Consider the following 54,430-nt stretch of genomic DNA (forward strand, 5'->3'; position numbering starts at 1 on the left):
AGCAGCAGTTTGGGGTTGCCGACGATGGCGCGGGCGAGGCCGACCCGCTGCTGCTCGCCGCCTGAAAGGGCGCTCGGCAGATGGGTCAGGCGGCCGGCGAGGCCGACATCGCCGAGCGCGGCAGCGGCGCGGCTCTGGATTTCGGCCCAGGGCAGCGACGGCTCGGCGATCTCGAGGGTAAGGGCAACATTCTCGAGCGCGGTCAGCGACGGGATGAGGTGGAAGTTCTGGAACAGGATGCCCAGCGCATTGCGCCGGAAGATGGCGAGCTGGTCTTCATTGAGCCTGGCGATATCGGTGCCGGCGACGGTGATGGCGCCCGAACTCGCCTGTTCGAGGCCGGACAGCACCATCAGCAGCGAGGTCTTGCCGCTACCCGACGGGCCGACGATCGCTGTCACTTCGCCGGCGGCGAGGCTGAGGTCGACATCCCTAAGGATGTGCAGCGAAGTGGCGCCGCTCTTCAGATGCAGGTTGATGCCTTTGGCATCGACGACGGGAGCGGGCATGGGACGGCCGGTTTGCTGGTATTCACAAGCACATAGTGTGTCGCCGCTGCCGTTCAATGGAAAGGCCTGGCGAGGGACTAATCCATGGCGCGGCCTTCGGGTTCCGGCGGTGCCGCAGCTGTGACGAGGTTTGCGCCGCCATCTTAACCGTAGCGCGCGACGAGGGCTTGGGCGGGGCGGCGGGAATGCTATGGCAGAGGGTAAACGAAAGGTTACCCGGATGGCTGGCAAGCTCTACTCGGTCCAGTACCTGCGCGGCCTCGCGGCATTGCTGGTGGTGATCGCGCATGCCTCGGCCCATCCGCTGGCAGACCCGACCTACCTGCAACTGCGGCTGGGCCAGTTCGGGGTCTATCTGTTCTTCGTGATCAGCGGCTTCATCATGGTGGCGATCTCGGGTTCGGGGCCGTTCTCGGCGCTGGAATTCCTGAAGCGCCGGGCGATCCGCATCGTGCCGCTGTACTGGATCTTCACCACGCTCGCGGCGCTGCTGGCGCTGCTGGTGCCGACGCTGTTCAAGAGCACGGTGTTCACGTTGCCGCACTATGTGCAGTCGATGCTGTTCATCCCGCACGAGGCGCCGGGGCGTGGCGGCACCAGCCCATTGCTGAGCCTGGGTTGGACGCTGAACTACGAGGTGTTCTTCTACCTGGCATTCGCGCTGCTGGCCGCGCTGGCGGCAACCGGACGGGTGCTGACGCTGACGATCGCATTCGTGGTGCTCTACGTGACCGGCGCGACGCTCAAGCCGACCGATCCGCTGCTCAGCTTCTACATGACCCATGCGGTGCTGGCCTTCGTTGCCGGCGCCTGGGTGGGCCTCGGACAGATCAAGGGCGTGTTCGCGCGGTTGCCGAGCCCGGCGATGCTGGGGCTGGTGGGGTTGGCCGTCGTTGCGACGGTCATGGCGTTCGGGCTCGACCAGACTCCCCATGAGACGGCGCCGGTCTTCGTGGCGCTGGTCATCCTGGCGGTGGCGCTGCTGGTGCTGGGGCTGGTGCGCGAGGCGGTACTACCGCGCAGCGCCTGGCTGGAGAGGCTCGGAGATGCCTCTTACGCCACCTACCTGGTGCACATGTTCGTGGTCGGGGCGGTCGTCGGGGTCGGAACGCGCCTGCTGCCGGATGGTCCGCTCAGCTATTTCGGCATGGTCGCCGCAGCGATCGGCCTGGCGCTGCTCGCCGGAGTGATCGTCCACGAACGCATCGAAAAGCCGCTGCTGCGGATGCTGCACAAGCGGCCGGCGGCAGTGCGCGCGGCGGTGCCGGCGCAGTAGCGCCGGCCGCCAGCTCGGGTGGCTCAGTACTCGGTCATCGCGAGAAGGAACCAGGCGGCGTGCGGGAGCCATTGCTCGCTCCAGCGCCAGGATTGGAACGGGTCCTCGGTCTCGCAGAAGCCGATATCGGTTTCGTCTGAAAGCGAGGAGGTGATGCCGTTGCAGATGCCGCCATCGGCATTGGGGAACTTGGCGGGTCCGTAAATCGCCCAGTTGCGGCCAAAACCCTGCAGCATCGAGGCGTGGTAGGGGTTGAGGCCGAGGATCCAGTCCAGCGTCCGCTGCGACTGCACGCGCGCAAGCTCGGCGGCTTCGGCATCGACATGCGGCATGGCGCGGCGCAGCGCGTAGGCGAGGCTGCCGAGGCGGGCGTTCTCGCCCTGCCACCAATAGCCGCTGTCATTTCCGTGCGGGTAGAAGAACTGGGTGCCGATCTCGCCATCGCTGCGCTTCACCAGCTGGCGCGGGTAGGCGAAGGGGTTTGCCACCTCGGCAGTGATCTTGGCGAGCTGGCGGACCACCTTGCCGAGCGCGGCGGAGACGCGCGGCCGATCGGCCTCGGGGGCGATGGCGAGGTAATCCACCAAGGCGGCAATCGGCAGGCCTTCGTCGGAGGCGTGGAAGAACGGCCGGGTGTCGTTGTCGGCGCGCCACCAGCCATCATAGCCATGGCCGCCGGTCAGGCGGTCGAGCAGGCTCGTGGCGCGTTCGCCGGCCTTCACCAGGTATTCGGGCTTGTGGGTGGAGCGGCTGAGTTCGGTGGCGGCGAGCAGCGCGCAGTAATCGTCGATGATGTTTTCCTCGCCATTGTCGAGGTATGCGAGGTTGTGCACCTCGAGGTGGGCGAAGGCGCGCTCGGCGGTCGCCAGATACTCAGCGGCGGTGAATTCGCCGTCCTGTCTGAGCCGCGCGGCACGGGCGAGGGCGGCGATGGCCATGCCGCCGCCCTGCCGGTAGCCGGCTTCCCAGCTGTCGTGCTTATGGCCCTTCTGGGTGGAGTAGGAGCAGATCTCGCGCTGCGCCGTATCGCCCGACCAGCGGTCGAACACCGTCATGTAGAACATGCCCGCGGGGTCGCACATGCGCACCAAGAAATCGGCGCCCCACAGCGCTTCCATACGGAAGGCGGCGTGGAGGTTGGTATCGAGATGCGGGCAGATCGCCGCCTTCGACAGCGCCCAGACCACCAGCGGGGTCTGCTGCGGGTTCATGAAGTTGGCGTAGCTCAGATGGCTCAGATATTTCGACACGTCGCCCGAGGCGTCGTACCAGCCGCCATGCACGTCGACACGGGCGTTGCGCTTGTTGCCGATGAAGGCGATGGCGCGGTCGGCGCCGAGGTAAGGCTCCGCCGTGCGCTGGCTCCGGAAATAGCCGAGCAGCGCACTAGAGAAGCGCTCGGCGTAGAGCTGTTCGGCGATTTCGAACGGCTCCGAGACGAGGCGGGCGCCGGCGGCATCGAGGGCTTCGAGCAGGAAACGGCCGGTGCCGGTGAAGGCGGTGAACTCGGCGCTTTGCCAGCGCTGGGTCTTCCAGCGGTCGACGCCGGCGGCCGCGTCGGGCGTCGTCTCGAAGACGAGCTCGCCGGTCGCTGCGTCACGCAGGCGGAGCGCAGTGAAGCCGGGGCCGTCGCCGAGCGCCAGGACGGCGAATTTCGGGCCGGCGGCTTCGTAGCCGACCTGGTTGGTGGCGATGGCGCGGCTCGAAAACAGCTGAGGGTATTGGGCGTTGATCGCCAGGAGCTGGTTCATCCTTGGGGGTCCGGTCAGGTCAGAGGTGGTGGCAGCGGGCCATGTGGCTGTCGCCGACGGGTGTGGGGTCGGGCATGATTTCGCGGCAGATGTCGGTGGCGCGCGGGCAGCGCGGCGCAAACGGGCAGCCACGGCTTTCGGCGGTCCAGAGCGGGATATCGGCCGCACGACGGACCGCGGCGCCGGTGATCTTGTGCTTGGGGTTGGGCACCGCCGCGATCAGCAGCTGGGTATAGGGGTGGCGGGGGTGATCGGTGATCGCCTCGCTCGGCCCCTGTTCGACCAGGTGCCCGGCATACATCACGGCGGTTTCCTCGGCGAAGTAGCGGGCGGTGGCGATGTCGTGGGTGATGTAGAGCGCGGCGAGGTTTTTCTCGCGCTTCAAGTCTTCGAGCAGGTTGAGGATCCCCAGGCGAACCGAGACGTCGAGCATCGAGGTGGGCTCGTCGGCCAGCAGCACGGTGGGGTTGACCGACAGGGCACGGGCGATGGCGACGCGCTGGCGCTGGCCGCCGGAGAGTTCGTGCGGGCGGCGCTTCAGATACTCCGGAGCGGGGACGAGACCGACCTGAGTGAGGAGGGCTTCGCTCTCGGCCCGCACCTCTTTGCTGCTGAGCTCGGGGCGGTGGAGGCGGAGCGGCCGCTCGAGGATATAGCCGATGGTCTGGGTGGGGTTCAGCGAGCCGAATGGATCCTGGAAGATCATCTGCACTTCGGCGCGATAGTCGGTCAGCGCCTTGCCGCTGAGTTTTCCCACATCGGTGCCGCGGAAGCTGATCTCGCCGGCGGCTGGCTCGTAGACCCGGGCCAGCATGCGGGCGCAGGTGGATTTGCCGGAGCCGGATTCGCCGACCAGCGCCAAGGCGCGGCCGGGGGTGAGCTGGAGCGAAATGCCGCTCAGCGCCCGCAGCGTCGTGCGTTTGCCGACGAGACCGCCAAGCACGAAGCGCATGTCGACATCGCGCATCTCGAGGATGGGCGCTTGGCTCATGACAGCAGATGGCATGCTGCTTCTCCTCCGGTGGCGGGCGTGGGGCGGAGTTCGGGGGCAAGGCGCACGCAGACCGGGATGGCTTCGCCACAACGGGGCGAGAAGCGGCACCCCTCGGGCAGGGCGCTGAGGCTGGGCGGCGAGCCGGCAATGCCCTCGAGGCGGACGCGCGGCCCGCTGAGCGGCGGGAAGGAGCGGCCGAGCGCCCTGGTATAGGGGTGCTGCGGGGCGGTGAGGATAGCGCTAGCCGGCGCCACTTCCACCAGCTCGCCGGCATACATCACGCCGATGCGGTCGCAGAACTCGATCATCAACCCGAGGTCGTGGGTGATGAACAGCACCGAAAAGCCGAAGCGGGCCTTGAGCTCGCAGATCTGCTCGATGATGTCGCGCTGCACCACCACGTCGAGCGCGGTGGTGGGCTCATCCATGATGATCAGCTTGGGCTCGAGCGCCAGCGCCATGGCGATGCAGATGCGCTGGCGCATGCCGCCCGAGAACTGGTGCGGATAATCGTCGAGACGGCGCGGGCTGATGCCGACCAGCTCGAACAGTTCGGCGGCGCGGGCCAGGGTTTCGGCGCGGCTGGCTTTCGGCCGGTGCGCGAGGATGGCGTCCTCGATCTGCTCGGAGACCTTGATCACCGGGTTGAGCGCATTCATCGCCGACTGGAAGACGAAGCTGACTTCGCTCCAGCGATAACGGCGCAACCGCTCGGCCGAAAAGCTCAGCACGTCTTCGCCCATGAAACGCACGGCGCCGCCCGAGACGAGGCCGGGCAGCCGGGTAAGCCGGGCCAATGCGAAGGCGACGGTGGATTTGCCGCAGCCGCTTTCCCCGGCGAGCCCGAAAGCTTCACCGGGGCGGATGTCGAAGTCGATGCCGTTGACGGCGCGCGACACGGTGTTGGCGCCGACATAGTCGACGGTGAGGTTGCGGACCTCGATGAGGGGTGCGTCAGACAAAGTCGGCACTCCGGTTGCGGCGCCGGAGGAAGCGGCGGATGGGGCCGATACGGCGGGTGGCGGCGAGCTGCGGGTTGGTGATCTCGTCGACGGCGAAGTTGACCATGACGAGCGCCGCGCCGGTCAGCATGATGGCGATGGCAGGCGGCCAGATCTCGTACCAGGCGCCGGTCTGCAGCGCCTGCGCCCGCATGGCCCAGTAGAGCATGGTGCCCCAGGTCACCGAGTTGGGACTGCCCAGCCCGATGAACTCCAGCGCCGCCTCAGCGAGGATGCCGTAAATGGTGGCGAGCACGAACCCACCGACCACGAACGAGCTCATGTTGGGCAGAATCTCGCGCACGATGATCCGCCATTTCTTTTCGCCCATCAGCTCGGCGGCGAGCACGAATTCCCGGTTCTTCAGCGCCAGGGTCTGGGTGCGGATGGTGCGCGCACTCCAGCCCCACCCGGTCAAGGCAAGGACGAGGCCGATTACGGTCGGCGACGCCTCCTCGATGAAACTGGCGAGGACGATGATCAGCGGCAGCGCCGGCAGCACCAGCGAGACGTTGACGAAGAAGGTCAGCACCTCGTCGGTCTTGCCGCCGAAATAGCCGGCGGAAATGCCGACCGCGAGGCCGATCAGGGTGGCCGAGAAGCCGGCGATGAAGCCGACGGTGAGGCTGGCGCGGCTGCCTTCGAGCAACTGGCTGAAATTGTCCTTGCCCTGGCGCGAGGTGCCGAGGAAGTGCTCGACCCCCGGCTGCACGTGCGGCTTACCGGCGCGGCGATAGGGGTCATAGGGGGTGATCAGCGGCGCCAGCAGCGCCAGGATCATGAAGATGGCGAGAATGGCGAGCCCGAACAGGCCCTTCTTGTTGGTGACGAACAGCTGGGCCCAGCCGGGGAGTCTGGCGAGGAGGCGCGAGCGCGGCTTGAGGCCGAGCTCGGCCATCAGCTCGCGCTGGGTGGGGGCGGTGAGCTCGGCGCGCGGTGGCGTGGTGGTAATGGCGGGGAGGATGTCGGTCATGGGGAGACCTCCAACAGCCAGGCCGGTGCGAGGGGGGGCAGCTTGCACAGAGCCATCATCATGCCCTCCCTGCCGAACGGAGACGGGGGTCGAGGATGACGTTAAGGACGTCGGAGGCGAGGTTGGCGACGAGCACGCTCATGGTCAGCAGGATCAGTTGCGCCTGGATGAAGGAGTAATCACGGGTCTGGATGGCGTTGAGGGTGAACTTGCCGAGCCCGGGATAGTTGAACACCACCTCGGTGATGAAGGCGCCGCCCAGCACAAAGCCGATCGACAGCGCCAGCGAGGTGATCTGCGGCAGGATGGCGTTGCGCGCTACATAGCGGTTGCGGATGCGCCGGTCGGATAGGCCCTTGGCCTTGGCGAGCAGCACAAAATCCTCGTTGAGCAGGTTGATCATGGTGTTGCGCATGCCCAGGTGCCAGGCGCCGAAGCTGACGATGACGATCGAGGCGACTGGCAGCACGGCATGCCAGGCGACGCTCAGCAGCGTTTCGAGGTTGAAGCCGGGGGTGAGGTTCATTTCGTGGGCCCGGCCGAGCGGGAAGATCGGCCACTGCATGGTGAAAGCGTACCAGAGCAGCAGCGCCACGACCGCCGGGGTGAAGGCGTTGAGCATCACGTTGATCGGAGTGAAGAAGGTGTCGAAGAAGCCGCCACGGCGCCAGGCCGACCAGATGCCCATGGTGATACCGATGCCGAAGGAGAGGGTGGTAGCGGCGCCGACGAGGACCAGGGTCCAGCCAGCGGCGTAGAATAGGAGGCTCGCCGTCGGCTCGGGGAAATTGACCGTCGAGATGCCGAAATCTAAATGCGCGAGGCGCCAGAGATATTGCAGGTACTGGTCCCACAGCGAACCCGAAAAGCCATAGGTCTTGCGGATGGCGTCGATCTGGTCGGGCCGAAGCTTGCCGCGCAGTGACAACAGGATGCGGGTCGCCGGATCGCCCGGCATCAGCCGCGGGATCAGGAAATTGAGGGTGATCGCGACGAAGAACGCCCCGAAATAGAAGCCCAGTCTGCGGAGGAGGAAGGCCATTCCTGTTCCTGTCTGCCTGCACCGGCGTCATTCCCGCGAAGGCGGGAACCTAGCCTGGCCACTTGCACCGTGTCTGCGGCACCATCCCACTGGGTTCCCGCCTGCGCGGGAATGACGCCGGTGGGGATGCGCAGTCGAGAGGGATGGCCCGGCGTCATGCAGGGCCATCCGAGATCAGCTTACTTCGCCACCGGCGTCAGGCTCAGCAGCACCTTGACGCGTTCGTGGATGCCGGCGGGGTTGTTGGGGCGGGCCCAGGCGTTGGACTCGTCCGGCCAGCCGGTGAAGTTGCGGGTCGAATACTCGTACCAGGCGGGGTTCGAGAACAGCGTGATCACCGGCAGGTTCTCGGCCACCTGCTTCATCACCGAGGTGATCTTTTCCTTTTGCACCGCGACGTCGGCAGTGGCGCTGATGGCGGCAAGATCAGCCTCGATGCCAGGGATCTTCATCTGGTGCATGGCTTGCTCGTTGAGCGTGCCGGGCACCATCGAGCGCGGGTTGAACATCGAATAATAGGTGAACCAGGGGGTCGAGCTCAGGTTGGTCCACATGATGTAGACGTCGAAATTGCCGGTCGGGATGTTGTCGAACCAGGCGCCTTCCTCGGGTGTCTCCATCTCGCCGTTGATGCCGATATCCTGCAGGTTTTCCGAGACGGTCTGCAGGGTGTTCACCCAGTCGTCCCAGCCGGCCGGCACCGCCATCTTGAAGGCGATCGGGGTGCCGTCGGGGTTGTCGCGCCAGCCATCGCCATCCTTGTCGACGAAGCCCGCGTCATCGAGCACTTTCTTGGCCGCTTCAGGATCATAGGTCATCAGGTACTGGTAGGGCGCCAGCGCCGCGGTATCGATCCAGTCCTTGTAGAACATGCCCTCGCCGATCGGGTACTCGGCCGGCGTGGTGAGCCCGAAAGTGGCGATGTCGACCAGCGTGCCGCGGTCGATGGCCATCGACATGGCCTTGCGGAACTCGAGGTTGTTGAACGGCGCCTTGGTGGTGTTGAGCTGGAGGTTGGTGCCGGCGTCGGGCGGCAGCCAATAGTGGTTGTCCGGGCTCTTCGATGCGTAAGTGATCTCGGGATCGGTGATGCCGTCGGTGGCCCAGTCGAGATCGCCATTGGTGATGGCGGCGATGACCTGCAGGTTGTCGGAAAGCTGCGGGTATTCGATGCAGTCGACCTTCACCTCGGCGGCTTCGCGATAGAGCGGGTTCTTGCAGAGCTTGAAGGCGTTGCGCGAGAAATCGCGTACCTCGGTGAAGGGACCAGTCGCCACCACCTTGGGGTTGGCGTAGTTCACCGGGTCGGCAATGTCCTTCCAGACATGCTCGGGCAGCGGGAAGACCGGGCCGATATTGAGGCGCGCCAGCGAGTCGGCGGTCTTCAGCTCGAAGCGGACGGTGTGGTCGTCGACCGCCACCACGTCGACGATCGAGCCGGTGTCCTTTTCGGCATTGTAGATGTCATAGCCGATGGGGAAATCGAGATGCGCCTTGGCGTAGTTGAAGGTGAAGACCACGTCGGCGGCGCTGAACGGCTCGCCGTCGGACCACTTGACGCCCTCGCGCAGGTGGTAGGTGACGCTCTTCAGGTCGGCGCCGACTTCATATGAGGTGGCGAGCGCCGGAAAATCGTTGTCCGGGTGCCAGACATTGTCGATCCACAGCGGCTCATAGGCGAAATCCTGCACGTAAGCGTGCGGGCCGGTGAGGTTGTAGGGGTTGTAGTTCTCGACATGCGCGTCGGTATGGACCGGAGCGATGCGGATGATCACTTCCGCGTCGGCCGTTGTCGCGAAGGCGGCGGCAGTGAGCGCGGTGGTGGCGAGAAGGGTCAGTAAACGCAGTCGGTGCATGGCTTTGTCTCTCCCTGTGAGATCGATCCCATATCGATCAGCCGTTTGCAGTCGAAGAAGCTCCTGAGGCGTAGTTCTAGTTTTGTCGCGAGATCCTGATCTCGCTCTGGTCAACTGGCAGTCAGCGCCGGCGCAACCGTGCGGGCCGTCGGCGAAAGGCTCCGGGCCGGGCCGACGCTCTGGCGCATGATCAGCTCGGTGGGGATGGTGATGACAGGTGCAGCCGGCGGTTCGCCATCGAGGATGGAGAGCAGCAGGCGCGTAGCGACGCGGCCGGCCTCGTCGACCGGCTGGCGCACCGTGGTGAGCCCGGGGGTCAGATGCCGGGCGTGGAAATTGTCGTCGAAGCCGAGCAGCGAGATCTCCTCGGGGACCCGCTTGCCGGCGGCCTTCAGCGCCAGCAGCGCGCCGGCCGCGACGTCGTCGTCGCCGGCGAAAATGGCGGTGGTCTCGGGGCGCTCGACCAGCAGCCGGGCGGACGCCTGTTGGCCGAAGGTTTCGGAGAAGCTGCCATGCTCGACATAGATATCGTCGCGGGCAAGCCCGAAGCCGGCCAGTGCCGCGTCGATGCCGCTGAGACGCTCGTGCGTGTCGCGATAGATCGTGCCGCCGGAGAGATAGGCGATGTGGCGGTGGCCCTGGTCGAGCAGCAGCCGCATGCCGGCTTCAGCACCGGTGGCGTTGTCGATGGTGACGCGGGCGCGGGCCGGTGGGCACTCGTTGCCGCCAACGGTGACCACCGGGGTCTTCGAGCGGGCGATGATCTCCAGCACGTCGTCGCGCAGGGCGTTTTCGAGATAGAGGATCAGTCCATCGCAGGCGCGATCAAGCAACTCGATGATGGCGTGCGCCTCCTCATCGCGATCGGCATAACCGGACGCGACGATGATGCTCTTGCCGGCGCTGCGAGCGGTTTCCTGCATACCGCCGATCATCTGGGCATAGAACGGGCTCGAGACGTTGACGACGACGCCGCCGATAATGTCGGATCGGTTGGAGCGCAGGCCCCTCGCCATGGTATTGGGGCGATAGCCGAGTTCCTGGATGGCCGCTTCGACGGCCTTGCGGGCTTCGTCCGAGACATAACCGTTGCCGGCGATCAGCCGTGAAACGGTGGATCGCGAAACGCCGGCTTTCTTCGAGACGTCGGTAATCGTCGCCATGGGAACTCGACATGAGATCGATCCCACATATCAGCGTGATGCGGCAGGTGTTGTCAACGGGGTGCGGTGAGCTGACCGGAATCCGGTAGACATGTTCAGTTGCCATTCAGTCGGCGCAACTCAGGATAACCTTGTTCAATCAATAGTTTAGTCCGGGAGAATTGCTGTGCGCCGTGCCATTATCCTCGCGCTTTCCGTTATTGCGATCTCGAGCCTCACCGGCCATGCCATGGCCTTCCAGACCGGCACCATCTACGTGACCAAGGACGGCGAATGGATGTGCATCGACCGCTGGGGCAAATGAGATTCCGCCCAGTTCCAGCGGTGGCTGGACGGTGGTCACGCCGCCGCGCAAAGTCGGGGGCGATTGCAACAACCACTACGTGGTGCAGACCGGCACGACGCTCGGCGCCTCCGTCGACCTGGCCTCGCCGCTGCTGCAGGACCCGACCGTGCGGGCCGACAAGGGCATCAGCGAAAAAGGCATCAAGTAACCTCGCCGGGGCAACCGAGAGGAGATCCGTCCTCCTGGTTGCTTCACGACGCGGTCTGCGGCCTGATGGCGGCCTCGAGCAGTTACCGTTCGTTGAATCGGTGAATGCTCTGAGTCTTTGATTAGTCGCGCTTTCGAACCGGAAGAGTCTGCAACTTTTCCTGAAAGCACTCCAGGGTCCCAGCGAGGGAGCGATGGCCGACTTAACGACGAGATCGCTCGATTCCGCCACCTGGCCAGCTTTCGCCGCGCTGGTGGAGCGGCACAATGGCGTCTGGGGCGGTTGCTGGTGCATGGCGTTTCACCCGGAGGGCACCGGCAATCACAAGCCGCCGGGGCAGAACCGGACCGAGAAGGAAGCGCGGGTGCATCGCGGCGAGGCGCATGCAGCGCTGGTGTTCGACAGCGAGATCTGCGTGGGCTGGTGCCAGTTCGGCTCGCCCGCCGAATTGCCGCGCATCAAGGCGCGGCGCGCCTACGAAGCGGAACCGGCGCCGGCGGCGGACTGGCGGATCACCTGCCTGTTCGTCGACAAATCCTACCGGCGCCAGGGTGTGGCGGCTGCCGCGCTGGCCGGCGCCCTCGGCGAGATCAGCCGGCTGGGCGGCGGCCTGGTCGAGAGCTTTCCCGAAGACGCCGAGGGACGCTCGGTCTCTTCGTCCTTTCTCCACAACGGCACGCTGGCCATGTTCGAGCAGGCAGGCTTCGTGCGGCAGCGTCGGCTGGGGAAGGACCGCTGGCTGGTGACGGCGGTACAGCCAGCCGGTTGGGCGCTAACACAAGCACGAATGGGTTGAAATCGAAGTGGTGGAGCTGAGCGGTCTGCAGAAACCAAACTGCATCAAGGGCCTCGGCTGGCTAACCGTCCTGAGACCACTCATTGAATGATAACGGACTTTTCTGCCTGTTGGCTAACGCAAAAGTCCCGGTGCGATACAGATTGGCGGCGGGATTGCTTGCCTCGCGTAGCCGGCGGCCGCTTCGCGCGATGTGTGGACCTACTGCTCGTCGTGCGTGAGACCAGAGTCCTGACGGTTCAGCAGGCTTTCTCGATATCGGGCAACGCCCAGCTCTTGTCGTAGAGCGGCTGGGCCACAGAACCGAAGGTCGGAAACCGGCTCGGCCCCTCGACCCGTCGCGATCGAGTTCTTCTCTCGGCCGATCGGCATCGTCGGGCCAAAGCCTTCGCGCATCGGCCCTCACAAGTGCAGCGGTATCGTGATGGCATCCCAGCGCAAAACGCTCTGTCCCCGGCGAAAATATGCAACTATCTGGCTAATTTCCAAGCAATATCAAGCGCCACAGACGGAATTACTTATATATAGATACATTTGTAGATAGTTCGAAATATTGGCGTCCCGAACTGTTCATATGCAGCTTTGCCATTACTTTCTCGTTTACATGTATCGGCCGGTTCTGCCGGTTAGGAGGAGAGTAATATGCGAAGCAACATGTCAGCATTTTTGACGGCAGCGGTTCTCGTTGTCGGGATTGGTATTGCTCCTGCTAGTGCCGCCGGCGTTCTGGGAGGCGTTCTGGGTGGCGGCGGCAGCGACGGGGGGTTGGTGACGATCGAGGAGGGCGAGGCGGGCAACGACTCGTTGGTCAACGTCGGCATCGGCGGTGAAAACAACAACGTGCTCGACGTCAACCTGGGTGCCAACGACCCGCTGGCCAATGCGAACGTTTCTGCTGGGCTGACGGATAGCGGGCTCGTCGCCAGCACATCAGTCACCCTCGACCTGGGTGGCCTTGGACTCGATCTTGATATCGACATCGGCATTCCGGGCCCTGGTGGGCTGGGCGGGCCAGGAGGCGCTGGTGGACCTGGCGGCGGTGGCTACGTCCTGGTCGGCAGTCTCGGCGGCGGTTCATTCGTCATCAAGTGCTCAGTGAACGACGCGCGTAACCTTCTGCAGGTTGCCGCGAACGGCAAGATCAGCAACGCCGAGATCAAGGCTTGGGCCCGGGCGACCGGTGTGCAGATCGTGCCTATCAAGCTTTGCCCGACTGCCAAGCGCCAGGTTGCCCAGATCTTCGCCCGTAGCAGCAAGGTCAATACCCTGCAGGGCGCGGTCGTGAACGACGCACTGATTATGGCCACGCTTAGCCGTAGCGGATACGACGCCAGCGATGTGGTCGCTGTCCAGCGTCGCAATACGCAACTGATTGTGTACGTGTTCTGACAACGACGGAGCTGGAACGAAAGCCTGAGTTCCCGCGTTCTCAACGTGACCTTTCTGGTCCACAGACCCCACGCCCTCGGGGACCTGTAGCCGCTCCGCCACCCGCGGGGCGGCTTTCTTCCTTGTGGGGGTCTGGGAACATGCAAATGAGCACCGAAAGTTTGTTGATCATACTCCTCGTCGGCCTGGTCGCTGGGTGGCTGGCCGGCCTGATCGTGAAGGGTTCTGGACTTGGCTTAATCGGCGACATGGCCGTCGGTATTGTCGGAGCATTGATCGGTAGCTGGCTGCTCCCGCAACTTGGCATCGCCTTGGGATCCGGCGTGGTCGCAGCCATAGTGAGTGCGACTATCGGCGCAGTCATCCTTCTCGTCATCATCGGCCTCGTGCGGCGCGGCAGTGGCGGTGGACTGTTTCGACGACGCTAGCCTTTGTGGGTTCGCAACGTCCGCTTCAGAGAACGCCTGCTGAACAGTACATTGGCTAACCGAGAGAGAGGTTAGCCAAAAGCGGCCGCTAACTGTTTGATATCAATAACCGTGAAGATCGAAGTGGTGGAGCTGAGCGGAATCGAACCGCTGGCCTCATCATTGCGAACGATGCGCTCTCCCAACTGAGCTACAGCCCCGCTTCGATGGCGCGCTTATTAGCCAATCCGCGCGCCGAGGACCAGTCCTTTTTTCAGGCGACGAGACGCTGGGCGACGAGGCTCCGGGCGGTGGCGACGGCGGCGTCGGGCCCGGGGATGGTGGGGCGGGCGAGCAGAAGGCGGCCGCTATTGCCGTCGACGCGCCTGACGTGGCCGAGTTCGGCGGTGTTGGAGCCGATCTGCGGATCGAACAGGCCGATCAGCCGAACCACCCAGTTGGGCAGCTCGAAGCGCGGGGCGCGGCCGGCGACCTGGGGCAGCGCGGCGCGGAGCGCGGTGGCCAGCTCGAACAGGCTCATCTCGCGGTCGGCGAGGATGTGACGTTTGCCACCCGCGGTTGGCGCGGTCATGGCCGCCACCTGGGCGGCGGCGACGTCGCGGACGTCGATGATGGAAAAGCTCATCTTCGGCGCGGCCGGGATGGAGCCGTTGAGCAGCCGCTGCACCAACAGGCCCGAGGTGCCGACATCCTCGTCGAGCAGCGGGCCGAGGATGGCGCCGGGATTGATGGTGGCGAGCCGGTCGCGCGCGCCGAAGCGATCGGCGACAGCCCAGGCCTCGCGTTCGGCGCGCAGCTTCGATTCGGCGTAGGCGCTGACCTTGGGACTATCGGGATTGGTCCAGTCGGCAGTGGTGAAGGTGCGGCTGTAGTCGTCATGGCCATAGGCGATGGCGGCGATCGAAGAGGTGACGACGACGCGCTCGACGCCGGCGGTGAAGGCGGCAGTGACGGCGCGCCGGGTGCCTTCGACGGCAGGACGGATCAGGTCGTTCTTGTCCCTGGGCATTTCGAGCACGAAGGGCGAGGCGACGTGCTGCAGGTAGCGCACGCCGGACATCGCTTCTGCCCAACCCTTGTCGGCGAGGAGGTCGAGGGCGACAAACTCCAGCCGCGCAGTGTCGGCGCCATGGGCAGCGAGGGTTTTCCTCACCTTTTCGGCCCGCTCGAGGCTGCGCAGCGAGCCGCGGACGGTGTAGCCTTGGGCGAGGAGCTGCAGGGCGACATGGCCGCCGAGAAAACCGGAAATGCCGGTGACGAGGACGCGGTCAGGCTGGTCGGACATTTGGGGTATCCCTCCGTTGAACTGAACGATATGTACGAATATCGTTCAGTTCGTTCAAGATATCGACGAAGGAAAATCGGCGTGGCGGAGATCGACAAGCGGGAGCAGATCCTTTCGGCGGCGCGGCGGCTGATCCTCAGGCAAGGATTGCGCGCCACCTCGATGGAGGCGATTGCGGCCGAGGCACGAGTGGCCAAGCCCACGCTCTACAAATATTTCGGCGACAAGAACGCGGTGTTCGAGGCGATCGTCGCCGAGCTGATGGTGGAGTTGCACGAGCGGTTCGTGGCGGCGCTCACCGGCGAGGGCACAGTGGTGGCCCGGCTGGCAGCGGCGCTGTCGGCCAAATACGAGGCGATCGATCGGCTGCTGGGGCAATCGCCGTACGCCGACGAACTCTACGACGAGCACGAAAAGGTACGGCCCGAGGTGCGGGCGACCGAGGACGTGATCGACGCGATGGTGGCTGAGGAACTGCGGAAAGCGGGGGCTGGACAGCCCGAACTACTGACCCGGCTGCTGCTCGATGCAGCCTGGGGGATCAAGCGGAAGGCGCGGGGCCCAGGGGAAGCGGGGCCGGGGATTCGGCTGCTGGTGGAGCGGCTGGTGGGGCCGGAGGTGCGAGGGTAGGGGGCGCGGAGAGTCTGTGCCCGAAACGTCCCCCCTCTTGCGATTTCTAAGGCTTAGCGACGGGCGCTAAGCCCAAGAAATCGCTTTCTCCCCCGCAAGGGGGAGATGAGGAGAGATCGAGCCTGGATCAGACGGTGGCCCAGGCGCCGGTTTTTTCGCTTTTGAACACCGCGTCGATGACCTTCATCGATTTGATGGAGTCCTCGACGCCCCATTCGAGCGATTTGTTGTCGAGGATGGCGCGGCAGAAGGCGTTGGCCTGCTCGGTGTACTGGTCGCAGGGCGGGATGATTTCGCGGCGGCTGAGGTGGCCATCGGGCGAATAGCCGTTGTCGATGATGATGGCGGTGGCGGTGTCGGCCGGGGCGTTGAACGGGATCACCAGTTCGACGCGGCCCTTGGTGCCGATCAGCTCGAGCGACTGGTGATTGACCGACTGGGTGGAGCAGACGAAGCTTGCCTGCTTGCCGCCGCCGAAATCGAGGATCACCGAGGCGAGGCGGTCGGTCTTCATCACCGGGTCGCGGTCGACCAGCGACACGGCGCGCTGTGGCTCGGCCTCGAACAGGAAGCGCGAACCGGTGATCGGATAGCAGCCGACATCGTAGATGCCGCCGCCGCCGATATCGGCCTGGTTGCGCACATTGCTGGGGTCGGTGAGGAAATACTCGAAGATGCCGCGCACGGTGCGGAGTTCGCCGAGCTCGCCAGAACGGGCGATGTCGCGGGCGCGGAGCCACTGCGGGTGATGGCGGACCATGAAGGCTTCATGAAAGACAATGTTCTTGGGCAGTTGCCGGAGTTGCTCGGCCTCTTTGGCGTTGAGCGCGATCGGCTTTTCGCACAGCACGTGCTTGCCGGCTTTCGCCGCGGCCAGGGTCATCGGCACGTGCAGGTGGTTGGGCAGCGGATTGTAGATGGCGTCGACGTTGGGGTCGGCGAACAAAGCTTCGTAGCTGCCATGCGCCTTGGCCTTGCCGGTCAAACCGAGTTCGGCGATGTACGCTTCGGCCTTCGCCACGTCGCGCGAGGCGACGGCGACCACTTCGCTCAGCGGCGACTTCATGATCGCCGGGGTGACCTTCTTCAGCCCGATATTGGCGGTGCTGAGGATGCCCCAGCGAATCTTCTTTTCAGCCATGATGTGTCTCCCTCAAGTTGCCCTATTGGTAGCGGATGGACAGCGTCGCTGCCATAAGACTTCCGCGAGTTTTGGCGCTGCAAACAAGGAGGAACCCGATGACGCTGACCTATCTGCAGACCGTACCGATCCTCCGCTCGTTCGATGAGATCAAGGCGCGGGAGTTCTATGTCGACTGGCTGGGCTTCACGGTGGATTGGGAGCATCGGTTCGAGCCGGGAATGCCGCTCTATATGCAGGTGAGCCGGGATGGCATCGTGCTGCACCTCTCCGAGCACCATGGTGACGGCTCGCCCGGCGTGCATGTACGGGTGAACTGCACCGGGGTCGCCGAGCTGCAGGCGGAGCTGATCGCCAAGCGCTACAAGAACAACCGGCCTGGGCTGGAGCGGCCTGAATGGGGCGGGCTCGAATGCACGGTGATCGATCCGGTCGGTAACCGAATCACGTTCGCCGAGGCGGATGGCGCCTGATCGAGCCGTTGTCGCGAGGCGGCGACAGGCATAGGCTGTTTGCCAGTTTGGCAGGGGGCCCAAGGGAGGTTCCGATGAGGAGACGTGGCATTCTGCTGCTGGTTGCGGCGTTCGGCATAGCGATGCCGGTGCTGCCGGCGCTGGCGCACCATGGCTGGGCGTGGACCGAGGAGGGGTTCTTCGAACTCACCGGGACGGTCAAATCGGTGTTCGTCGGCAACCCGCACGCGACGCTCGACCTCGAGGTCGAGGGCGTGGTGTGGCGGGTGGAACTGGCGCCGCCGGGACCGACCATGGCCTCAGGGTTCACCGAGGATACGGTGAAGCCGGGCGATGAGGTGGTGGCGCTGGGCAATCGGTCGCTCGATCCGAACGAGAAGCGGATGAAGGCGGTGCGCATCACCGTGGGCGGCAAGGCCTACGATATCTATCCCACCCGTGTGCCGGCCAACTAGGTGGAGACGCTGCTCGGCAGTATCGAGCAGCTGGCGCTGATCAAGGCGCTGAAGACCTCGTTTTTTGCCTATCCGGTGGTCAACGCGCTGCACATCCTGGCGGTGGGCGGGCTGGTGACCAGCGTGATCCTGATGGATCTCAGGGTGATCGGGGTGATCCGGAGCATCGACGAGCAGCCGTTCGTGCGGCTGCTGCGGCGGGTGGCGCTGGGTGGCTTCGGGCTGGCGGTGCTGACCGGGGCGCTGATGTTCGCGGTGCGAGCGACGGACTATGCCGGGATGCCGCTGTTCTGGATCAAGCTCGGGCTGATCTTTGTCGCGGGCCTGAACTTCGTGGCGTTCAGCCTGCTGAGGGTCGAGGGGGCCAGGCGGGTCCTGGCGGGGGTGTCGATCGTCTTATGGCCGACGGTGCTGCTGGTGGGGCGGTTCCTGGGGTTTGTGCTCTGAGGCTCAGCCGAGCAGCAGTTTTAGGGCGATGGCCCACATCACCAGCGCGATGACGGCTTCGAGCAGGCGCCAGGCCTCGGGCCTGGCGAAAAGCGGGCGCAGCCAGATGGCGCCATAGCCCAAGGCGAAGAAGAACAGGAACGAGCCGAGGATGGCGCCCAAGGCGAACCAGACCTCGGCGCCGGCGAACTGGGTCGACACCGTGCCGAGCAGCACCACGGTATCGAGGTAGACGTGCGGGTTGAGCCAGGTGATGGCGAGGCAGGCCAGCAGCGTCGCCGCGAGACCGCGTGGACCGGCCGAGGCGCCGACGCTCAGCGCATTGCCGGCCCGGAGCGCCGAGAGCAGGCTCCTTGCCCCGTACCAGACGAGGAAGGCGGCGCCACCGTAGCGCATCACCGGATCGAGCCAGGGCAGCCAGCTCGCGACCTTGCCGAAGCTGGTGACACCAAGGGTGATGAGCACCGCATCGGACAAGGCGCAGGCAAGGCTGACGGCGAAGACGTGCTCATTGCGCAGGCCCTGTCGCAGCACGAAGGCGTTCTGCGCGCCGATGGCGACAATCAGGCTGAGGCCCATGCTCAAGCCGGCGAAGAAGATTGGGAGATTCATGGAGGTGCCGTAGGTGGCGCGGCTGGCTCAATCCAGTTAACTTTCATCACCTGGAATTAGCGGAACTAAGCCGATGATCGATTATCCCGCGGCGCAGGCGGTGGCTCTGGTGGTGGAGACAGGCAGCTTCGAGCGGGCGGCGCGGGCGTTGAGCGTAACGCCGTCGGCGGTGTCGCAACGGGTGAAGCAGCTCGAGGAGCGGCTGGGGGTGGTGCTGATCGAGCGCGGCAACCCGTGCACGGCGACCGAGAAGGGCGCCTGGCTCTGCCGGCATATCGAGCATGTCGGGATACTCGAGAGCGAATTGATGCAGCAGATGCCAGGGCTCCGGGGTGAGGCCGAGCGGCGGGTGACGATCAGCATCGCGGCGAACGCGGACAGCGTCGGGACTTGGTTCCTCGGGGCGATCGCGCCGTTTACGCGCGGCAGTGAGCACCTCGTCAACATCGCCATCGACGATGAGGGGCACACGGCAGAGTGGTTGGAGCGCGGCCGGGTGCTGGCGGCGGTGACCTCGTTCGGCGACCCGGTGCGAGGCTGTCGGGTTACCCCACTGGGCGCGCTGCGGTACCAGGCCACGGCGAGCCCGGAGTTTTGCGCGCGCTACTTCGCCGATGGGGTGACGGCGGCGTCGCTGGCGAAGGCGCCGGCGCTGACCTTCAACCACAAGGACCGGTTGCAGCAGGATTGGGTGCGGCTGGCGACGGGCGAGGTGGTGGCGTTTCCGACGCATTGGCTGCCCTCGACGCAGGGCTTTGTCGACGCCTGTGTCCTGGGGATCGGCTGGGCCCTCAACCCGGTGTCGCTAGTGGCGGACCATTTGAGCGCCGGCCGGCTGGTGGAAATCGCACCGCGGGCGACGCTGGATGTGCCGCTCTACTGGCAGGTGAGCCGGTTCGCGGCGGATCGGCTGCCGGAGCTGACACGAAGCGTCGTGGCGGCTGGGCGGCAGGAGTTGGTGCAGTGAGCGTGGTCCGCCGGCTTCGGCTTATGCGACCTGTCCCGCGGCCCAGCCGGAGGCCCAGGCCCACTGGAAATTGTAGCCGCCGAGCCAGCCGGTGACATCGACGGCTTCGCCGATGAAATAGAGCCCGGGGACGTTGCGCGCCTGCATGGTGGTCGAGTCGAGGCCGTCGGTGTCGATGCCGCCCAGCGTCACTTCGGCGGTGCGGTAGCCTTCCGAGCCGGTGGGCTTGATGGTCCAGCGCCGAAGCGAGTCCTCGATCTTCTGAAAACTCTTGTCGCTCATGTCGCCCATCATGGTGGTGACGCCGATCTCTTCGGCCAGCATCTGGGCGAGGCGCTTGGCGAGGTGCTGCGACAAGACGGTCTGTAGCTGCAGTTTTGGCGAGGTGCTGCGCGCCTCGCGGAGGATCTCGCCGAGGTTGCCATTGGGGAACAGGTCGATGACGATGGCGTCGCCCTCACGCCAGTAGCTCGAGATCTGGAGGATCGCCGGACCCGAGAGGCCGCGATGGGTGAAGAGCATGGCTTCGTCAAAGCTCTTCTTCCCCACCGAAATGCGGGTGGGGTCGACGGCGATGCCGCTCAGCGGCGCGAGGCGCTCGAGGATGCGCGGCTCGAAGGTCAGCGGCACCAGGGCAGGGCGGGTCTCGGTGACCTGCAGGCCGAACTGGGTGGCGAGCTGATAGGCAAGACCAGTGGCGCCCATCTTGGGGATGGATTTGCCGCCGGTGGCGACGACCATCGCTTTGGCGATCAGCGTTTCGTTCGCGGTCATCACGGTGAAGCTGCCGTCGGCGTGGCTGACGCCGTCGATCTCGGTGTCGAGCAGCAGGTTACCCCTGGCCTTTTTCAGCTCGCTGAGCAGCAGGTTGACGATCTGCTGGCTCGAGCCATCGCAGAACAGCTGGCCCAGGGTCTTTTCGTGGAACGGGATGGCGTACTGGTCGACCAGCGCGATGAAGTGTTCCGGCGTGTAGCGCGACAGGGCGGAGAAGGCGTAGCGCGGGTTGCTGGAAAGGAAGCGGTCGCGGCCGGCTTTCACCGTAGCGTTGATATTGGTGAAGTTGCAGCGCCCGCCGCCGGAGATGCGGATCTTCTCGCCGGCATTCTTGGCGTGGTCGATCACCAGCACCGAGCGGCCGCGCTTGCCGGCTTCGATGCCGGCCATGAGGCCAGCCGCGCCGGCGCCGAGGATGATCACGTCGTAAGTTTGCATGGGGTGGGGATGGCGGTTTTCCGCGGGCGATGCAAGGGGGACCCAGTCGTGGCAATCAAACTCGATGTCATCCCAGCGAAAGCTGGGACCCAACTCGCAGCCGGAACCAGCGGATAGGTGGACGATGTCCGTGGGTCTGGCCGCCCCCTCCACCATGCTGCGCATGGTCCCCCTCCCCCGCCACGCGGGGGAGGATGAGCGTAGGCGATGTCCTATAGGTGATTGACTATTTGCGATTTCGGCGTAGAAACGCGGCGCCGGACAAGAGGATCGGGTTGCGGGATGCGCAAGACCCACATCACAATGACCAAAGCGGAGACCAAGGGTCTTCGTGGTGTCGTTGTTTCGGCGACCAAAACCACCAAAACCCCCTGAGCCGATCCCCGGGCAACTCCCGCCGGGGAGCGGCCGGATGCCATGTGCCGCGGACCGAGCCGGTCCAGCGCGGGGGAAATGAAGGCAAAGAGGACTTTCCAAAATGGGTTATCGCGTCGCCGTCGTCGGGGCCACAGGCAATGTGGGCCGGGAAATGCTCAACATCCTCGCCGAGCGGAAGTTTCCCGCCTCGGAAGTGATCGCCTTGGCCTCCGCCCGCTCGCAGGGCCAGGAGATCAGTTTTGGCGACAAGCGGCTCAAGGTACAGAACCTCGAGCATTTCGATTTCAAGGGCGTCGATTTCGCGCTGATGAGCGCCGGCTCGGCCATCGCCAAGGAGTATGGCGAAAGGATCGGGGCGACCGGCTGCATCGTCGTCGATAATTCGAGCTTCTGGCGCTACCACGGCGACGTGCCGCTGGTGGTGCCGGAGGTCAATGCGCATGTGCTCGACGCCTATATGGCGCGCAACGACCGCAAGAACATCATCGCCAACCCGAACTGCTCGACGGCGCAACTGGTGGTGGCGCTGAAGCCGCTGCATGACCTTGCGACGATCAAGCGGGTGGTAGTCGCGACTTACCAGTCCGTTTCGGGCGCCGGCAAGGAGGGCGTCGACGAGCTGTGGGACCAGACCAAGGGCGTGTTCGTCAACGACAAGCCCGAGCCCAGAAAGTTCACCAAGCAGATCGCCTTCAACGTCATTCCACACATCGATGTGTTCATGGAGGATGGCTATACGAAGGAAGAGTGGAAAATGGTGGCCGAGACCAAGAAGATCCTCGACCCCAAGATCAAGCTCACCGCGACCTGCGTGCGCGTGCCGGTGTTCGTCGGCCACTCCGAGGCAGTGAACCTCGAATTCGCCAACCCGATTTCGGCTGACGAGGCGCGCGAAGCACTGCGCGAGGCGCCGGGGATTTCGGTGATCGACAAGCGCGAGGCCGGCGGCTACGCCACGCCAGTGGAGGCGGCAGGCGAGTACGACACCTATGTCAGCCGCATCCGCGAAGATGTGACGGTCGAGAACGGCCTGAGCCTCTGGGTGGTGAGCGACAACCTCAGGAAGGGCGCGGCGCTCAACACCGTGCAGATCCTCGAGACGCTGGTCGAGCGCAAGCTCGTGGAGAAGAAGGCGGCTTAGGCTGCTAGCCGGGGCTGTCGCTCCTTGCTTCGCGTCGGATCGGCGATGCTGCCGCATCGCATACCCCTCATCCGGCGCTGCGCGCCACCTTCTCCCTCAAGGGGAGAAGGCACCCGACTGAGAGTCCTCGTTTCCATCGCCTTCTCCCCTTGAGGGAGAAGGTGCCCGAAGGGCGGATGAGGGGTATCACATCGCATGGCGATGTGCGGTCCGAGCAGTAGCGAGGAACGCCATAACCGCCGCAGGAACCGTCCGATGCCCATCCGTCATATCGTTCTCGCCCTTTCGGTCGCCGTCGTCTGGGGGCTGAGTTTTGTCGCCATCCGGTGGGGCGTTGACGAGGTGGCGCCGCTGCTGCTGACGGCGGTGCGCTACATCTTTGCGGCGCTGCCGGCGGTGTTTTTCGTCAAGCGTCCGGCGGTGGGGTGGCCGCTGCTGATCGGCTATGGCCTCGCCATCGGCGTCGGGCAGTTCGGGCTGCTGTTCCTTGCCATCAAGCTCGGCATGCCGGCGGGTCTGAGCTCGCTGGTGATACAGCTGCAGGTGTTCTTCACGATCTTTCTCGCCTTCGCCTTCTTCGGCGAGCGGCCTGGCCTCGCGCAACTGGGCGGGGCGGCGGTGGCGCTGGTGGGCATCGGGGTGATCGCGGTCGACCGGCTCGAGGGGGCGGCTTTGCTGCCGCTGCTCCTGACTATCGCCGCGGCCGGCTGCTGGGGCCTCGGCAACATGGTGGGGAAGGCGGCGGGACGGATCGACATGCTGGGGTTCGTGGTGTGGTCGGCGCTGATCCCGCCGATCCCGCTGCTGCTGGCCTCGCTGCTGCTCGACGGGCCAGGGGCAGTCCCGCTGGCGCTGTCGCACCTGACCATCAAGGGGATCGGCTCGATCGCCTTCATGGCCTATATCGCGACGCTGTTCGGCTTCGGCGCCTGGGCCTGGCTCCTGAGCCGCTACAATACCGGGCAGGTGGCGCCGTTTGCGCTGTTCGTGCCGGTGGCGGGGATCGCCAGCGCGGCGCTGTTCCTCGGCGAGGCGATCACCGGGGTGGAGATCATCGGCAGCGTGCTGGTGTTTGCCGGGCTGCTGATCAACGTGTTCGGGCCGCGGTTGTTCAAGCGGGCGCCGGCATGATCACGCTGCGGCAGGCGAGGGAGGCGGATGCGGCTGATATTGCGGCGCTGTTCGCGACGTCGCGGCGGCTGCTGACCTTCCTGCCGGACCTCCACACCGTCGAGGAGGACCGGGTCTATGTCCGCGACAAGGTGCTGCGCGACTTCCGAGTGACGGTGGCGGAGCGAGATGGGGCGATCGTCGGCTTCATGGCCGAGCTCGAAGGCTGGATCGAGCATCTCTATGTGGATGCGGCACAGCTGCGCTCCGGCGTCGGGTCGGTGCTGATCGCCGATGCGCAATCGCGCAACGAGGACCTGCAGCTATGGTGCTTCGCCAATAACCTGCGCGGCCGGGCGTTCTATGAGCGGATGGGGTTCGAGGCGGTGAAATTTACCGATGGCGCGCGCAATGAGGCGCGGGCGCCGGATATTCTGTATCGGTGGGAGCGGGAGTTTGGCAGCGGGTGAGGGGTGCTGCGCGTGGCCCCCCTCCACCACCCTTCAAGCGATCACACGTCCGGCCGGTAGAAGTCGCCGTCGTCGTTCATGACCCAGAGTTCGCCGGTCGAAATGTCGAACCAGGCGCCGTGGATAGCGAGTTTGCCTTCGTCCTCGAGGCGCTTCACATAGGGAAAGGTGCGAAGGTTGTTGATCGAGTTGCGGATCGAGAAGCGCTCCAGCATGGTCTGGCGCTCCTTGTTGGTCAGCAGGGTGTATTTCGCGACCTCGTCGGAGACCGGGGCCAGCATGGCCATCCACTTGCCGATGAAATCGCCCTGCGCCAGCGGGCCGGTATCGGGGGCGAGGGCCGCCTTGATGCCACCGCAGCGGCCATGACCCATCACCACGATGTTGGAGATTTCGAGCGCGGCGACGGCGAACTCGATCGCTGCCGAGGTGCCGTGCTGCCCGCCATCAGGCTGGAATGTCGGCACCAGATTGGCGACGTTACGCAAGACGAACATCTCGCCCGGTCCGGCCGAAAAGATCGTCTCAGGTGCTGCGCGACTGTCGCAGCAGGCGATGATCATGGTGGTCGGGGATTGCCCCTGATCAGCCAATTCCCGGTAACGGCCCTGTTCGGGGTCGTAACGGTCGGACATGAACGACTTGTAGCCGTCGAGCAAAAATGCTGGAAACCGATCCATACCGCAGCGGATTAGCGGTAAGTGGACGCAATTTCAATCGCCCGGGGCAAAGAGGGCGAGCAAAAGGAGTAGTGCATGTTGATCTATCGGTTCCTCTCGGGGGAGGACGATTCCGCCTTCTGCCATAAGGTTACCAAGGCTTTGAGCGATGGCTGGGTGCTGCACGGTTCTGCCAGCTATGCGTATGACGCAATGAACAAGAAGATGGTCTGCGGCCAGGCGGTGACCAAAGTGGTCAGCGACCAACCCTATGACCCGGACAAGAAACTGGTCGACTACGTCTAGTCGTTTTTGATTATCGCGTTTCCGACGTGGGAATGTCGGAAGTGCTCTAGATCTCGCCGTTCAGGTGGATGCGCCGCAGGGCCTCCATCTGGGCGGCAACGGCTCCCGGTCCGCCGCGATCGCGGGCCTCGCCGGTCGCCGCCATTTGCGGATCAACCGGCTGGTACTTGCGGCTCCAGCGGCTGATCTCGGCCACGATCGGCAACAGCTCGATTCCCATCTCGGTCAGCGAATAGATCGCCTTCAGCTTGTGGGCGGGATCGCCGGCGCGCGTCAGCACGCCCGCATCGACGAGCTTCACCAGCCGGTCGGCAAGGATGTTGGTGGAGATACCCTCATCGGAGGCGAGGAACTCGCGGAAGTGCCGCTTTCCCGCAAACATCATGTCGCGGACGATCAAGAGACTCCATTTGTCGCCGAACACCTCGAGACCGAGGTTGATCGGGCAGCCGGAACGGTGGGGAGACGCCTCGGGGTTTTCCATGCTTGCAAAATACAATCATTGGTTGTAAAACGCAATCGCTTGCAAAATGCAATCGTTGGAGGAAGAGATGGCGACGTTCGTGATCGTGCATGGGGCCTGGACGGGAAGCTGGTCATGGGTGCGTGTGATCGACCGGCTGCGGGCGCGGGGTCACAAGGTGCATGCGCCGACGCTGAGCGGGCTCGCCGAACGTTCGCATCTTAACCAGCTGCCGATCACCCTGAGCACCCATATCGACGACATCGTCAACGAGGCGCTGTGGAATGATCTCGATGGCATCGTGCTGGTGGCGCACTCCTATGGCGGGATCGTTGCGACCGGAGCAGTGGAGCGGCTCGGCAAGAAAGTGCGCTCGATTGTCTATCTCGATGCCTTCGTGCCCGAGGACGGACAGGGGTTCACCGATTTCGCACCGGGCTGGGAACTGAGCGGTCAACTCACCGAGTCGCCGCCCTCTTCGCCGGGCGACTACCTCGACGAGGCGGATCGCGCCTGGGTGGAGAGCAAGGCTTCGCCGCAGCCGACCGCGACGCTGACCGAGCGGCTGAAGGTCACAGGCGCCTACAAGGCGGTGCCCAGGAAGACCTATATCGTCGCCACCGGCTGGAACGGTTTCCAGGGCATCGCGGATGGGTTCCGCAATCAGCCCGAATGGACGGTTCGCGAGGTCAAATGCGGCCACGATGTGCCCGTCGACAAGCCGGAGGAACTCAGCGGACTGCTCGAGGAGGCGGCAAGATGAATGTACATATCGACAGCTTTACCGAGGCGTTCCTCGGCGACGGGGCGTTCGTGCCGACTGTCGCCGACGCGGTGGTGGGGCCAAGCCGGATCGCCGGACGCGGGCTGTTCAGCAGCCGGGCGCGCAAGGCCGGGGAGCTGCTGGCCGAACTCGATGGACAACTGGTCGAGTGGGAGCGGTTCCCTGAGGTGCTCGAGACGCTGGAATGGAACGCGGTGACGCCGGAGCTGCTGCTGGTCCGGCCGTTGAGGACCAGCTACGGGCTGATCAACCATTCGTCCGACCCCAATGTGGTGATCGACCCGGACGGGCGGCACATGCGCTGCGGCCGGGCGGTGGAACTGGGCGAGGAATTCACCATGGATTATTTCGCGCAGCCGGTGCCGGAGGCCTATCTGGCGCTGCCGGAGGCGAGGGTGCTGCGGGGAGAGCTGTAGCGGGTGTGTGGCCTAAACCGAACATGAACGATGGGTTCAAGGCGGGTTCGGGCAGGCGGGGCTAGAAGGGGACAACAAACGCGCTGGGATGCGCCAGGTTTTTGAGGTCCCGAAATGCAGATCAAGCTGATTGTCGCCGCCGCCGCACTTGCCGCCCTGGCGCTGCCGCTCGCGGTGTTCGCCAGCCAGCCGCAGGACGGGACTGTCAAGCCGGCGCCGTCGCTGGCCAAGGCGCAGATTCTGTCGATGCTGATGCTCGATCCGCGCGAAACCGGCGCCGAGTTCACGGTGAAGCTGCCCGAGGGCTATGCAACGCTGGACGTGGATGCGGACCCGTTCGTAACGAACTGAGCTTTTCGCTGCTCCAACCCCATACTCGGTGTCACCCCCGCGAAAGTGGGGGCTTCTGTTTTCTGAGCGTGCCGAGAACTCCGCAAACGGAGGTTCCCGCTTTCGCGGGAATGACCCGGTGGGTGGGACGGATCCCGGGGACATCCCCCCTCAGAGAATCCCCTTCAACCTCACATGCTGCAGCAGCATGATGGTTTTGGCGTCGGCGATTTCGCCTGATGCGATCATCTCGAGCGCGGCGTCGATGCCGAGTTCCAGCACTTCGATATCTTCGCCTTCATGCTCGAGGCCGCCGCCGGCCGAGACTTTTGAGTCCGCGTCGTATTCGGCGAGGAACAGCGAGAGCTTCTCGGTGACCGAGCCGGGGCTCATGTAAGCGCTCATCACCAGCTCGACGTCGTGGACGCGGTAGCCGGATTCTTCCTCGGCCTCCTTCTTCGCGGTGGTCACCGGGTGGTCGCCGTCGAGCTTGCCGGCCACGACCTCGATGAGCCAGCCCAGGTCGCCACGCGTACCCAGGTCGCCACGCGTACCCGGGTCGCCACGCGTAGCGTGTTCGCCATGGGCGAAGACCGGGAAGCGGAATTGCCGGGTGAGGATGACGGTGCGCTGGGCGCGGTTGTAGAGCAGCACCCCGGCGCCATCGCCGCGATCGTAGGTTTCGCGCTCCTGGCGCTGCCATTCGCCATTGCGGCGCTTGAGCTCGATGGTGGTTTTCTTCACCAGGCCCCAGTTTTTCGACAGCACCTGTTCGCCGAGCACCCGTACTTTTTCGTTCACGTCATCTCTCCTCCGGGAACCGGCACAAAGATCATGCGTTGCTGAACCGATTGTGAATAGCGGCTTCAGCGCCGGGCCAAGTGAAGGCAGCTAGAAGTCTCGTCAAGCAGCGGAAACCGGATACCGGTCGCCCGCAACAGGGACGAAAGAGATGGGCAGACTCGCAGCAGGAACCGTCATTGCACTCGCGATCCTCGCGATGCAGGGCAACCTGGTGCCGGATGTCCTGGCCGAAGACAGCCAAAGGCTGATCGCTTCGACCACGCTTTCGTCCGCCACCCCGGTGGCGTCCGGACCCAGCAGCGAGCGAGTGCTGAGCCTGTTGCTCACGCTCGAGGCGCTGCGGGCCGCGCCCGAGGTGCTCGGCTCCCCACGCCGCTAGAGATGCGCTCAGCGCATAACAGAACCAAAGTGCAATGCTCGGCATAAGCAGAGCCTTTGACCTCCGGGCAAAGCGCCGCTAGAAGTCTCGAACCATTCCAAACTGGAGCGCCCGGCCTTCTCGGCGGGCGAGGCGCGAGACTAGCATGGCTCCCTCTTCACGGCCGCTTTCGCCGCATCTTTCGATCTACCGCTTCACGCTCACCATGACGATGTCGATCGTGCACCGCGCGACCGGCATTGCGCTCTATGGCGGCACCCTGCTGTTGGTGCTGTGGCTGGTGGGGGCGGCGGTCGGCGGCGGCTTCTTCGATTTCGTCACCTGGCTGTTCGGCATGTGGCTCGGCCAGCTGGTGCTGTTCGGCTACACCTGGGTGCTGTTCCACCACATGTTTGGCGGCATCCGGCACTTCGTCTGGGATACCGCCAAGGCGATGGACGCAAACGGCCGTGAGCTGGCGGTGCGGATCCAGCTCGGGGCCTCGATCCTCGTGACACTGATCGTCTGGGCAATCTTCGTGTGGTTCAAATGAGCGTTCTCGGCAAACCCACGCGGGCGCAGATTCAGAACCCGGCGACGCGCTACGGCAAGGCCAAGGCCTCGACCCGGCATTTCATCACCCAGCGCATCACCGGCGCGATCAACATCGTATTCTCGATCTTCATCATCTGGTTCGTGGTCAGCCTCGCCAGCCGGGCGCCGGCCGAGATGATCGAGCTGGCGCGCAACCCGTTCGTCGCCATCGGGCTGGCGCTGCTGGTGGTCAACGTCTCGATCCATATGCGCAACGGCATGCGCGATACGATCGAGGATTATTTCGACAAGGGCGAACATGGCTGGGCGATGCTCGCCAATAACCTGTTCGTCGGTTTCTTCTTCGTGGTGGCGCTGGGCGCCATCGCCAAGCTCGTCTTCTGGGGTTAGTCCGCATGGCCGCTTACGAGATCATCGACCACGAATTCGACGTGGTCATTGTCGGTGCTGGCGGCGCCGGGCTGCGCGCGACGCTGGGCATGGCCGAGCAGGGGCTCAACACCGCCTGCATCACCAAGGTGTTCCCGACCCGCTCGCACACCGTGGCGGCACAGGGCGGCATCGCCGCGTCGCTGGGCAATATGGGCCCCGACAGCTGGCAGTGGCACATGTATGACACCGTCAAGGGGTCGGATTGGCTGGGCGACAACGACGCCATGGAGTACCTGGCGCGCGAGGCGCCGGCGGCGATCTACGAACTCGAGCACTATGGCGTGCCGTTCTCGCGCACCGAAAAGGGCACCATCTACCAGCGGCCGTTCGGCGGCCATATGACGGAATTCGGCGATGGCCCGCCGGTGCAGCGCACCTGCGCCGCGGCCGACCGCACCGGGCACGCCATTCTCCACACGCTTTATGGGCAGAGCCTCAGGAACAACGCGCAGTTCTTCATCGAGTATTTTGCGCTCGACCTGATCATGGGCGCCGATGGCTCGTGCCAGGGCGTGATGGCCTGGAAGCTCGATGACGGCACGCTGCATCGGTTCCGCGCCAAGCTGGTGGTGCTGGCGACCGGCGGTTATGGCCGGGCCTACTTCTCGGCGACCTCGGCCCATACCTGCACCGGCGACGGCAACGGCATGGTGGCGCGGGCCGGGCTGCCGCTGCAGGACATGGAGTTCGTGCAGTTCCACCCCACCGGGGTCTATGGCGCGGGTGTGCTGATCACTGAAGGGGCGCGCGGCGAGGGCGGCTATCTCACCAATTCCGAGGGTGAGCGCTTCATGGAGCGCTATGCGCCCAACGCCAAGGACCTGGCGAGCCGCGACGTCGTGAGCCGCTGCATGACCATCGAAATCCGCGAAGGGCGCGGCGTCGGGCCGAAGAAGGACCACATCTTCCTCCATCTCGACCATCTTGACCCGAAAGTCCTGCACGAGCGGCTCCCGGGGATCACGGAATCGGCCAAGATATTCGCCGGCGTCGACCTGACGCGCGAGCCGATCCCGGTGCTGCCGACGGTGCATTACAATATGGGCGGCATCCCCGCGAACTATCACGGCGAGGTGCTGAACCCGACCGAGGGCGATCCGGACCGCGTGGTGCCGGGGCTGATGGCGGCGGGCGAAGCGGCCTGCGCCTCGGTGCACGGCGCCAACCGGCTCGGCTCGAACTCGCTGACCGACCTCGTGGTGTTCGGCCGGGCCGCAGCGCTCCGCGCCGCCAAGGTGGTCGACAAGGGGTCGATGGTACCGGCGATCGTCGCATCGGAAGACGAGCGCATCCTCGCCCGCTTCGACCGGCTGCGGCATGCCAATGGGTCGTCGCCGACGGCCGAAGTGCGCGACAAGATGCAGCGCATCATGCAGGAAGACGCGGCGGTGTTCCGCACCTCGGAATCGCTGAAGTCGGGCGTCGAACGCATTACCGCGCTCTATGGCGAACTCAGCGACCTCAAGGTTTCCGACCGCTCGATGATCTGGAACTCGGACCTGGTGGAAACGCTGGAACTCGAGAACCTGATGGCCTGTGCCGCGACCACGGTGGTCTCGGCCGAAGCCCGGCACGAAAGCCGTGGCGCCCACGCGCACGAGGATTTCCCGAACCGCGACGATGTGAACTGGCGCAAGCACACGCTGAGCTGGATCAATGATGCGGGCAAGGTGGACCTCGGCTATCGGCCGGTCCACGTCGACCCGCTGACGCCGGAGAGCGAGGGCGGGATCAGTTTGAAGAAGATCGCGCCGAAGGCCCGAGTGTACTGAAGTGAGGCGGCGGGCGCGTGCGATAGCTCTGCTGGCAGCGCTCCCGCTTGTGGCCATCTTGTCGATGACGGCTCAAGCTGGTGACCGGAAGGCCACCGATGGCGAGATAAAGGCACTTCTGCAGGGTTGTTGGCATAAGGGTAACTCCCTGCTCTGCTTCGAGCGGACCGGGCGATTCACCGAGCGAGTTTCTGGTGGTGCCGAGGGAGGCTGGGCCTATCTCGGGTCCTACAGGGTTGCGGCAGGAAAGCTGCGCCTCAACAATATGCGCGGCGACGGTCCGATAACCGCCAATCGCCAGATGATTTGCGATGTGTTGATGCGTCCGAGGGTTTCATTTCGACTGATCAACTGCGCCAGATCCGATAGGGGTGGTCGCGCGGTCGATGACCCCTACAGTTATTTGCCAGCGCAGTTCGGCTATCTCTTCTTGTCGGAGACGATATCCGAATGACCGCTGCAGCTGGCTCTTCAGGCACGCCACTGCCGCAGAAGCTGGGGCTCAAGGCTGGGCCGCGGGCGCTGTCCGGGGTGCTGTGCATTGCTCTGCCGGCAGCGTTACTAGCCGTATCGGCATGCTCATCAACGCCAGTCTCGCCCCATGGCGACAAGCCGCTGGTACCTGTGGTGGCAACGGATGTCGGCCTGGAACTGGCGATGGCTGATTGCTGGCACGGCGAGACGAAGGCATTCTGCCTTCTCGGAAACGGATCGATGTACGGACCACCCTCGCTGGGTGTCGACCCGAAGTGGCGCGCCACCTATCGCGTGTCGAAGGGGCGCTTCTATGCCAAGGTCGGAACCGGGTCTTGGGCATGGGCGGCGGCCGGCGCACTCGACTGCAAGATTTCGTTCGAGGATTCCAACCACCTCGTGCTGACGGAGTGCACGGGTGGGCTAGAGGATGGCCGGTTCGAAAGGGCAAACAACATCGACTGGTCCAAGACAGGGTCTGTCGTATGACGCCCGGAGTGGACACATCGTCAGGCTATTCCGGCACGCCGCTGCCGCAGAAACTCGGCCTGAAGGATGGGCAGCGGGCGCTGTTTCTCGGGCTGCCGGATGAGCTCGGTGAGCTGGCGGTGGCGCGAGAGTTTGCCGAAGTGCGCGTGTCCGAGTGGGACGCTTGGCGCGGCAGCACGGGCTGGAACTTCGTCCATGGTTTCACTGCGTCGCGCGGCGTGCTCGAGGACAATGCGCGGCCGCTGCTGGAGGCCATCACCCGCGATGGGGTGATCTGGATTTCGTGGCCGAAGAAGGCCTCAAAGGTGCCGACCGATATCACCGAGGATGTGATCCGGGAGGTGGTGCTGCCGATCGGACTGGTCGATATCAAGGTGGCGGCGGTCAGCGAAATCTGGTCGGGTTTGAAACTGATGATCCGCAAAGAATTGCGGTGAGAGAGACGGGGCGAATGATGAAGCGGGTTTTGGTGGCGCTCTTGGCGCTGGGGATGCTGTCAGGTGTGGCGCAGGCCGCGCCGACCGAGGCGCAGAAGGCCGATTTCTATGAGACCTGCATGGGCATCGCTTCGGACGATGCGCTCTGTTCGTGCAAGGCGGACGCGGCGATGACGCTGATCGACGAGGAATTCATGGCCATGGTGATCGCCTCGATGAAGGGCAAATCGCCACCGGAAGGCCAGTATGCGGCGTATAACACCTATGTCGCCAAATCGAACCAGATCTGCAAGCCGAACTACTGACCAACAAAGAGGTACCGCCCGTGTCGCTCATCCCCATGAAAGCCCTCGGACTTGTTGCCGGCGCGTTCGCGACGCTCTGGCTTACCGGCTGCGGCGGGCTGTCGGCGGATGCGCAGGCGGTGGCCGATGCCTGCTCGAAGGTGCCGGGCGCCACGGCGGAAAGCTGCCAGTGCTATGCCAAGGAATTGTCGAGCAAGCTGAAGCCGGAGCTGATGAAGCTCGCGACTTATGCCCAGACCGATCCCGGAAAACTGTTTGATCCCGCAGTGATCGGCAATGTGAGCGCCAATGACGTGATGGCGGTGACCAACACGTCAGCCGCGGCGCTCAAGACGTGCAAAGTTGTAGGGTAACACCATGGCTGAACTGACGCTCCCCAAGAACTCGCGGATCATGCCGGGCAAGACCTGGTCGAAACCCGCTGGAGCGACGCGGCTCAAGGAATACCGCGTGTACCGGTATGATCCGGACAGTGGCGAGAACCCGCGGCTCGACACCTATTTCGTCGATCTAGATGATTGCGGGCCGATGGTGCTCGATGGGCTGTTGTGGATCAAGAACAAGGTCGACCCGACGCTGACGCTGCGCCGCTCCTGCCGCGAGGGCATCTGCGGCTCGTGCTCGATGAATATCGGTGGCGCCAATACGCTGGCCTGCACCAAGGGCATGGACGATTTCGCCGGTCACATCAGCGTCTACCCGCTGCCGCATATGCCCGTCATCAAGGACCTGGTGCCGGATCTCACTACCTTCTACGACCAGCACCGTTCGATCGAGCCGTGGCTGAAGACCACGACGCCGACACCGGAAAAGGAGTGGCTGCAGAGCCGCGACGACCGCGCCAAGCTCGATGGCCTCTACGAATGCATCCTCTGTGCCTGCTGCTCGACCTCGTGCCCGTCCTACTGGTGGAACGGCGAGAAGTATCTCGGCCCCGCCGTGCTGCTGCAGGCCTATCGCTGGCTGATCGACAGCCGCGACGAGGCCACCGAAGAGCGGCTCGACAACCTCGAGGATCCGTTCAAGCTCTATCGCTGCCACACCATCATGAACTGCGCCAAGGTCTGCCCGAAGGGCCTGAACCCGGCCAAGGCAATTGCCGAGATCAAGCAGATGATGGTGACGCGGGAGTTCGCGTAAGGCGGAACAGGCCTGGGAGTCGCATAAGCTGTACGAGATCGTCGCCGAGCTCGAAGACCCGTCCGTTGCCCGCGTGCTGATCGCGGCGCTGAAGGCGCATGGCTTTCATCCCAAGGAAGGTGGCGAGCACGGCTTGCCGGGGCTGGCGGGAGTGTATGGGCCCAAGGGGATTCCGATCGAATTGCCGCAGGACGAGGCGGCGGATGGCAAGATCCTCGCCGAGGCGCTCGTTGCGGAGATGGTGAAGCGGTAGGCCGACGGCCGGTGCGTGGGGCCCCCCCTCCCAGCCTCCCCCACAAGGGGGGAGGTGCCTGCCGGTGTACTTGGCGCGATTGAGCCACATCCTCGACTCTTCACCTCCCCCTTGATGGGGGAGGCCGGGAGGGGGTGGGGCAGGAGGCGTCCGTTCCCTAACTCCGCCACATTAATCGCTGCATAGGGGAAGCGGGGCTTTGGCGGTTGACGGCTTTGCCGTTCAGGCTGTATCGCCGGTCACCAATTCTTAACCATCTGGCGGAGCTGAGCCGATGATGAGTTCGAGACGCGCAGGCGTTTCCATTGCCGTACTGGGTGCATTGTCGCTCGTGTTGAGCGGCTGCGCCTCGAGCGGCGTGACCACGACCAGCATCGCGTCGACCGAAACCATCACGCCGATCCAGAACTCGTCGGTGGCAAGTTCGGACCTCAACGCCTTGCCGGGCAGCACGGTGCAGCAGGCCTCGCTCGGCCAGCCCGCGCCGCTGACCCCGGGCCAGCCGGCGCCGGGTCAACTTGGGCAGCCGGCCAATGCCGATGGTTCGCTCGCGACGCTTGGCTCGGTGCCGCAGGCATCGGGGCGTGATCTTTCCACCGGGCTGACGGTCGAAAAGCTGCTGGGTGGCTGGACCGTGGTGTCAGGCGCCGAGCAGTGCAAGCTCAACCTGACCCAGACGGCGAAATCCGGCACCTCGCGTTACCGCGCTTCGACGCCGGGTTGCGGGCTCAACGGCCTCAAGGTCGTGGCGAGCTGGCAACTGGTGGGCAACCAGGTGCAGCTGTTCGACGAAAATGGCGATATCATCGCTTCGCTGATCCTCAGCGGCAGCCAGTTCATCGGCACCCTGGCAGGCGGCCAGGGCATCACGATGGTTGGCTGACTTTGGCCAGAAGTCTGTGTGGTCGCGCGCTCGAACCGCCAAAGCGTAGTCGCTTTGGCTGAGCGCGCTCGTCGGCGGGGGCCCGCGAGCGCACCAGTCACCGACAAACTGAACGCGCTGACTAAGGCCGGCGCGCTCACTCCTGATCCATTGCAGTTCAAGGCAGCGGCAGCGCTCGATCGCGTGGCGACCGAGCTCGCAGCGCAGCACGCTTCGCGCGGCTTTCTGAGCGGGCTGTTCGGCGGACCGGTGCCGGTGCGCGGCGCCTATCTCGTCGGGCAGGTCGGACGCGGCAAGACCATGCTGATGGACCTGTTCTTCGCGCTGGCGCCGACCGAAAAGAAGCGGCGGGTGCATTTCCATGAGTTCATGGACGAGATGCACGAAGCGATCGCGGCATTCCGCAAATCCAGCAAGGGCAAATCCGAGAGCGCCGACCCGGTGGCGGCGGTGGTAAAGCCGCTGCTCGAGGAGGTGCGGCTGCTCTGTCTCGACGAGTTCCAGGTGCAGGACATCACCAATGCGATGCTGCTGGGACGGCTGTTCGACAAGCTGTTCGCCGGCGGGGTGACGATTGTTGCGACCTCGAACACCCGGCCGGACGATCTCTACGAGAACGGTCTCAACCGGCAGCTGGTGCTGCCGTTCATTGCCGAATTGAAGCAGCATGCCGAGATCGTCGAGCTCGACGGGCCGACCGACTACCGGCGGCTGAAGTTCGAGGGCGAGGTGGTGTACCAGTTTGGCGTCGGGGCCGAGGTGGACGCCGCGATGGACCGGCTGTGGCTGAAGCTCACCGGTGGGGCGCCCGGCGAGCCGGCGGAGCTCCATTCGCTGGGCCGGACCATTCCGGTGCCGCGGGCGGCGATGGGGGCGGCGCGGTTTGAATTCACGGAGTTGTGCGACAAGCCGTTGGGCGCACGGGACTATCTCAAGCTCAGCCATGCGTATGAAGCGGTGATGATCGATCACGTGCCGCAGTTCGACCGGCTGCGCTCGAACGCGGCCAAGCGCTTCATCCTCCTGGTCGATACCCTCTACGATCGTGGCGCCAAGCTCGCGGCGAGCTTTGCCGCACCGCTCGACGAGCTGGGCCAGGACGACAAGACCCGTGCCGAGTTCGCGCGCTGCGTGTCGCGGCTGATCGAGATGCAATCGGCGGACTACCTCGGCGCGCCGCATCGGGGTGAAGCGGTTCAATCTGCCTAGCAAATAGGCAAGCCATGCAATCGCTGCAGATCGGCCCGCTAGGACCTACGGCTGACTTGCCCCCGTCACCCTCTAGGGTTAATAGGAGCGCGCAATTTCCAGCATAAGCAAAACGGGGTTCGGTGGATGGCGCGCAAGAAGATCGCTCTGATCGGTGCGGGACAGATTGGCGGCACTTTGGCGCTGCTCGCAGCAACCAAAGAACTGGGCGATGTAATCCTGTTCGACGTGGTCGACGGCGTACCGCAGGGCAAGGCCCTGGACCTCAGCCAGTCCGGCCCGGTGGAAGGCTTCAATTCGACGCTCAAGGGCACTTCCGAATACAAGGACATCGTCGGTGCCGACGTGGTGATCGTCACCGCCGGCGTGCCGCGCAAGCCCGGCATGAGCCGCGACGACCTGCTCGAGATCAACCTCAAGGTGATGGAGCAGGTGGGCGCCGGCATCGCGAAATACGCGCCGGAAGCGTTCGTCATCTGCATCACCAACCCGCTCGACGCCATGGTGTGGGCGCTGCAGAAGTTCTCTGGCCTGCCGGCGAACCGCGTGGTCGGCATGGCCGGCGTGCTCGACTCGGCGCGCTTCCGTCACTTCATCGCCGACGAGCTCAAGGTTTCGGTGCAGGACGTCACGGCGTTCGTGCTGGGCGGCCATGGCGACACGATGGTGCCGCTGCCGCGCTACTCGACCGTTGGCGGCATTCCGCTCCCCGACATCGTCAAGATGGGCTGGATGAGCAAGGAAAAGCTCGAGCAGATCATCCAGCGTACGCGTGACGGCGGCGCCGAGATCGTTGGCCTCTTGAAGACCGGTTCGGCCTTCTATGCTCCGGCCGCGTCGGCGATCGAGATGGCCGAGAGTTACCTCAAGGACAAGAAGCGCATCCTGCCCTGCGCCGCCTTCCTCAAGGGCGAATATGGCGTCAAGGGCACCTATGTCGGCGTGCCGGTGCTGATCGGCGCCGGCGGGGCGGAGAAGATCGTCGAGATCTCCCTTACCGGCTCCGAGCAGAAGGCGTTCGACAAGTCGGTCGCCGCAGTGAACGGCCTCGTCGAGGCGTGCAAGAAGATCGCGCCGAAGCTGGCGTAGTTTGTGCGGGGCCGGCTCAGTCGGCCCCCCACCCGGTGCTCCCTGCAACGGCGCGGGGACTTCAAACCCACTCCACCATTCCTGAGCATCCCGCGAGGCGGGGGACGACCCGGCGGGTGGGAAAGCTTCCGACACAAGGCGGTAGGTAGACATGAACATCCACGAACACCAGGCCAAGGCGCTGCTGAAGACCTACGGGTTGCCGGTGGCCGACGGGGTGGCGATCTTTACGCCGCACGAGGCGGAAGCCGCGGCGCTGGAACTGCCCGGACCGCTCTATGTGGTGAAGTCGCAGATCCACGCCGGCGGACGCGGCAAGGGCAAGTTCAAGGAACTGCCGGCCGATGCCAAGGGTGGCGTGCGGCTGGCGAAGTCGGCTGCGGACGTCGCTGCCAACGCCAAGGAAATGCTGGGCAATACGCTCGTCACCAAGCAGACCGGTCCGGCCGGCAAGCAGGTCAACCGGCTCTATATCGAAGATGGCGCCGATATCGCGCGCGAGCTCTACTGCTCGCTGCTGGTCGATCGGTCCACCGGCCGGGTGTCGTTCGTCGTCTCCACTGAAGGCGGCATGGACATCGAAGCGGTGGCGCACGATACGCCCGAAAAGATCATCGCGGTCGATATCGACCCGACGGTCGGCGTCACTGCCAAGGACGTCGCCGAGATCGTCGCGGCGCTGAAGCTCGATGGGTCGGCGGCGGACGACGCCAAGTCGGTGTTTCCGGCGCTCTACAAGGCGTTCGTCGAGACCGACATGTCGCTGCTCGAAGTGAACCCGCTGATCGTCATGGCCAACGGGCACCTGCGCGTGCTCGACGCCAAGGTGAGCTTCGACAACAATGCTTCGTTCCGGCACGCCGAACTGGCCCCGTTGCGCGACCTCACCGAAGAGGACGCCAAGGAGATCGAGGCGTCGAAGTTCGACCTCGCCTATGTGGCGCTCGATGGCAATATCGGCTGCATGGTCAACGGCGCCGGCCTCGCCATGGCGACGATGGATATCATCAAGCTCTATGGCGCCGAGCCCGCCAACTTCCTCGATGTGGGCGGCGGCGCCTCCAAGGAGAAGGTGACGGCGGCGTTCAAGATCATCACCGCCGATCCGGCCGTCAAAGGCATCCTGGTCAACATCTTCGGCGGCATCATGCGCTGCGATATCATCGCCGAAGGCGTGATCGCCGCGGTGAAGGAAGTCGGCCTCAAGGTGCCGCTGGTGGTTCGCCTCGAAGGCACCAACGTCAAGGAAGGCAAGGCCATCCTCAACTCATCCGGCCTCGATGTGATCTCGGCCGACGACCTCGATGACGCGGCGCAGAAGATCGTCGCCGCCGTGAAGGGTCGCGACTGACACCGATGAGCACGGCGGTCGACACATCGCTGGTTCGAGAAATCGGACAGGATCAGACCAAGATGGTCTGGGCGCTGCTGGGTGCAATTCTGTTCGTTGCCGCTGGGTACTGGCTGGTGACGGGTGACTTCTCGAACACCCGGCGCGGAGCGATGGCGCCGTTTATCGGCTGGGCGTCGATAATCTTCTTTGGGGCCTGCGCTCTAGTTGGCTTATGGCGCCTATTGAGGCCTGTCGCACCCGTTACGCTGTCGTCGAGCGGGATACGGTTCATCCTTGTGAGCCCTGACGTCGTGCCTTGGACAGGCGTCAGCAATGTGAGCGAGAAGCGCGTTTACGGGCAGAAGTATGTCAGGCTCGCGCTTGACCCCGCTGTTGCGAAAGGCCTGCCGCTGACCCTTGCGACGCGACTCGTCCGTGCTGGAAGGCGGTTGTCCGATCTGACGATCGGGGCGCAGACGTTGAAGATCACGCACGATGAGCTGCTGAGGCTAATACGTGCATACGTGGGGGCGCACGGCGGCAAGACCGTGCCAGCGTTCCCGAAATCCCAATCCACTGGCCTTGCGGCGCAGTCGTAGATAAACCGGAGCAGTCGTCCCCCGATGTCCATTCTCGTCAACAAAGACACTCGCGTTCTGGTGCAGGGGCTGACCGGCAAGACCGGCACGTTCCATACCGAGCAGGCGCTGGCCTATTACGGCACCAAGATGGTGGGCGGCGTGAACCCCAAGAAGGCCGGTGAAGTGTGGACCTCGGGGCTCGATGCCTCGGCCACGCTGCCGGTGTTCGCTTCGGTCGCCGAAGGCAAGGAGCGCACCGGCGCCACCGCTTCGGTGGTCTACGTGCCGCCGCCGGGCGCCGCCGACGCCATCATCGAGGCGATCGATGCCGAGATCCCGCTGATCGTCTGCATCACCGAGGGCATCCCGGTGCTCGACATGGTGCGGGTGAAGGCGCGGCTCGACAAATCCAAGTCCCGGCTGCTCGGACCCAACTGCCCGGGCGTCTTGACGCCGGAAGAGTGCAAGATCGGCATCATGCCGGGCTCGATCTTTTCCAAGGGCTCGGTGGGCATTGTTTCCCGCTCCGGTACGCTTACCTATGAAGCGGTGTTCCAGACCACCAATGCCGGGCTCGGCCAGACCACTGCGGTTGGTATCGGCGGCGATCCGGTCAAGGGCACCGAGTTCATCGATATGCTCGAGATGTTCCTCGCCGACGAAGCCACCAAATCCATCATCATGATCGGCGAAATCGGCGGTTCCGCCGAGGAAGATGCCGCGCAGTTCCTGATCGACGAGGCCAAGAAGGGTCGCAAGAAGCCGATGGCCGGCTTCATCGCCGGGCGCACCGCTCCGGCCGGCCGGACCATGGGCCATGCCGGCGCCGTGATTTCGGGCGGCAAGGGGGGCGCCGAAGACAAGATTTCGGCAATGGAACGCGCGGGCATAAAGGTGTCGCAGTCGCCTGCGAGGATTGGCCAAACCCTAGCCGACGTACTAAAAGGCTGAGGCGAGGGTGGACTGAAGACGGGGCGCGGGTGGTTTCCCGCGCCTTAACGTCAAACAAAGAAGTTGCGGGCAGGTTGGCCCGCGACGCAAAAAGGGCCCGGTCGAGCATTTCCCGGGCGTTTGAGAAGGATGGCGGGGTTCACGCCTCGCGACGCTGGACATGACCCGACAAGAAAAGAACGAACAGTTCTTGCTCTCTTCTTTCCTCTATGGCGGCAACGCCGATTACATCGAAGGGCTGTACGCCCGCTACAAGGCCGATCCGGCCTCGATCGATCCGACCTGGGCGTCGTATTTCGATCGGCTCGAGGATGCTCCCGCCGATATCGACAAGAATGCCGAAGGCCCGAGCTGGCAGCGCCAGGATTGGCCGCAGTCGGCCAATGGCGAGCTGGTTTCGGCGCTCGACGGCAACTGGGGCGAGATCCAGGTCAAGGTGCAGAAGGCGGTGGTCGAGAAGGCCAAGGTCGCCGGCGCACCGGCGCCGACCGCCATCGACGTGCTGCAGGCGACACGCGACTCGATCCACGCCATCATGATGATCCGCGCCTACCGCATGCGCGGGCATCTGCACGCCGATCTCGACCCGTTGAAGATGAAGGCCGACGATCCGGCACCCGAGCTCGATCCCCAAACCTACGGCTTCACCGAGGCCGATTACGGCCGCAAGATCTTCATCGACAACTATCTGGGCCTCGAATACGCGACGGTTCCCCAGATGCTGGAGATCCTGAAGCGGACCTATTGCTCGACCGTCGGCGTCGAGTTCATGCACATCTCCGATCCCGAAGCCAAGCAGTGGATCCAGGAGCGCATGGAAGGGCCGGACAAGGAGATCAAGTTCACGCCCGAGGGCAAGAAGGCGATCCTCAACAAGCTGGTCGAAGCCGAGGGGTTCGAGAAGTTCCTCGACGTCAAGTTCACCGGCACCAAGCGCTTCGGCCTCGATGGCTCGGAAGCGCTGATCCCGGCGCTCGAGCAGATCATCAAGCGCGGCGGTTCGCTGGGCGTGAAGGATATCGTGCTCGGCATGGCGCATCGCGGCCGGCTGAACGTCCTGACCCAGGTGCTGGCGAAGCCGCATCGGGCGCTGTTCCACGAGTTCAAGGGCGGGGCCTTCTACCCCGAGGAAGTAGAAGGCTCGGGCGACGTGAAGTACCATCTGGGTGCTTCAGCGGACCGCGAGTTCGACGGCAATAACGTGCATCTCAGCCTCACCGCCAACCCGTCGCATCTCGAGATCGTCGATCCGGTGGTGCTGGGCAAGGCGCGCGCCAAGCAGGACCAGCGTTCGGCGGTCGATGGGCGGTTCATCGCCGATACGCGCCAGACCGATCGCTCGGTGGTGCTGCCGCTGCTGCTGCATGGTGATGCGGCGTTTGCCGGCCAGGGCGTGATTGCCGAATGCCTCGGCCTCAGCGGGCTGAAGGGTCACCGCACCGGCGGCTCGATCCACGTGGTGATCAATAACCAGATCGGCTTCACCACGTCGCCGATGTATTCGCGCTCCTCGCCGTACCCGACCGACGTCGCCAAGATGATCGAGGCGCCGGTGTTCCACGTGAACGGCGATGACCCGGAAGCGGTGGTCTATGTGGCCAAGGTCGCCACCGAGTTCCGGCAGCGCTTCGCGCGGCCGGTGGTGATCGACATCTTCTGCTATCGCCGCTTCGGCCATAACGAAGGCGACGAGCCGAGCTTCACCCAGCCGCTGATGTATTCCAAGATCCGCAGCCACGAGACGACGCTCGATATCTATTCGAAGCGCCTCGCCGCGGAGGGCGTGCTGTCGGCCGATGACGTCGACAAGATGAAGGCCGACTGGCGGGCGCATCTCGAGCGCGAGTTCGAGGCCGGGCAGGATTTCCGCCCGAACAAGACAGACTGGCTCGATGGCGTGTGGAAGGACCTGAAGCGCGCCGACGTCGAGGGCCCGCGCCGCGGCGACACCGGGGTGGACATCCCCGATCTGGTCAATCTGGGCCAGAAGCTGTCAACGGTTCCGGCCGGCTTCAACGCCCACAAGACAGTGAAGCGGTTCATGGACAACCGGCTCGCCTCGATCGAGTCGGGCGAAGGCATCGACTGGGCGACCGGCGAAGCGCTGGCCTATGCGACGCTGCTCGAGGAGGGCCACCCGGTACGGCTCTCGGGGCAGGACGTGGAGCGCGGCACGTTCAGCCAGCGCCACTCGGTGCTGTACGATCAGGACAAGGACGAGACCTACACGCCGCTCAACAACATCGCCGAGCTGCAGGCCCGCTACGAGGTCGTCAACTCGATGCTCTCGGAAGAGGCGGTGCTCGGCTTCGAGTATGGCTATTCGCTGGCCGAACCGAAAACGCTGACGCTGTGGGAAGCCCAGTTCGGCGACTTTGCCAACGGTGCGCAGGTGGTGGTCGACCAGTTCATCTCGTCGGGCGAGCGCAAGTGGTTCCGCATGAGCGGCCTCGTGATGCTGTTGCCGCATGGCTATGAAGGCCAGGGGCCGGAGCACTCGTCGGCCCGCCTCGAGCGCTACCTGCAGAGCTGCGCCGAAGACAATATGCAGGTCGCCAACTGCACGACGCCAGCCAACTACTTCCACATCCTGCGCCGCCAGATGAAGCGCGACTTCCGCAAGCCTTTGGTGCTGATGACGCCCAAGAGCCTGTTGCGCCACAAGAAGGCGGTGTCGGGGCTGGTCGAGTTCGGGCCGGAATCGACGTTCCATCGCCTCTTGTGGGACGATGCGGAAGCGCCGGGCGTGCCCAAGACGACGATCAAGCTGGCGCCGGACGAGGAGATCCGCAAGGTGATCCTGTGCACCGGCAAGGTCTACTACGACCTGCTCGAGGATCGCGAGAAGCGCGGCATCAACGACGTGTACCTGCTCCGTCTCGAGCAGCTCTACCCGTTCCCGGCCAAGGCACTGCTCGACGAACTCAACCGGTTCAAGAACGCCGAGATCGTCTGGTGCCAGGAAGAGCCCAAGAATATGGGCGCCTGGGCGTTCGTGCAGCCCTATATCGACTGGGTGATGGACCAGATGGGTCGCCCGGGCGACCGGCCGCACTATGTCGGCCGCGCTGCCTCGGCGGCGACGGCCACCGGCCTGATGCGCACGCACCTGCAGCAGCTGCAGGCCTTCCTCGAAGAAGCGTTCGCCAAGTAGAATCGCCCGCCTAGACGCGGCAAGAAAACTGAAGGACCAAACTGATGGCGACTGACATCCGGGTGCCCACGCTGGGCGAGAGCGTCACCGAGGCGACGATCGGCCAGTGGTTCAAGAAGGTGGGCGACACTGTCGCCGCCGATGAGCCGGTGGTGGAGCTCGAGACCGACAAGGTGACCATCGAGGTACCGGCCCCGGCCGCCGGCGTGCTCGAAACCATCACCGCCAATCCGGGCGATACGGTCAATGTCGGGGCGCTGATCGGGGCGATCGCCGCTGCTGGGTCTGCTGTGGCCGCCGCTGCACCGGCCGCTGTGGCCAAGCCCGCTGACGTGCCGCAGCCGGCCGCAGTCGCCGCCGAGCCGGCGCCGAAGCCCGCCAATGGCAACGGCTCCGCCGTGCCGCCGGCGCCGAGCGCCGCAAAGCTGATGGCGGAAGCCGGGCTCACCGACGCCGATGTCAGTGGTTCGGGCCGTCGTGGCCAGATCCTCAAGGAAGATGTGCTGGCGGCGGCGGCCAAGCCCGCTTCTGCACCTGCCGCATCAGTGGCTGCGGCGCCCGTCGCCGCCACGCCGAAGCCGGCTCCTGCGCCGGTTGCAGCGCCCGCACCTGCGCCGGCGCCGGCTCCCAAGGCCGCCGAGCCGGCGCCTGCTCCGGTCCCGGCGCAGCCGCGTGGTCCGGTTAACGCCAATGACGATGTGCGCGAAGAGCGGGTGAAGATGACCCGGCTGCGTCAGACCATCGCGCGGCGTTTGAAGGAAGCGCAGAACAACGCCGCCATGCTCACCACCTTCAACGAGGTGGACATGAAGCCGGTGATGGACTTGCGCAATTCCTACAAGGAGCTGTTCGAGAAAAAGCACGGCGTGAAGCTCGGCTTCATGGGCTTTTTCACCAAGGCGGTGACGCACGCGCTGAAGGAAATCCCGGCGGTCAATGCCGAGATCGACGGCGACGACCTGGTGTACAAGAACTACGCCCATATCGGCGTGGCGGTGGGGACCGATAAGGGCCTCGTGGTGCCGGTGGTGCGCGACGCCGATCAGCTGTCGATCGCCGGCATCGAGAAGGATATCGCCCGGCTCGGCAAGCTCGCCCGTGACGGGCAGCTCTCGATGGCCGACATGCAGGGCGGCACCTTCACCATCTCGAATGGCGGCGTCTACGGCTCGCTGATGTCGACGCCGATCCTCAATGCTCCGCAGTCGGGTATTCTGGGCATGCACAAGATCCAGGAGCGGCCGGTGGTGGTCGGCGGCGAGATCGTCATCCGTCCGATGATGTATCTGGCGCTGAGCTATGATCACCGTATCGTCGACGGCAAGGAAGCGGTGACCTTCCTCGTCCGCGTCAAGGAGAGCCTCGAGGCGCCGGAACGGCTGGTGCTGGATCTCTGATCCGGCGGCAGTCAGCGCAGATGTTCAGGGGCTCGCTTCGGCGGGCCCCTTTGCTTTTGGAACAAAGCCACGCAGGAGTGGGGTGCGGCTGAGCGCCAGAACGGCGACGATGTGGGCCGGGATCAGGAAGGTAACGACCTGTCCGCCCATCAGCATAACGTAGTACATCGGCATGCTGTCTGGATATGGCGATGGCCCCTGCAACAGGATCGATACCAGCGTCACGAGGGTGAAGCCGATCACGAGGACATTCAGCGACAACACCCCGTCTGACAGCGGTCGGTTCCGGCCGCGCCAGGCCAGAACGACCAGCACGATCGAGTTGGCCAAGGCGAACGCCACAAGCACGGCGGTGATGGGGAGAAGTGAGTCGAAGTCAAAAGAAGGCGCGCCGTAGCCCATGGCGTAGCTGAAGCCGACAAGCATGACGCAGGTGAGGGCAATGACCACGACGAACAGGGCAAGCCCCGAAAGAATGCGCACCATGACTGCCCCCCCAGCACTGGACGGAGGCTGCACCGGTACGTGGCATGCCACAAGTGGCGTTGTGCGGATGCGGGTGGAGAGTGGTGGCGAGCACGCCGCCCGAGCTTCTGGAGCGTTTCACCGTTTCAATGAAGCGCCGAAACGCTCCAGGTCATTGATTTTGCCGCGCTTTCGAACCGGAAAAGTCTGCAGCTTTTCCTGAAAGCGCTCTAGAAGCTGACGGCCAGGGTTGCCTTGGCGCCGTGGTTCTCGGTTTCGCTCGAGATTTGGCCGAGATAGGACAGGGCCACGGTGGCCGTGTCGTTGAGGGCGAGATCGAGGCCGGCTTCGATCACGACGCTGTCGCTGGCGATCGGTGCGCCGGCGATGGTGAAGGCGTCACCCGCCGCGAAAGCCTGAGTTACAGTAGGGGTGAGATCGCCGAAGGCGTGGCGCCAGCCGAGCATGCCGAGCAGGGTTGCGTCGATGCTTCCCAGTTCGAATGCGAGTTCTGCCCGCGCCCCGAGGGTGGCGAAGGTGATGCCGGTGGAGCTGCCCGCAACCGTCAACGCGGCGGGGCCGCCCTCTTCGGTGTAGCCGTCGGTGGTGAGGTTCACATGCGCCAGGTTGACGAAGGGCTCGAGCCGGGCGCCGTCAGTCTCGATCGCGTAGGCGAGCTCGCCGAAGGCCTGGAGGGTCTGGGCGCCGTAGGCGGCGCTGAGGCTGTCATCGAGCCAGGGGATGGCGACAAGACGCTGGGTGGAGAGGTCCGCCAGGGTATAGGCGAGCCCGGTGCGCAGCGCGAGAGCGCCCCAGGCGGTGCCGCCGTAGAGGCCGAGGTGGTAGCTGTCGCTCGAGCCGGAGGAGGAGCGATCCTCTACTTCGAAGCCGGAGCGGCTGTAGCCGGCGAGGAGGCCGACCCGCCAGTCGCCGAGCAGGCCGTCGGTGCCGACCAGCAGGCCGCCGATATCATGATCGCGTGCGGCGGCGTTGCCATCTCCGCCGGCCGTACCGGAGGAGGAGAAGCCATAGGCCCAGACCGTCGGGCCGGCCGGCTCCGGAGAGGGCAGCATGGGCTCGGTGCTGGGCGCGTAGCCCATCAGCGGCACGTAGTCGTCAGAAGGGCCAGTCGGGCTGGTGCGAAGGCGCTGGCCCATGGCGTCACGGATGAAGCGGCTGTTTTCGATAAGCGCTCCCTGCAGGGTCGCGCCGATCTCACCCGATAGGGCGTCGAAGCTCGCCTGGATCAGGGCGTCATCGTCGGGCAGCAGAGCGATGGCGTCGTAGAGCGGGTTGGCGGCAAAGATGCCGATGCTGTCGATGGCCTGGGCGGTGGCGGTCTGGTTGCGGGTCGCTGCCGACGATACGAAGTCGATATCGTTGCGGCCCAGTTCGAGTGCCACCATGTCGGCGTCGTAGTCATAGATGAGGCGGGGCGTCAGAAAGGCATAGATCGACTCGACCTCGGCAAACGCTCCGGTGAGCTCGCCTCCAGTGGTCAGGATGATGCGGGTCGTGCGGAGGAAGTCGCCAGCCCCACCGATATGGGCGACGGTCCCGCCATTGATGGTGACGTTGCCGGTAACGGCGACAAGGTCGCTTGCGCTGCTCAAGGGATCGACCTCGACGTCAAAGGACGAGCCAGCCGCGAACACCAGGTCTCCGTCGACATGAAGCGTGCCGATGGAGTTGCCGGGCGCCAGCGTGCCGCCACTGGCGATCGTGGTGTTGCCGACCGTGCCGGTACCTCCGAGCGATGCGCCGTCGAGGATGTTCACGGCGCCGTCGACCTGGCCGTTCACGGTCAAGAGGCCAGTGTTCATGGTGACCTGGTCGGCGGTGATCGAATGAGTGGCGCCCACGGTGACGCCGCTGGCGACGTGGAGCGACACGTTGTCCGCAGTGAGCGAGTAGATGTTCAGGGCCAGGCTGTTGGCCAGGGTGAAGTCGCCGGTGATGGTCGCGCTGTTCAGCAAGCCGATGCGGTTGGCGGTGTTACTCAGGATGACGTCATCGCCGCCGTTGAGGTTGAGTGTCCCCGCCTCGACGATGCCGATCTGGCTGATCATCCCGCCGGCGCTGAGCGATACGACGCCTAAGTCACCGTTCAGCACGCCCACGAGCAGGGCGTTGGCGTCGGTGAGCGCGATAGCTGAACCCGCGGCGACGATCTGGCCGCCGAAGTCGTTGCCGCTGTTGGTCAAGGTGATGGTGCCGGTGCCCGCGACGATGGTCGTTTGTCCGGCTACCGAGACTGCGCCGCTCTGGGTGACGGACTGATTGCCGCTGCTGACGGTCAGCTCCGGGTACGGGCCCGGCGCCACAACGTATTGCGCTTGCGCCGGCAGCGGGGAGCAGAGGCCTGCAATGGTGCCGGAAAGCGCAAGCAGCGCGGCACGTGCTGCCGTACTGTCGTCGGTCGCCCTAGTCCACAAACCCACGCCCGCCCCCGGAACCCTCGTCAGTCGCCCCGCAATTTCTCGCAGGCGACTGTTGTAGAACTATTTGAACCAGGAGCAGGCTTGTCGAGAATCCTCAACGGAATCAAGCGGTACTTTCCTTCAGCACCTTCAGCTTCGGCTTTTCCTTGCGGGTGAACAGGAACACCCCGCCCAGCACCAGGGCCGTACCGATCGCGTGGTAGGGCGTGAAGGCTTCGCCGAGGACGGAGATGGCGAGGCCGACGGTGACCACCGGCGAGACGTTGCCGATGATGGCGGTGCGCTCGGGGCCGATCAGTGCGATGGCGCCCGAGATGCAATAGGCCGGCAGCACGGTCGACACCGTGCCGATGGCCAGCATCAACAGGAACCCGTTGCCGGTGACCGCAAGGTCGGTGACCGGATGGGTGAAGAGGAAATGCGCGATCACCGCCGGGCCGGCGCCGCTCATGGCGATGGAGGTGAAGAGCTGCGGGCCGAGTTTGTCGATCAATGGCTTGGCCATGATCTGGTACGCCGCGTAGGCGATGGCCGAGCCGAACACCAAGGCGGCGCCGAGCAGCACGTTATCGCCCTCGATCCTGAGGTCATGCCAGAAGATGACGCCGATGCCGAGGTAGGAGACGAGCAGCGCCACGACCATCGGCAGGGTGATTTTGCGCTTGAAGAAGATCGCGCCGAACAGCACGACGAAGAACGGATAGGTGAGGAGGATCAGCCGGTCGAACTGCGCGGTGATGTATTCGAGCGCCGAGAAATCGAGGTAGCTCGCGAGGTAATAGCCGATGACGCCGACGCCGAGGGTCTGCGCCAGCACCGGCCAGGTGAGCACCGGCGGGGCGCCTGGGGGTTGCTGGGCCAGCTTCTTGCGGTAGCCGAGGATGCCGACAGTCAAAAAGATCGGCACGGCGACGATCATCCGCCAGGTGAGCGTCGTCACCGAGTCGATGCCCTCCAGCAAAGCCAGCTTGATGACGATGCCCTTGGTGGCGAAGAACGCAGCGCCGGCGAGCGCCAGCACAATGCCGGCCCAGGCGAATTGCCGGAAGCCGCGATGGGCGGTGGATGGAGGTGACGCAGTCTCGGGAGACATTTGGCGGGTCCAGTTCTGGCCCCTGCCATCAGATCACCGGGTTACCGCGCCTGATGGCGGGGCCGGTGAGCAAACGAGGGTCAAACAGCCGTCGCGTCCCGGTCCCCGGAGGGGATGAGGCAGGTTTTGCCAATAATTAGGATGCAAGCGGTCATGGGCGGATAGGTACGCTCGGGCATGGCGGCTGTAAAGTGGCCGGTTGGGTGAACGGTGCGTTCGACCGCCGATTGCGGTTTTGCGAGGCATGGCTGATGCTTGGCGCCATGAGACGTGCTCCCGATATCGCCGCGGCAGTGGCGGAAGCCTACCGCCTGTTCCCCGACAATGGCCTGGGCGGACCGCTGCAGGTCTGCACCTGTGGGGTGTGCATGTCCGTGGCTATGAAGGCCGAGATCGAGAAGACGTCACGCGAGCGACTGAGCGTGGAGCAGATCTCGGAGTATCTCAACTCGGCCCATGAGGCGAGCGGGGCGCTGGCCAGCCAGCAAATGCGCTGGCTGCTGCCGCGTCTGCTCGAATGCTGCGCCGAGGGGCCGTGGCCGTACTGGAACACGGAGCACACGTTCACAAAGCTCAACGAAGCGGGACTGCCCGACTGGCCCGAGGCGGAGCGGTTGGCGGTTCGCAGGGTCTTTCTGGGCCTGCTGGCTGCGAGTTTCGGCGGGCTTCCGGGAGGAGATGAACCCGGCGTGCTGATCGAGGCGTTTGTCAGGGCGGGAGAGCCGATCGGACCGTATCTCGAGCTGTGGGAGGGCGATCGGTCGGAGCCGGCGAGCGTGGCACTGGCGGAGTTCATCAACTGGCAGCTGACCTGGGCCAAAGGTGAGCGCTACCTGCGATCGAGCGAGTCGTGGTCGAGCAAGGCCGACAATGACCTGTTCATTGCTTGGCTTGTACAGCCGGAAACGGTGATCCGCTTGCAGGAAGCGTTCTTTTCGGCGAGCAGTACGGCAAAGGCGGAAGTCCTGTCGCTTGCGCACGACGTCATAGCGACACCGGGGCGCTGAGGCCGGGCTCAGGCCCGCGGATGGGCGGCGCGATAACTCTCGAGCAGGCGCTCGGTGTCGACCGCGGTGTAGATCTGGGTGGTCGAGAGCGAGGCATGGCCCAGGAGCTCCTGGATGGCACGTAGGTCGCCGCCTTTGCCGAGAAGGTGAGTGGCAAAGCTGTGGCGGAGCGCGTGCGGCGTCGCCGATGGGGGCAGGCCGAGGGCGCCGCGCAGCTGCTGCATGCGCAGCTGGATCAGCCGCGGCGACAGCGGCCCGCCCTTCTTGCCGCGGAAGATCGGCTCGTCCGGACCGGGGTGGAACGGCGTGAGCCCGAGATAGGTGTCGATGGCCTGGCGCACCGCGGCGATCAACGGCACCAGCCGGGTCTTGCCACCCTTGCCGGTGACGCGCAGCGCGCTCGCCTCAAGATCGGCGCGGGAGACGGCGAGGGCTTCCGAGATACGGAGGCCCGCGCCATAGCAGAGCGAGATCACCGCCATGTCGCGGGCCGCGACCCAGGGGGTGTCCTCGAGCTCATCGGTGGTGCGGATGGTAGCCTTGGCCTCCAGCACGGTCAGCGCCTTGGGCAGCGAGCGCGGCTGCTTTGGGGTGCGGATGGTGTTCAGCGCTTCGCTCGCCAGAATGCCTTCACGCTCGAGGAAACCGAAGAAGCTCTTGATGGCGCTGAGCGCCCGGGCCAGCGAGCGCGAGCCGAGGCTCTCGCTGCGGCGGGCGGCGAGGAAGGCGCGGATATCGGCGGCGCGGAGCTCTTTCAGCGTCTGCAGCGTGACCTCGCCGCCGGTATGGGCGCTCAGGAAGCTGACGAACTGGCCGAGGTCGCGCAGATAAGCCTCAAGCGTCAACGGCGCGAGACGCCTGATGGCGCCGAGATCGCGCTGCCAATTGGCGATATGGGCGGCAAGGCCGGCGTCGGCGAACATGGCGTAGGACATGCTGCAAGGGTAAGCGCGGGCGGTTAGGATTCGGCAAACGCAGTTGGGTGTTGCAGATCTGCATCATCCACCCTCCGAACCCCCGGGTACCCAACACGCGGGCGTGAGGTGCCCTTTGCCTGCCTTATTTCGCGGGCTATCGGGGCGGCATGCATCGGTTGACTGCCATATTGGCGCTCTGCGTCGCGCTGCTCGCGCTGTTGAGCCCCAGCTTCGCGGCTGGGGTCTGCATTGCCAATAGCGGGCTGCCGACCGTGAGCGCCAGCCACGATGGCGGGCCGGCGCATCTGCCGAACCCCTGCGAGATGCAGGGCGGCAAACGGGTGATGCCGCCGCAGCCGGAACTGAGCCGGCGGGTTGTCGAAGTGCCTCGGGCGACCGTGGCGCAATGGGCCTTCGGGCTGGCCGACCAGCCGATGCGGCAAGGTCGCTCGCCCGTGGCAGAACTGCCGCCGCCTCGGCTGGGTTGAATCCCCCCACATCGCCATCCTCCTGACAACGCGGCCGCCTCCCGGCCGCTAAACGAGACATTTCAAATGACTGACCTGATCATCGGCCGCCGGGCGCTGCTCGCCGGGGCGGCGAGCTTTGCAGCCCTCGCCCTCGCCGGCTGCGCCACCTCCGGCGCGCCCCGGCTGGAAACCGAAACCGTCCGCATTCCGGACGACGTGCTCGCCATGTATGCGGCGCAGCCGAACGAGCGCTTCCCGATCCCGGCCGCCCGCATGGACCTGATCGAACCGCAGTTCTGGCGGCAGGTGGTGGACGATCCGACGGGCGAGCGGCCCGGCACCGTGGTGGTCGATACGGCGCACCGCTTCCTCTACCTGGTGCAGGAAAACGGCAAGGCGATGCGCTACGGGGTCGGCATCGGCCGTGACGGCTTCACCTGGTCGGGACGCGGCGTGATCCAGTATAAGCGCGAATGGCCGACCTGGACGCCGCCGAGCGAGATGATCGACCGGCAGCCCGAGCTCGAGCCCTATCGGCGCGGCATGGCGCCAAGCCTCGAAAACCCGCTCGGGGCGCGTGCGCTCTACATCTTCAAGGATGGGCGCGACACCATTTACCGGCTGCACGGCGCGACCGACGAGCGGACCATCGGCAAGGCGATCTCGTCGGGCTGCGTGCGGCTGCTCAACCAGGACGTGATCGATCTGTATCAGCGGGTGCCGAGTGGGTCGCCGATTCTGGTGATGTGACCTCCCCAGCGGTGTCATTCCCGCGCAGGCGGGACTTGCCACCAGACAGCGCCGCAAACTCGGTGTCATCCCGGCGAAAGCCGGGACCCACTGCTCTGAGGGTAGGCAGGCACAAGCCTTGCCGGTCCATCACCGAAAGGTCGGATGGTTCTATGCGGGTGGATAGGGCTGTGCACTGGGTCCCGGCGTTCGCCGGGATGACGGCCGGTGGGTGGGCACGATCATAGCTTAGCGCATGTGCGCCTGCGGGGATGACGGCAGTGATTGGGCGACCAGGCGCGGGGCTGGAGGCCCGGCGCCCCTAGTGCTTCAGCGCTTCGGCCAGTGAGTTCTGTACATAGGCCATGGGTTCCGACCATCTCGGGTCGCCCCAGCGCTGCTGCATCTCGGATTCAGAGACCTCCTCGACGCGCTGCTGCAGCCACCAGATATTGCCGAGCGGGTCGCGGACACGGGCGACGCGGTCGCCGAAGGCGAGCAGCGTCGGCTTGGTGACTTCGGTGGCGCCGGCTTCGAGCGCCTTGGCGAAGCCCTTGCGCGCATCGGGAACGTAGAGCCGGATGAAGGCCGGCATGGCCGCGAGGCCGGCCGGGGCGTCGAAGGCCATCACGACGGCGTCACCGATGCGGATCTCAGCGTGGCCGATGCTGCCATCCTCGTTGGCCATACGGCTGAGTTCGACCCCGTCGAAGGCGGCGACGAGGAAATCGATCAGCTGCGGGGTGTCGCTGGAAATGATCCACGGCGTGACGGTGGTGTAGCCTTCGGGAATCGTGCTGGGCATGGGACGCTCCTCGTGTGGTTGGGCACGGGTAATTGAACCGAGACTGCTGACAGAACGCGGCAGCAGCGTAAGAGTTTGGCGAAGGCACTTGCAATTCCCATCTCAGCCGTGAACAAAGCGAGCACAGATGGAAAAGTCCCCCGACATCGTGGCGGTGATGGTGAGCGTGTCGGTCGATGGACCGTACAGCTACCGCGTGCCCTATGGGATGGAGGTGCAGCGCGGCTCGATCGTCGCGGTGCCGCTGGTCGGGCGGCTGACGCTGGGCGTGGTCTGGGGGCTGCCCAAGGACAATTACGCGCATAACCGGCTGAAGGACATCGCCCAGGTCTTCGACACGCCGCCGCTCAGTGAAGAGCTGCTGAAGACGGTCGACTGGGTGTCGAAATACACCCTGGCGGCGCCGGGGCTGGTGCTCAGGAGCGTCTTGCGTTCGACCGAGGCGCTGGAGCCGGAGCGGCCGATCACCGCCTTCCGGCTGACTGGCGTCGAACCCGACAAGCGCACCAAATCGCGCGACAAGGTGCTCGACCTGCTGCTCGATGGGCAGGCCTGGGCCAAATCGGCGATCATCGGCGAGGCCGGGGTTTCGGCCTCGGTGGTCGAGGGGCTGGAGAAGGCCGGGGCGCTCGAGCGGGTCGAGATGGCGCCGCCACCGATCGCACTGCCGCCCGACCCGGACGCGGCGCCGCCGACGTTGAACGAGGAGCAGGCGGCAGCAATGGCGCAGATCCGCGAGATCGATGTCGGCGGTTTCGGGGTGGCGCTGCTCGACGGGGTGACCGGCGGCGGCAAGACCGAAGTGTTCTTCGAGGCGGTGGCCGATACGCTCAGGGCCGGCCGGCAGGCGCTGGTGCTGCTGCCGGAAATCGCGCTGACCTCGACTTTTGTCGAGCGGTTCTCCAAACGCTTCGGCACCAAGCCGGCCGAGTGGCATTCGGATATGACGCCGGCACAGCGGGCGCGGACCTGGCGCTCGGTACTGAACGGCGACGTGCGGGTGGTGCTGGGAGCACGTTCGGCGCTGTTCCTGCCGTTCCGCGAGCTCGGCCTGGTGGTGCTCGACGAGGAACATGACGGGGCGTTCAAGCAGTATGACGGGGTGAATTACCACGCCCGCGACATGGCGGTGGTGCGGGCGCGGTTTGCCGAGGCGCGGGTGATCCTGAGCTCAGCGACGCCGTCGGTGGAGAGCCGGAACAATGCCAACCAGGGGCGCTACAAGCATGTGCTGCTGACCTCGCGCTTCGCCGAGGCGGGGATGCCGGACATCGCGCCGATCGACATGCGCGAGGAGCCGCCGGAGAAAGGGCAGTGGATCGCCCCGAAGCTGGCGCGCGAGGTGTTCGCGACGCTCGACCGGGGCGAGCAGGCGCTGTTGTTCCTCAATCGACGCGGCTATGCGCCGCTGACGCTGTGCAAGGCGTGCGGGCATCAGTACCAGTGCCCGGATTGCTCGGCCTGGCTGGTCGAGCATCGCTTCCGCGGCGTCCTGATGTGCCACCATTGCGGGCATGAGCAGCGGGTGCCCAAGGCGTGCACCGAGTGCGGGGCGGTCGACTCGCTGACACCGATCGGGCCGGGGATCGAGCGGGTGGCCGAAGAGGCGGCGGAGCGCTTCCCGGGCGCGCGCATGGTGATCCTCAGCTCCGACATGGGCTCGAACCAGCAGCTCAAGGAGCGCTTTGCCGAGATCGAGCGCGGCGAATACGACCTGGTGGTGGGCACGCAGCTGGTGGCCAAGGGGCACCATTTCGAAAAGCTGACTTTGGTCGGGGTGCTCGATGCCGATCTCGGGCTCGACCGCGGCGACCCGCGCGCGGCGGAGCGGACCTTCCAGATCCTGACGCAGGTAACGGGGCGCGCCGGCCGCGCCAACCGGGCCGGCAAGGCGTTCCTCCAGACCTATCATCCGGATCACCCGGTGATGAAG

The 54,430-nt window shown here is 65.0% G+C and carries 61 protein-coding genes and 1 tRNA gene (2 of these 62 cut by a window edge); 41 read left to right on the forward strand and 21 right to left on the reverse strand.

What is annotated here, in order from left to right:
- Positions 1–509: the 5' portion of an ABC transporter ATP-binding protein gene (locus tag ASC68_RS04715; RefSeq protein WP_055875434.1), read on the reverse strand. 187 nt of this gene lie to the left of the window's left edge; 509 of the gene's 696 nt are visible here — the first part of the coding sequence; its start codon is at positions 507–509; the stop codon falls past the left edge of the window.
- A gap of 220 nt (positions 510–729) precedes the next feature.
- Between ASC68_RS04715 and ASC68_RS04720 the strand changes: the two genes are divergently transcribed.
- Positions 730–1,785, forward strand: a complete 1,056-nt coding sequence (locus ASC68_RS04720; protein WP_055875437.1) for an acyltransferase — start codon at positions 730–732, stop codon at positions 1,783–1,785.
- Positions 1,786–1,808: 23 nt separating this feature from the next.
- Here the strand turns inward: ASC68_RS04720 and ASC68_RS04725 are convergent, their stop codons facing one another.
- From ASC68_RS04725 to ASC68_RS04755, 7 genes are all read right to left on the reverse strand, one after another.
- Positions 1,809–3,536 carry a glycoside hydrolase family 9 protein gene (locus tag ASC68_RS04725; RefSeq protein ID WP_082527888.1) on the reverse strand — a complete coding sequence of 576 codons (1,728 nt, stop codon included), beginning with the start codon at positions 3,534–3,536 and terminating at the stop codon, positions 1,809–1,811.
- Positions 3,537–3,555: 19 nt separating this feature from the next.
- Positions 3,556–4,542, reverse strand: a complete 987-nt coding sequence (locus ASC68_RS04730) for an ABC transporter ATP-binding protein (protein ID WP_055875440.1) — start codon at positions 4,540–4,542, stop codon at positions 3,556–3,558.
- On the reverse strand, positions 4,524–5,492 hold the full coding sequence (locus tag ASC68_RS04735) for an ABC transporter ATP-binding protein (protein ID WP_055875443.1): 969 nt from the start codon (positions 5,490–5,492) through the stop codon (positions 4,524–4,526). Before ASC68_RS04735 ends, ASC68_RS04730 begins: the two co-directional genes overlap by 19 nt.
- A complete protein-coding gene (locus ASC68_RS04740) occupies positions 5,485–6,504 on the reverse strand; it encodes an ABC transporter permease (RefSeq protein ID WP_082527890.1) in 1,020 nt (339 codons plus the stop codon). Before ASC68_RS04740 ends, ASC68_RS04735 begins: the two co-directional genes overlap by 8 nt.
- A 58-nt stretch (positions 6,505–6,562) precedes the next feature.
- Entirely contained in the window at positions 6,563–7,546 is a 984-nt protein-coding gene (locus ASC68_RS04745; RefSeq protein WP_055875447.1) for an ABC transporter permease, read from the reverse strand.
- Positions 7,547–7,725: 179 nt separating this feature from the next.
- Positions 7,726–9,402, reverse strand: a complete 1,677-nt coding sequence (locus ASC68_RS04750; RefSeq protein ID WP_055875451.1) for an ABC transporter substrate-binding protein — start codon at positions 9,400–9,402, stop codon at positions 7,726–7,728.
- Between the two features lie 110 nt (positions 9,403–9,512).
- Positions 9,513–10,565 (reverse strand): LacI family DNA-binding transcriptional regulator, encoded by a 1,053-nt coding sequence (locus ASC68_RS04755; protein WP_055875454.1) that lies wholly within the window; start codon positions 10,563–10,565, stop codon positions 9,513–9,515.
- A 166-nt stretch (positions 10,566–10,731) separates the two neighbouring features.
- Between ASC68_RS04755 and ASC68_RS28580 the strand changes: the two genes are divergently transcribed.
- From ASC68_RS28580 to ASC68_RS04770, 5 genes are all read left to right on the forward strand, one after another.
- Complete coding sequence (locus tag ASC68_RS28580) at positions 10,732–10,869, forward strand: hypothetical protein (RefSeq protein ID WP_156387235.1); 138 nt, start codon at positions 10,732–10,734, stop codon at positions 10,867–10,869.
- A 31-nt stretch (positions 10,870–10,900) separates the two neighbouring features.
- A complete protein-coding gene (locus ASC68_RS28585) occupies positions 10,901–11,059 on the forward strand; it encodes a hypothetical protein (protein ID WP_156387236.1) in 159 nt (52 codons plus the stop codon).
- Between the two features lie 193 nt (positions 11,060–11,252).
- The gene (locus tag ASC68_RS04760; RefSeq protein WP_055875458.1) at positions 11,253–11,855 is read left to right on the forward strand and encodes a hypothetical protein; all 603 of its coding nucleotides are present in this window, start codon (positions 11,253–11,255) and stop codon (positions 11,853–11,855) included.
- A gap of 642 nt (positions 11,856–12,497) precedes the next feature.
- Complete coding sequence (locus ASC68_RS04765) at positions 12,498–13,244, forward strand: hypothetical protein (protein ID WP_156387237.1); 747 nt, start codon at positions 12,498–12,500, stop codon at positions 13,242–13,244.
- A 140-nt stretch (positions 13,245–13,384) separates the two neighbouring features.
- Positions 13,385–13,672, forward strand: a complete 288-nt coding sequence (locus tag ASC68_RS04770; protein WP_055875464.1) for a GlsB/YeaQ/YmgE family stress response membrane protein — start codon at positions 13,385–13,387, stop codon at positions 13,670–13,672.
- A 124-nt stretch (positions 13,673–13,796) separates the two neighbouring features.
- Here ASC68_RS04770 and ASC68_RS04775 read toward each other — a convergent pair.
- Both ASC68_RS04775 and ASC68_RS04780 read right to left on the reverse strand, forming a co-directional pair.
- Positions 13,797–13,872, reverse strand: a tRNA-Ala gene (locus tag ASC68_RS04775).
- A gap of 53 nt (positions 13,873–13,925) precedes the next feature.
- The gene (locus ASC68_RS04780) at positions 13,926–14,957 is read right to left on the reverse strand and encodes an NAD-dependent epimerase/dehydratase family protein (protein ID WP_055875467.1); all 1,032 of its coding nucleotides are present in this window, start codon (positions 14,955–14,957) and stop codon (positions 13,926–13,928) included.
- 81 nt (positions 14,958–15,038) lie between these two features.
- On the opposite strand from ASC68_RS04780, the gene ASC68_RS04785 reads away from it, so the two are divergent.
- Positions 15,039–15,587, forward strand: a complete 549-nt coding sequence (locus ASC68_RS04785) for a TetR/AcrR family transcriptional regulator (protein ID WP_055875470.1) — start codon at positions 15,039–15,041, stop codon at positions 15,585–15,587.
- Positions 15,588–15,714: 127 nt separating this feature from the next.
- On the opposite strand, the gene ASC68_RS04790 is transcribed toward ASC68_RS04785, so the two are convergent.
- Complete coding sequence (locus ASC68_RS04790; RefSeq protein ID WP_055875473.1) at positions 15,715–16,728, reverse strand: Gfo/Idh/MocA family oxidoreductase; 1,014 nt, start codon at positions 16,726–16,728, stop codon at positions 15,715–15,717.
- A gap of 98 nt (positions 16,729–16,826) precedes the next feature.
- On the opposite strand from ASC68_RS04790, the gene ASC68_RS04795 reads away from it, so the two are divergent.
- The 3 genes from ASC68_RS04795 to ASC68_RS04805 all read left to right on the forward strand — a co-directional run bounded on the left by ASC68_RS04795 (position 16,827) and on the right by ASC68_RS04805 (position 18,103).
- Positions 16,827–17,201, forward strand: a complete 375-nt coding sequence (locus ASC68_RS04795) for a glyoxalase superfamily protein (RefSeq protein WP_055875476.1) — start codon at positions 16,827–16,829, stop codon at positions 17,199–17,201.
- A gap of 74 nt (positions 17,202–17,275) precedes the next feature.
- The gene (locus ASC68_RS04800; protein WP_055875479.1) at positions 17,276–17,656 is read left to right on the forward strand and encodes a DUF6152 family protein; all 381 of its coding nucleotides are present in this window, start codon (positions 17,276–17,278) and stop codon (positions 17,654–17,656) included.
- A complete protein-coding gene (locus ASC68_RS04805) occupies positions 17,657–18,103 on the forward strand; it encodes a hypothetical protein (RefSeq protein ID WP_055875482.1) in 447 nt (148 codons plus the stop codon).
- 3 nt (positions 18,104–18,106) lie between these two features.
- On the opposite strand, the gene ASC68_RS04810 is transcribed toward ASC68_RS04805, so the two are convergent.
- Positions 18,107–18,715, reverse strand: coding sequence for a LysE/ArgO family amino acid transporter (locus ASC68_RS04810; RefSeq protein WP_055875486.1), 609 nt, complete (start codon positions 18,713–18,715; stop codon positions 18,107–18,109).
- Between the two features lie 73 nt (positions 18,716–18,788).
- On the opposite strand from ASC68_RS04810, the gene ASC68_RS04815 reads away from it, so the two are divergent.
- Complete coding sequence (locus ASC68_RS04815) at positions 18,789–19,682, forward strand: LysR family transcriptional regulator ArgP (RefSeq protein ID WP_055875488.1); 894 nt, start codon at positions 18,789–18,791, stop codon at positions 19,680–19,682.
- A gap of 21 nt (positions 19,683–19,703) precedes the next feature.
- Here the strand turns inward: ASC68_RS04815 and ASC68_RS04820 are convergent, their stop codons facing one another.
- The gene (locus ASC68_RS04820; RefSeq protein ID WP_055875491.1) at positions 19,704–20,897 is read right to left on the reverse strand and encodes an NAD(P)/FAD-dependent oxidoreductase; all 1,194 of its coding nucleotides are present in this window, start codon (positions 20,895–20,897) and stop codon (positions 19,704–19,706) included.
- Between the two features lie 478 nt (positions 20,898–21,375).
- Between ASC68_RS04820 and ASC68_RS04825 the strand changes: the two genes are divergently transcribed.
- The 3 genes from ASC68_RS04825 to ASC68_RS04835 all read left to right on the forward strand — a co-directional run bounded on the left by ASC68_RS04825 (position 21,376) and on the right by ASC68_RS04835 (position 23,996).
- On the forward strand, positions 21,376–22,416 hold the full coding sequence (locus ASC68_RS04825; protein ID WP_055875494.1) for an aspartate-semialdehyde dehydrogenase: 1,041 nt from the start codon (positions 21,376–21,378) through the stop codon (positions 22,414–22,416).
- A 255-nt stretch (positions 22,417–22,671) separates the two neighbouring features.
- Complete coding sequence (locus ASC68_RS04830) at positions 22,672–23,547, forward strand: EamA family transporter (protein ID WP_055875497.1); 876 nt, start codon at positions 22,672–22,674, stop codon at positions 23,545–23,547.
- Positions 23,544–23,996: a GNAT family N-acetyltransferase gene (locus tag ASC68_RS04835; RefSeq protein ID WP_055875500.1), complete on the forward strand. Its 453-nt coding sequence runs from the start codon at positions 23,544–23,546 to the stop codon at positions 23,994–23,996. Before ASC68_RS04830 ends, ASC68_RS04835 begins: the two co-directional genes overlap by 4 nt.
- Before the next feature lie 41 nt (positions 23,997–24,037).
- On the opposite strand, the gene ASC68_RS04840 is transcribed toward ASC68_RS04835, so the two are convergent.
- Positions 24,038–24,676: a carbonic anhydrase gene (locus ASC68_RS04840; RefSeq protein ID WP_055875503.1), complete on the reverse strand. Its 639-nt coding sequence runs from the start codon at positions 24,674–24,676 to the stop codon at positions 24,038–24,040.
- Positions 24,677–24,751: 75 nt separating this feature from the next.
- Here ASC68_RS04840 and ASC68_RS04845 point away from each other — a divergent pair, with 75 nt between their 5' ends.
- Entirely contained in the window at positions 24,752–24,961 is a 210-nt protein-coding gene (locus tag ASC68_RS04845) for a DUF1737 domain-containing protein (protein WP_055875506.1), read from the forward strand.
- Between the two features lie 46 nt (positions 24,962–25,007).
- Here the strand turns inward: ASC68_RS04845 and ASC68_RS04850 are convergent, their stop codons facing one another.
- On the reverse strand, positions 25,008–25,445 hold the full coding sequence (locus ASC68_RS04850; protein WP_055875509.1) for a helix-turn-helix domain-containing protein: 438 nt from the start codon (positions 25,443–25,445) through the stop codon (positions 25,008–25,010).
- 67 nt (positions 25,446–25,512) lie between these two features.
- Here ASC68_RS04850 and ASC68_RS04855 point away from each other — a divergent pair, with 67 nt between their 5' ends.
- From ASC68_RS04855 to ASC68_RS04865, 3 genes are all read left to right on the forward strand, one after another.
- On the forward strand, positions 25,513–26,187 hold the full coding sequence (locus ASC68_RS04855) for an alpha/beta hydrolase (RefSeq protein ID WP_055875514.1): 675 nt from the start codon (positions 25,513–25,515) through the stop codon (positions 26,185–26,187).
- Complete coding sequence (locus tag ASC68_RS04860; protein WP_055875515.1) at positions 26,184–26,624, forward strand: SET domain-containing protein; 441 nt, start codon at positions 26,184–26,186, stop codon at positions 26,622–26,624. Before ASC68_RS04855 ends, ASC68_RS04860 begins: the two co-directional genes overlap by 4 nt.
- Before the next feature lie 114 nt (positions 26,625–26,738).
- A complete protein-coding gene (locus ASC68_RS04865) occupies positions 26,739–26,975 on the forward strand; it encodes a hypothetical protein (protein ID WP_055875516.1) in 237 nt (78 codons plus the stop codon).
- Between the two features lie 150 nt (positions 26,976–27,125).
- Here the strand turns inward: ASC68_RS04865 and ASC68_RS04870 are convergent, their stop codons facing one another.
- Positions 27,126–27,755 carry an NUDIX domain-containing protein gene (locus ASC68_RS04870; protein WP_055875520.1) on the reverse strand — a complete coding sequence of 210 codons (630 nt, stop codon included), beginning with the start codon at positions 27,753–27,755 and terminating at the stop codon, positions 27,126–27,128.
- 151 nt (positions 27,756–27,906) lie between these two features.
- On the opposite strand from ASC68_RS04870, the gene ASC68_RS04875 reads away from it, so the two are divergent.
- The 19 genes from ASC68_RS04875 to odhB all read left to right on the forward strand — a co-directional run bounded on the left by ASC68_RS04875 (position 27,907) and on the right by odhB (position 44,570).
- On the forward strand, positions 27,907–28,137 hold the full coding sequence (locus ASC68_RS04875; protein ID WP_055875523.1) for a hypothetical protein: 231 nt from the start codon (positions 27,907–27,909) through the stop codon (positions 28,135–28,137).
- A 145-nt stretch (positions 28,138–28,282) separates the two neighbouring features.
- The gene (gene sdhC, locus ASC68_RS04880; RefSeq protein ID WP_055875526.1) at positions 28,283–28,669 is read left to right on the forward strand and encodes a succinate dehydrogenase, cytochrome b556 subunit; all 387 of its coding nucleotides are present in this window, start codon (positions 28,283–28,285) and stop codon (positions 28,667–28,669) included.
- Positions 28,666–29,061 carry a succinate dehydrogenase, hydrophobic membrane anchor protein gene (gene sdhD / locus ASC68_RS04885; RefSeq protein WP_055875528.1) on the forward strand — a complete coding sequence of 132 codons (396 nt, stop codon included), beginning with the start codon at positions 28,666–28,668 and terminating at the stop codon, positions 29,059–29,061. Before sdhC ends, sdhD begins: the two co-directional genes overlap by 4 nt.
- 5 nt (positions 29,062–29,066) lie before the next feature.
- A complete protein-coding gene (sdhA, locus tag ASC68_RS04890; protein ID WP_055875530.1) occupies positions 29,067–30,875 on the forward strand; it encodes a succinate dehydrogenase flavoprotein subunit in 1,809 nt (602 codons plus the stop codon).
- Positions 30,876–30,933: 58 nt separating this feature from the next.
- Positions 30,934–31,329 carry a hypothetical protein gene (locus ASC68_RS04895; RefSeq protein WP_156387238.1) on the forward strand — a complete coding sequence of 132 codons (396 nt, stop codon included), beginning with the start codon at positions 30,934–30,936 and terminating at the stop codon, positions 31,327–31,329.
- Entirely contained in the window at positions 31,326–31,838 is a 513-nt protein-coding gene (locus tag ASC68_RS28590; RefSeq protein WP_156387239.1) for a hypothetical protein, read from the forward strand. Before ASC68_RS04895 ends, ASC68_RS28590 begins: the two co-directional genes overlap by 4 nt.
- Positions 31,835–32,275, forward strand: coding sequence for a hypothetical protein (locus tag ASC68_RS04905; RefSeq protein ID WP_055875538.1), 441 nt, complete (start codon positions 31,835–31,837; stop codon positions 32,273–32,275). The genes ASC68_RS28590 and ASC68_RS04905 overlap by 4 nt, the downstream gene beginning before the upstream one ends.
- Positions 32,276–32,292: 17 nt before the next feature.
- Complete coding sequence (locus ASC68_RS04910; protein ID WP_156387240.1) at positions 32,293–32,580, forward strand: hypothetical protein; 288 nt, start codon at positions 32,293–32,295, stop codon at positions 32,578–32,580.
- A 20-nt stretch (positions 32,581–32,600) separates the two neighbouring features.
- Positions 32,601–32,933 carry a hypothetical protein gene (locus tag ASC68_RS04915; RefSeq protein WP_055875544.1) on the forward strand — a complete coding sequence of 111 codons (333 nt, stop codon included), beginning with the start codon at positions 32,601–32,603 and terminating at the stop codon, positions 32,931–32,933.
- Positions 32,934–32,937: 4 nt separating this feature from the next.
- A complete protein-coding gene (locus tag ASC68_RS04920; protein ID WP_055875547.1) occupies positions 32,938–33,720 on the forward strand; it encodes a succinate dehydrogenase iron-sulfur subunit in 783 nt (260 codons plus the stop codon).
- 73 nt (positions 33,721–33,793) lie between these two features.
- Entirely contained in the window at positions 33,794–33,973 is a 180-nt protein-coding gene (locus ASC68_RS04925; RefSeq protein ID WP_055875550.1) for a hypothetical protein, read from the forward strand.
- A 277-nt stretch (positions 33,974–34,250) separates the two neighbouring features.
- Positions 34,251–34,856, forward strand: coding sequence for an AprI/Inh family metalloprotease inhibitor (locus ASC68_RS04930; RefSeq protein WP_197421047.1), 606 nt, complete (start codon positions 34,251–34,253; stop codon positions 34,854–34,856).
- Positions 34,857–34,910: 54 nt separating this feature from the next.
- The gene (gene zapE, locus ASC68_RS04935) at positions 34,911–36,065 is read left to right on the forward strand and encodes a cell division protein ZapE (RefSeq protein WP_082527894.1); all 1,155 of its coding nucleotides are present in this window, start codon (positions 34,911–34,913) and stop codon (positions 36,063–36,065) included.
- A 126-nt stretch (positions 36,066–36,191) separates the two neighbouring features.
- On the forward strand, positions 36,192–37,154 hold the full coding sequence (gene mdh, locus ASC68_RS04940; RefSeq protein ID WP_055875557.1) for a malate dehydrogenase: 963 nt from the start codon (positions 36,192–36,194) through the stop codon (positions 37,152–37,154).
- A 151-nt stretch (positions 37,155–37,305) separates the two neighbouring features.
- Positions 37,306–38,505 (forward strand): ADP-forming succinate--CoA ligase subunit beta, encoded by a 1,200-nt coding sequence (gene sucC / locus ASC68_RS04945; RefSeq protein WP_055875559.1) that lies wholly within the window; start codon positions 37,306–37,308, stop codon positions 38,503–38,505.
- Positions 38,506–38,510: 5 nt separating this feature from the next.
- Positions 38,511–39,086, forward strand: a complete 576-nt coding sequence (locus ASC68_RS04950; RefSeq protein WP_055875562.1) for an STM3941 family protein — start codon at positions 38,511–38,513, stop codon at positions 39,084–39,086.
- A gap of 24 nt (positions 39,087–39,110) precedes the next feature.
- A complete protein-coding gene (gene sucD / locus ASC68_RS04955) occupies positions 39,111–40,019 on the forward strand; it encodes a succinate--CoA ligase subunit alpha (RefSeq protein ID WP_055875565.1) in 909 nt (302 codons plus the stop codon).
- A gap of 160 nt (positions 40,020–40,179) precedes the next feature.
- The gene (locus ASC68_RS04960) at positions 40,180–43,173 is read left to right on the forward strand and encodes a 2-oxoglutarate dehydrogenase E1 component (protein WP_055875568.1); all 2,994 of its coding nucleotides are present in this window, start codon (positions 40,180–40,182) and stop codon (positions 43,171–43,173) included.
- Between the two features lie 44 nt (positions 43,174–43,217).
- Entirely contained in the window at positions 43,218–44,570 is a 1,353-nt protein-coding gene (gene odhB, locus ASC68_RS04965) for a 2-oxoglutarate dehydrogenase complex dihydrolipoyllysine-residue succinyltransferase (RefSeq protein WP_055875571.1), read from the forward strand.
- 24 nt (positions 44,571–44,594) lie between these two features.
- Here the strand turns inward: odhB and ASC68_RS04970 are convergent, their stop codons facing one another.
- From ASC68_RS04970 to ASC68_RS04980, 3 genes are all read right to left on the reverse strand, one after another.
- Positions 44,595–45,056, reverse strand: a complete 462-nt coding sequence (locus tag ASC68_RS04970; RefSeq protein ID WP_055875574.1) for a hypothetical protein — start codon at positions 45,054–45,056, stop codon at positions 44,595–44,597.
- Between the two features lie 209 nt (positions 45,057–45,265).
- Complete coding sequence (locus ASC68_RS04975) at positions 45,266–47,476, reverse strand: autotransporter domain-containing protein (protein WP_156387241.1); 2,211 nt, start codon at positions 47,474–47,476, stop codon at positions 45,266–45,268.
- A 103-nt stretch (positions 47,477–47,579) separates the two neighbouring features.
- A complete protein-coding gene (locus ASC68_RS04980) occupies positions 47,580–48,569 on the reverse strand; it encodes a DMT family transporter (protein ID WP_055875580.1) in 990 nt (329 codons plus the stop codon).
- 203 nt (positions 48,570–48,772) lie between these two features.
- Here ASC68_RS04980 and ASC68_RS04985 point away from each other — a divergent pair, with 203 nt between their 5' ends.
- Positions 48,773–49,576, forward strand: a complete 804-nt coding sequence (locus ASC68_RS04985; protein ID WP_156387242.1) for a hypothetical protein — start codon at positions 48,773–48,775, stop codon at positions 49,574–49,576.
- An 8-nt stretch (positions 49,577–49,584) separates the two neighbouring features.
- Here the strand turns inward: ASC68_RS04985 and ASC68_RS04990 are convergent, their stop codons facing one another.
- Positions 49,585–50,511 (reverse strand): tyrosine recombinase XerC, encoded by a 927-nt coding sequence (locus tag ASC68_RS04990; RefSeq protein ID WP_082527895.1) that lies wholly within the window; start codon positions 50,509–50,511, stop codon positions 49,585–49,587.
- Between the two features lie 149 nt (positions 50,512–50,660).
- Between ASC68_RS04990 and ASC68_RS04995 the strand changes: the two genes are divergently transcribed.
- Both ASC68_RS04995 and ASC68_RS05000 read left to right on the forward strand, forming a co-directional pair.
- Positions 50,661–50,981 (forward strand): hypothetical protein, encoded by a 321-nt coding sequence (locus ASC68_RS04995; RefSeq protein ID WP_156387243.1) that lies wholly within the window; start codon positions 50,661–50,663, stop codon positions 50,979–50,981.
- Positions 50,982–51,047: 66 nt separating this feature from the next.
- Positions 51,048–51,713 carry a L,D-transpeptidase gene (locus tag ASC68_RS05000; RefSeq protein WP_055875588.1) on the forward strand — a complete coding sequence of 222 codons (666 nt, stop codon included), beginning with the start codon at positions 51,048–51,050 and terminating at the stop codon, positions 51,711–51,713.
- A gap of 301 nt (positions 51,714–52,014) precedes the next feature.
- Here ASC68_RS05000 and ASC68_RS05005 read toward each other — a convergent pair whose 3' ends face one another.
- Positions 52,015–52,497, reverse strand: a complete 483-nt coding sequence (locus ASC68_RS05005) for a VOC family protein (RefSeq protein ID WP_055875591.1) — start codon at positions 52,495–52,497, stop codon at positions 52,015–52,017.
- A 127-nt stretch (positions 52,498–52,624) separates the two neighbouring features.
- Here ASC68_RS05005 and ASC68_RS05010 point away from each other — a divergent pair, with 127 nt between their 5' ends.
- On the forward strand, positions 52,625–54,430 hold the 5' portion of the coding sequence (locus ASC68_RS05010) for a primosomal protein N' (RefSeq protein WP_055875596.1). The gene runs 363 nt beyond the window's last position; 1,806 of the gene's 2,169 nt are visible here — the first part of the coding sequence; the start codon lies at positions 52,625–52,627; its stop codon lies off the right edge, out of view.

This window comes from Devosia sp. Root105 (assembly GCF_001424865.1).
Lineage (GTDB): Bacteria > Pseudomonadota > Alphaproteobacteria > Rhizobiales > Devosiaceae > Devosia_A.

What these genes read in the sequence shown, in the direction of transcription:
- ASC68_RS04720 (WP_055875437.1), top strand. Translation starts at nt 730, where the DNA reads ATGGCTGGCAAGCTCTACTCGGTCCAGTACCTGCGCGGCCTCGCGGCA.
- ASC68_RS04725 (WP_082527888.1), bottom strand. Translation starts at nt 3,536, where the DNA reads ATGAACCAGCTCCTGGCGATCAACGCCCAATACCCTCAGCTGTTTTCG.
- ASC68_RS04730 (WP_055875440.1), bottom strand. Translation starts at nt 4,542, where the DNA reads ATGCCATCTGCTGTCATGAGCCAAGCGCCCATCCTCGAGATGCGCGAT.
- ASC68_RS04740 (WP_082527890.1), bottom strand. Translation starts at nt 6,504, where the DNA reads ATGACCGACATCCTCCCCGCCATTACCACCACGCCACCGCGCGCCGAG.
- ASC68_RS04745 (WP_055875447.1), bottom strand. Translation starts at nt 7,546, where the DNA reads ATGGCCTTCCTCCTCCGCAGACTGGGCTTCTATTTCGGGGCGTTCTTC.
- ASC68_RS04750 (WP_055875451.1), bottom strand. Translation starts at nt 9,402, where the DNA reads ATGCACCGACTGCGTTTACTGACCCTTCTCGCCACCACCGCGCTCACT.
- ASC68_RS04755 (WP_055875454.1), bottom strand. Translation starts at nt 10,565, where the DNA reads ATGGCGACGATTACCGACGTCTCGAAGAAAGCCGGCGTTTCGCGATCC.
- ASC68_RS04760 (WP_055875458.1), top strand. Translation starts at nt 11,253, where the DNA reads ATGGCCGACTTAACGACGAGATCGCTCGATTCCGCCACCTGGCCAGCT.
- ASC68_RS04765 (WP_156387237.1), top strand. Translation starts at nt 12,498, where the DNA reads ATGCGAAGCAACATGTCAGCATTTTTGACGGCAGCGGTTCTCGTTGTC.
- ASC68_RS04770 (WP_055875464.1), top strand. Translation starts at nt 13,385, where the DNA reads ATGCAAATGAGCACCGAAAGTTTGTTGATCATACTCCTCGTCGGCCTG.
- ASC68_RS04780 (WP_055875467.1), bottom strand. Translation starts at nt 14,957, where the DNA reads ATGTCCGACCAGCCTGACCGCGTCCTCGTCACCGGCATTTCCGGTTTT.
- ASC68_RS04790 (WP_055875473.1), bottom strand. Translation starts at nt 16,728, where the DNA reads ATGGCTGAAAAGAAGATTCGCTGGGGCATCCTCAGCACCGCCAATATC.
- ASC68_RS04795 (WP_055875476.1), top strand. Translation starts at nt 16,827, where the DNA reads ATGACGCTGACCTATCTGCAGACCGTACCGATCCTCCGCTCGTTCGAT.
- ASC68_RS04800 (WP_055875479.1), top strand. Translation starts at nt 17,276, where the DNA reads ATGAGGAGACGTGGCATTCTGCTGCTGGTTGCGGCGTTCGGCATAGCG.
- ASC68_RS04810 (WP_055875486.1), bottom strand. Translation starts at nt 18,715, where the DNA reads ATGAATCTCCCAATCTTCTTCGCCGGCTTGAGCATGGGCCTCAGCCTG.
- ASC68_RS04815 (WP_055875488.1), top strand. Translation starts at nt 18,789, where the DNA reads ATGATCGATTATCCCGCGGCGCAGGCGGTGGCTCTGGTGGTGGAGACA.
- ASC68_RS04820 (WP_055875491.1), bottom strand. Translation starts at nt 20,897, where the DNA reads ATGCAAACTTACGACGTGATCATCCTCGGCGCCGGCGCGGCTGGCCTC.
- ASC68_RS04825 (WP_055875494.1), top strand. Translation starts at nt 21,376, where the DNA reads ATGGGTTATCGCGTCGCCGTCGTCGGGGCCACAGGCAATGTGGGCCGG.
- ASC68_RS04830 (WP_055875497.1), top strand. Translation starts at nt 22,672, where the DNA reads ATGCCCATCCGTCATATCGTTCTCGCCCTTTCGGTCGCCGTCGTCTGG.
- ASC68_RS04835 (WP_055875500.1), top strand. Translation starts at nt 23,544, where the DNA reads ATGATCACGCTGCGGCAGGCGAGGGAGGCGGATGCGGCTGATATTGCG.
- ASC68_RS04840 (WP_055875503.1), bottom strand. Translation starts at nt 24,676, where the DNA reads ATGGATCGGTTTCCAGCATTTTTGCTCGACGGCTACAAGTCGTTCATG.
- ASC68_RS04845 (WP_055875506.1), top strand. Translation starts at nt 24,752, where the DNA reads ATGTTGATCTATCGGTTCCTCTCGGGGGAGGACGATTCCGCCTTCTGC.
- ASC68_RS04850 (WP_055875509.1), bottom strand. Translation starts at nt 25,445, where the DNA reads ATGGAAAACCCCGAGGCGTCTCCCCACCGTTCCGGCTGCCCGATCAAC.
- ASC68_RS04855 (WP_055875514.1), top strand. Translation starts at nt 25,513, where the DNA reads ATGGCGACGTTCGTGATCGTGCATGGGGCCTGGACGGGAAGCTGGTCA.
- ASC68_RS04860 (WP_055875515.1), top strand. Translation starts at nt 26,184, where the DNA reads ATGAATGTACATATCGACAGCTTTACCGAGGCGTTCCTCGGCGACGGG.
- ASC68_RS04865 (WP_055875516.1), top strand. Translation starts at nt 26,739, where the DNA reads ATGCAGATCAAGCTGATTGTCGCCGCCGCCGCACTTGCCGCCCTGGCG.
- ASC68_RS04875 (WP_055875523.1), top strand. Translation starts at nt 27,907, where the DNA reads ATGGGCAGACTCGCAGCAGGAACCGTCATTGCACTCGCGATCCTCGCG.
- sdhC (WP_055875526.1), top strand. Translation starts at nt 28,283, where the DNA reads ATGGCTCCCTCTTCACGGCCGCTTTCGCCGCATCTTTCGATCTACCGC.
- sdhD (WP_055875528.1), top strand. Translation starts at nt 28,666, where the DNA reads ATGAGCGTTCTCGGCAAACCCACGCGGGCGCAGATTCAGAACCCGGCG.
- sdhA (WP_055875530.1), top strand. Translation starts at nt 29,067, where the DNA reads ATGGCCGCTTACGAGATCATCGACCACGAATTCGACGTGGTCATTGTC.
- ASC68_RS28590 (WP_156387239.1), top strand. Translation starts at nt 31,326, where the DNA reads ATGACCGCTGCAGCTGGCTCTTCAGGCACGCCACTGCCGCAGAAGCTG.
- ASC68_RS04905 (WP_055875538.1), top strand. Translation starts at nt 31,835, where the DNA reads ATGACGCCCGGAGTGGACACATCGTCAGGCTATTCCGGCACGCCGCTG.
- ASC68_RS04910 (WP_156387240.1), top strand. Translation starts at nt 32,293, where the DNA reads ATGAAGCGGGTTTTGGTGGCGCTCTTGGCGCTGGGGATGCTGTCAGGT.
- ASC68_RS04920 (WP_055875547.1), top strand. Translation starts at nt 32,938, where the DNA reads ATGGCTGAACTGACGCTCCCCAAGAACTCGCGGATCATGCCGGGCAAG.
- ASC68_RS04930 (WP_197421047.1), top strand. Translation starts at nt 34,251, where the DNA reads ATGAGTTCGAGACGCGCAGGCGTTTCCATTGCCGTACTGGGTGCATTG.
- mdh (WP_055875557.1), top strand. Translation starts at nt 36,192, where the DNA reads ATGGCGCGCAAGAAGATCGCTCTGATCGGTGCGGGACAGATTGGCGGC.
- sucC (WP_055875559.1), top strand. Translation starts at nt 37,306, where the DNA reads ATGAACATCCACGAACACCAGGCCAAGGCGCTGCTGAAGACCTACGGG.
- ASC68_RS04950 (WP_055875562.1), top strand. Translation starts at nt 38,511, where the DNA reads ATGAGCACGGCGGTCGACACATCGCTGGTTCGAGAAATCGGACAGGAT.
- sucD (WP_055875565.1), top strand. Translation starts at nt 39,111, where the DNA reads ATGTCCATTCTCGTCAACAAAGACACTCGCGTTCTGGTGCAGGGGCTG.
- ASC68_RS04960 (WP_055875568.1), top strand. Translation starts at nt 40,180, where the DNA reads ATGACCCGACAAGAAAAGAACGAACAGTTCTTGCTCTCTTCTTTCCTC.
- odhB (WP_055875571.1), top strand. Translation starts at nt 43,218, where the DNA reads ATGGCGACTGACATCCGGGTGCCCACGCTGGGCGAGAGCGTCACCGAG.
- ASC68_RS04970 (WP_055875574.1), bottom strand. Translation starts at nt 45,056, where the DNA reads ATGGTGCGCATTCTTTCGGGGCTTGCCCTGTTCGTCGTGGTCATTGCC.
- ASC68_RS04980 (WP_055875580.1), bottom strand. Translation starts at nt 48,569, where the DNA reads ATGTCTCCCGAGACTGCGTCACCTCCATCCACCGCCCATCGCGGCTTC.
- ASC68_RS04990 (WP_082527895.1), bottom strand. Translation starts at nt 50,511, where the DNA reads ATGTCCTACGCCATGTTCGCCGACGCCGGCCTTGCCGCCCATATCGCC.
- ASC68_RS04995 (WP_156387243.1), top strand. Translation starts at nt 50,661, where the DNA reads ATGCATCGGTTGACTGCCATATTGGCGCTCTGCGTCGCGCTGCTCGCG.
- ASC68_RS05000 (WP_055875588.1), top strand. Translation starts at nt 51,048, where the DNA reads ATGACTGACCTGATCATCGGCCGCCGGGCGCTGCTCGCCGGGGCGGCG.
- ASC68_RS05005 (WP_055875591.1), bottom strand. Translation starts at nt 52,497, where the DNA reads ATGCCCAGCACGATTCCCGAAGGCTACACCACCGTCACGCCGTGGATC.